At 71.0% G+C, this 57,148-nt stretch carries 44 protein-coding genes, 1 tRNA gene and 1 riboswitch; of the genes, 26 read left to right on the top strand and 19 right to left on the bottom strand.

The features are described 5' to 3' along the window. A partial coding sequence (locus tag H2038_RS11075) for a hypothetical protein (protein WP_292112967.1) occupies positions 1–439 on the top strand: 439 nt, incomplete at its 5' end. Positions 440–442: 3 nt separating this feature from the next. Here the strand turns inward: H2038_RS11075 and H2038_RS11070 are convergent. The 3 genes from H2038_RS11070 to rpoB form a co-directional block, all read right to left on the bottom strand. Beyond that, positions 443–676, bottom strand: coding sequence for a hypothetical protein (locus H2038_RS11070; protein ID WP_292112964.1), 234 nt, complete (start codon positions 674–676; stop codon positions 443–445). 156 nt (positions 677–832) lie between these two features. After that, positions 833–5,029 (bottom strand): DNA-directed RNA polymerase subunit beta', encoded by a 4,197-nt coding sequence (rpoC, locus tag H2038_RS11065; protein ID WP_292112962.1) that lies wholly within the window; start codon positions 5,027–5,029, stop codon positions 833–835. Between the two features lie 149 nt (positions 5,030–5,178). Next, entirely contained in the window at positions 5,179–9,297 is a 4,119-nt protein-coding gene (gene rpoB / locus H2038_RS11060) for a DNA-directed RNA polymerase subunit beta (protein WP_292112960.1), read from the bottom strand. A 348-nt stretch (positions 9,298–9,645) separates the two neighbouring features. Between rpoB and H2038_RS11055 the strand changes: the two genes are divergently transcribed. The 3 genes from H2038_RS11055 to H2038_RS11045 all read left to right on the top strand — a co-directional run bounded on the left by H2038_RS11055 (position 9,646) and on the right by H2038_RS11045 (position 14,193). After that, positions 9,646–10,152, top strand: coding sequence for an FKBP-type peptidyl-prolyl cis-trans isomerase (locus H2038_RS11055; RefSeq protein ID WP_292112957.1), 507 nt, complete (start codon positions 9,646–9,648; stop codon positions 10,150–10,152). Between the two features lie 115 nt (positions 10,153–10,267). Next, a complete protein-coding gene (locus tag H2038_RS11050) occupies positions 10,268–12,220 on the top strand; it encodes a peptidase M61 (protein WP_292112954.1) in 1,953 nt (650 codons plus the stop codon). A 17-nt stretch (positions 12,221–12,237) separates the two neighbouring features. After that, positions 12,238–14,193: a peptidase M61 gene (locus H2038_RS11045; protein ID WP_366926497.1), complete on the top strand. Its 1,956-nt coding sequence runs from the start codon at positions 12,238–12,240 to the stop codon at positions 14,191–14,193. Between the two features lie 10 nt (positions 14,194–14,203). On the opposite strand, the gene H2038_RS11040 is transcribed toward H2038_RS11045, so the two are convergent. The 4 genes from H2038_RS11040 to rplJ all read right to left on the bottom strand — a co-directional run bounded on the left by H2038_RS11040 (position 14,204) and on the right by rplJ (position 15,777). Then, positions 14,204–14,404, bottom strand: coding sequence for a hypothetical protein (locus H2038_RS11040; RefSeq protein ID WP_292112951.1), 201 nt, complete (start codon positions 14,402–14,404; stop codon positions 14,204–14,206). Further along, complete coding sequence (locus H2038_RS11035; protein WP_292112948.1) at positions 14,404–14,697, bottom strand: type II toxin-antitoxin system RelE/ParE family toxin; 294 nt, start codon at positions 14,695–14,697, stop codon at positions 14,404–14,406. The genes H2038_RS11040 and H2038_RS11035 overlap by 1 nt, the downstream gene beginning before the upstream one ends. A gap of 114 nt (positions 14,698–14,811) precedes the next feature. Further along, entirely contained in the window at positions 14,812–15,201 is a 390-nt protein-coding gene (gene rplL, locus H2038_RS11030) for a 50S ribosomal protein L7/L12 (protein ID WP_092313611.1), read from the bottom strand. 60 nt (positions 15,202–15,261) lie between these two features. Beyond that, entirely contained in the window at positions 15,262–15,777 is a 516-nt protein-coding gene (rplJ, locus tag H2038_RS11025) for a 50S ribosomal protein L10 (protein WP_292112943.1), read from the bottom strand. 365 nt (positions 15,778–16,142) lie between these two features. Here rplJ and H2038_RS11020 point away from each other — a divergent pair, with 365 nt between their 5' ends. From H2038_RS11020 to H2038_RS11005, 4 genes are all read left to right on the top strand, one after another. Then, the gene (locus H2038_RS11020; RefSeq protein ID WP_292112940.1) at positions 16,143–17,939 is read left to right on the top strand and encodes a DUF4153 domain-containing protein; all 1,797 of its coding nucleotides are present in this window, start codon (positions 16,143–16,145) and stop codon (positions 17,937–17,939) included. A 119-nt stretch (positions 17,940–18,058) separates the two neighbouring features. Continuing rightward, on the top strand, positions 18,059–19,528 hold the full coding sequence (locus H2038_RS11015) for a sigma-54 dependent transcriptional regulator (RefSeq protein WP_292112938.1): 1,470 nt from the start codon (positions 18,059–18,061) through the stop codon (positions 19,526–19,528). 177 nt (positions 19,529–19,705) lie between these two features. Continuing rightward, positions 19,706–22,423 (top strand): TonB-dependent receptor, encoded by a 2,718-nt coding sequence (locus H2038_RS11010; protein WP_292112935.1) that lies wholly within the window; start codon positions 19,706–19,708, stop codon positions 22,421–22,423. 56 nt (positions 22,424–22,479) lie between these two features. Then, on the top strand, positions 22,480–22,881 hold the full coding sequence (locus H2038_RS11005; protein WP_292112932.1) for a hypothetical protein: 402 nt from the start codon (positions 22,480–22,482) through the stop codon (positions 22,879–22,881). 244 nt (positions 22,882–23,125) lie between these two features. Here H2038_RS11005 and H2038_RS11000 read toward each other — a convergent pair whose 3' ends face one another. From H2038_RS11000 to H2038_RS10985, 4 genes are all read right to left on the bottom strand, one after another. Beyond that, on the bottom strand, positions 23,126–23,437 hold the full coding sequence (locus H2038_RS11000) for a hypothetical protein (RefSeq protein WP_292112930.1): 312 nt from the start codon (positions 23,435–23,437) through the stop codon (positions 23,126–23,128). Positions 23,438–23,552: 115 nt separating this feature from the next. Beyond that, positions 23,553–23,828: a DUF2312 domain-containing protein gene (locus H2038_RS10995; RefSeq protein ID WP_292112928.1), complete on the bottom strand. Its 276-nt coding sequence runs from the start codon at positions 23,826–23,828 to the stop codon at positions 23,553–23,555. A 140-nt stretch (positions 23,829–23,968) separates the two neighbouring features. Then, entirely contained in the window at positions 23,969–24,094 is a 126-nt protein-coding gene (gene ykgO, locus H2038_RS10990) for a type B 50S ribosomal protein L36 (RefSeq protein ID WP_045655953.1), read from the bottom strand. A gap of 120 nt (positions 24,095–24,214) precedes the next feature. Beyond that, entirely contained in the window at positions 24,215–24,607 is a 393-nt protein-coding gene (locus H2038_RS10985; RefSeq protein ID WP_292112924.1) for a hypothetical protein, read from the bottom strand. A gap of 381 nt (positions 24,608–24,988) precedes the next feature. Here H2038_RS10985 and H2038_RS10980 point away from each other — a divergent pair, with 381 nt between their 5' ends. The 7 genes from H2038_RS10980 (at position 24,989) to H2038_RS10950 (ending at position 32,462) form a co-directional block, all read left to right on the top strand. After that, positions 24,989–26,269, top strand: coding sequence for a lytic murein transglycosylase (locus tag H2038_RS10980; RefSeq protein WP_292112922.1), 1,281 nt, complete (start codon positions 24,989–24,991; stop codon positions 26,267–26,269). A gap of 139 nt (positions 26,270–26,408) precedes the next feature. Next, complete coding sequence (locus H2038_RS10975; RefSeq protein WP_292112920.1) at positions 26,409–27,281, top strand: MoxR family ATPase; 873 nt, start codon at positions 26,409–26,411, stop codon at positions 27,279–27,281. Positions 27,282–27,386: 105 nt separating this feature from the next. Beyond that, positions 27,387–28,268 carry a methyltransferase type 11 gene (locus H2038_RS10970; protein ID WP_292112917.1) on the top strand — a complete coding sequence of 294 codons (882 nt, stop codon included), beginning with the start codon at positions 27,387–27,389 and terminating at the stop codon, positions 28,266–28,268. A gap of 107 nt (positions 28,269–28,375) precedes the next feature. Continuing rightward, positions 28,376–28,969 carry an HD family hydrolase gene (locus H2038_RS10965; RefSeq protein WP_292112972.1) on the top strand — a complete coding sequence of 198 codons (594 nt, stop codon included), beginning with the start codon at positions 28,376–28,378 and terminating at the stop codon, positions 28,967–28,969. A gap of 2 nt (positions 28,970–28,971) precedes the next feature. After that, positions 28,972–29,928: an NAD regulator gene (locus H2038_RS10960; protein ID WP_292112915.1), complete on the top strand. Its 957-nt coding sequence runs from the start codon at positions 28,972–28,974 to the stop codon at positions 29,926–29,928. 83 nt (positions 29,929–30,011) lie between these two features. After that, positions 30,012–30,101: transfer RNA gene (locus H2038_RS10955), tRNA-Ser, on the top strand. Between the two features lie 222 nt (positions 30,102–30,323). Further along, positions 30,324–32,462, top strand: coding sequence for a TonB-dependent receptor (locus H2038_RS10950; protein WP_292112913.1), 2,139 nt, complete (start codon positions 30,324–30,326; stop codon positions 32,460–32,462). Positions 32,463–32,486: 24 nt separating this feature from the next. Here H2038_RS10950 and H2038_RS10945 read toward each other — a convergent pair whose 3' ends face one another. Further along, positions 32,487–33,713: an acetate/propionate family kinase gene (locus H2038_RS10945; protein WP_292112910.1), complete on the bottom strand. Its 1,227-nt coding sequence runs from the start codon at positions 33,711–33,713 to the stop codon at positions 32,487–32,489. Next, positions 33,710–34,678: a bifunctional enoyl-CoA hydratase/phosphate acetyltransferase gene (locus H2038_RS10940; protein WP_292112970.1), complete on the bottom strand. Its 969-nt coding sequence runs from the start codon at positions 34,676–34,678 to the stop codon at positions 33,710–33,712. Before H2038_RS10940 ends, H2038_RS10945 begins: the two co-directional genes overlap by 4 nt. A gap of 199 nt (positions 34,679–34,877) precedes the next feature. Between H2038_RS10940 and H2038_RS10935 the strand changes: the two genes are divergently transcribed. Beyond that, complete coding sequence (locus tag H2038_RS10935) at positions 34,878–35,645, top strand: glucose 1-dehydrogenase (protein WP_292112907.1); 768 nt, start codon at positions 34,878–34,880, stop codon at positions 35,643–35,645. Between the two features lie 35 nt (positions 35,646–35,680). Beyond that, positions 35,681–36,163 (top strand): pyridoxamine 5'-phosphate oxidase family protein, encoded by a 483-nt coding sequence (locus H2038_RS10930; protein ID WP_292112905.1) that lies wholly within the window; start codon positions 35,681–35,683, stop codon positions 36,161–36,163. A 190-nt stretch (positions 36,164–36,353) separates the two neighbouring features. Here H2038_RS10930 and H2038_RS10925 read toward each other — a convergent pair whose 3' ends face one another. From H2038_RS10925 to H2038_RS10910, 4 genes are all read right to left on the bottom strand, one after another. Then, positions 36,354–37,574 (bottom strand): efflux RND transporter periplasmic adaptor subunit, encoded by a 1,221-nt coding sequence (locus H2038_RS10925; RefSeq protein WP_292112903.1) that lies wholly within the window; start codon positions 37,572–37,574, stop codon positions 36,354–36,356. A 10-nt stretch (positions 37,575–37,584) separates the two neighbouring features. Continuing rightward, positions 37,585–39,969 carry an FtsX-like permease family protein gene (locus H2038_RS10920; RefSeq protein ID WP_292112901.1) on the bottom strand — a complete coding sequence of 795 codons (2,385 nt, stop codon included), beginning with the start codon at positions 39,967–39,969 and terminating at the stop codon, positions 37,585–37,587. Further along, positions 39,966–40,730: an ABC transporter ATP-binding protein gene (locus H2038_RS10915; protein WP_292112898.1), complete on the bottom strand. Its 765-nt coding sequence runs from the start codon at positions 40,728–40,730 to the stop codon at positions 39,966–39,968. The genes H2038_RS10920 and H2038_RS10915 overlap by 4 nt, the downstream gene beginning before the upstream one ends. A gap of 202 nt (positions 40,731–40,932) precedes the next feature. Continuing rightward, a complete protein-coding gene (locus tag H2038_RS10910; RefSeq protein WP_292112895.1) occupies positions 40,933–43,791 on the bottom strand; it encodes a pitrilysin family protein in 2,859 nt (952 codons plus the stop codon). Positions 43,792–44,000: 209 nt separating this feature from the next. Here H2038_RS10910 and H2038_RS10905 point away from each other — a divergent pair, with 209 nt between their 5' ends. Beyond that, positions 44,001–44,579 (top strand): sigma-70 family RNA polymerase sigma factor, encoded by a 579-nt coding sequence (locus H2038_RS10905; protein ID WP_292112891.1) that lies wholly within the window; start codon positions 44,001–44,003, stop codon positions 44,577–44,579. After that, positions 44,554–45,492: a FecR family protein gene (locus H2038_RS10900; protein WP_292112888.1), complete on the top strand. Its 939-nt coding sequence runs from the start codon at positions 44,554–44,556 to the stop codon at positions 45,490–45,492. Before H2038_RS10905 ends, H2038_RS10900 begins: the two co-directional genes overlap by 26 nt. Before the next feature lie 51 nt (positions 45,493–45,543). Here H2038_RS10900 and H2038_RS10895 read toward each other — a convergent pair whose 3' ends face one another. Continuing rightward, entirely contained in the window at positions 45,544–48,684 is a 3,141-nt protein-coding gene (locus H2038_RS10895) for a TonB-dependent receptor (RefSeq protein WP_292112886.1), read from the bottom strand. A 387-nt stretch (positions 48,685–49,071) separates the two neighbouring features. Next, positions 49,072–49,186, top strand: a riboswitch (SAM riboswitch). A 76-nt stretch (positions 49,187–49,262) separates the two neighbouring features. Here H2038_RS10895 and H2038_RS10890 point away from each other — a divergent pair. The 6 genes from H2038_RS10890 (at position 49,263) to H2038_RS10865 (ending at position 56,054) form a co-directional block, all read left to right on the top strand. Next, complete coding sequence (locus tag H2038_RS10890) at positions 49,263–50,282, top strand: homoserine O-succinyltransferase (RefSeq protein ID WP_292112884.1); 1,020 nt, start codon at positions 49,263–49,265, stop codon at positions 50,280–50,282. Then, positions 50,279–51,457 (top strand): cystathionine gamma-synthase, encoded by a 1,179-nt coding sequence (metB, locus tag H2038_RS10885; RefSeq protein ID WP_292112881.1) that lies wholly within the window; start codon positions 50,279–50,281, stop codon positions 51,455–51,457. The genes H2038_RS10890 and metB overlap by 4 nt, the downstream gene beginning before the upstream one ends. Further along, positions 51,457–53,181, top strand: coding sequence for a homoserine dehydrogenase (locus H2038_RS10880; protein WP_292112878.1), 1,725 nt, complete (start codon positions 51,457–51,459; stop codon positions 53,179–53,181). The genes metB and H2038_RS10880 overlap by 1 nt, the downstream gene beginning before the upstream one ends. A gap of 144 nt (positions 53,182–53,325) precedes the next feature. After that, positions 53,326–54,756: a YncE family protein gene (locus tag H2038_RS10875; RefSeq protein ID WP_292112877.1), complete on the top strand. Its 1,431-nt coding sequence runs from the start codon at positions 53,326–53,328 to the stop codon at positions 54,754–54,756. A gap of 9 nt (positions 54,757–54,765) precedes the next feature. Next, positions 54,766–55,284, top strand: a complete 519-nt coding sequence (locus tag H2038_RS10870; protein ID WP_292112876.1) for a sigma-70 family RNA polymerase sigma factor — start codon at positions 54,766–54,768, stop codon at positions 55,282–55,284. Then, positions 55,281–56,054: an anti-sigma factor gene (locus tag H2038_RS10865; protein WP_292112874.1), complete on the top strand. Its 774-nt coding sequence runs from the start codon at positions 55,281–55,283 to the stop codon at positions 56,052–56,054. Before H2038_RS10870 ends, H2038_RS10865 begins: the two co-directional genes overlap by 4 nt. A gap of 58 nt (positions 56,055–56,112) precedes the next feature. Here the strand turns inward: H2038_RS10865 and H2038_RS10860 are convergent, their stop codons facing one another. After that, a complete protein-coding gene (locus H2038_RS10860) occupies positions 56,113–56,580 on the bottom strand; it encodes a MarR family transcriptional regulator (RefSeq protein ID WP_292112872.1) in 468 nt (155 codons plus the stop codon). Positions 56,581–56,781: 201 nt separating this feature from the next. On the opposite strand from H2038_RS10860, the gene H2038_RS10855 reads away from it, so the two are divergent. After that, a partial coding sequence (locus tag H2038_RS10855) for a DUF305 domain-containing protein (RefSeq protein WP_292112870.1) occupies positions 56,782–57,148 on the top strand: 367 nt, incomplete at its 3' end.

Below are 57,148 nucleotides of genomic sequence, written 5' to 3'. Positions count from 1 at the left end.
GACGCGCCACGGGTCGACGTCGCCGGGCGCGCCGCCGCCGCCCGCCGACGTCGACCCGTGGCGCGTCCGTCCCCGGACGCTGGGAGATCGCATCGGCCAGGGACTGCGCAACGGCCTGCCCGGCTGCGCCTTCCGCGGCGAACTCAGCGCCGCCCAGCAGGCGGTCTGCGACCGGCGCGCCGCCGCCCGTCCGGCGCCCGACATCACCGGCAGCGGGAATCCCGAGCGCGACGCCGGCTTCGCCGCCGAGGGCGCGCGGGCGCTGGCCCGCTACGAGGCGCGGCGCCGGCCGCTGTCCGGCGGGGTGGGCGTCGTGGGGCCGCAGGACGGGCCCGGCTCCAACTTCGGCATGGGGGTCGCCGGCGCCCACCTCGACCCGTCGCTGCGGCCGGACTCGACCAGCAACATCCGCACCCGGCGGGACGGCCCGCGGGACTGAAGCCTACTTCAGGTTCGGCTCGGTGAGATCGTCGACGGGCTCGTACGGCCCGCGCGCCGGCGGGGTCTGCGCGGTCGCCGTCTCGGCGGCGCTCTCATAGCGCTGCGGGGCCGGCGTCTTCGCGAAGAAGTGGGTCCAGCCGTAGATGGCGATGGCGCTGAACACCAGCAGCGCCAGCGCCAGCGGAACCGCCAGCGCCATGCGCTTGGGGGTCTTCAGGCCTTCGGGCGTCGACATGGGCGTCTCCTTGCGTGTCTCGCAAGGACAACCCGCGAACGGCCGGCGGGTTCGCCCCGGGCGGCCCGTCGCCTGCAGCGCGAGCGCCGGCGCCGCCACACAGCAAAAGGGCGGCCCCGTCGCCGGGGCCGCCCTCCTGTCCGATGTGGACCCGGATCAGCCTTCCGACTGCTCCAGCTCCAGCGCCAGGTCGGCCGGCAGCGGCTCGACCGCGTCCTCGCGGGCCTGGGTCAGCTGCGCATCCCGCTCGTTGGCGATCTTCTGCAGCGCGCGGAGGTAGGCGCCGGTGCCCGCCGGGATCAGCCGGCCGACGATGACGTTCTCCTTCAGCCCCTCCAGGGTGTCCCGCTTGCCGTTGACCGAGGCGTCGGTCAGCACGCGGGTGGTCTCCTGGAACGACGCCGCCGAGATGAAGCTGCGGGTCTGCAGCGACGCCTTGGTGATGCCCAGCAGGACCGGCTGGGTGGTCGCCGGACGGCCGCCGCGCTTCTCGACCTTGGCGTTCTCGGCGTCGACCTCGGGCTTGTCGACATGGTCGCCCTTGATCAGCGTCGTCTCGCCGGAGTCGAGGATCTCGACCTTCTGCAGCATCTGGCGAACGATCACCTCGATGTGCTTGTCGTTGATCGGCACGCCCTGCAGTCGATAGACCTCCTGCACCTCGTTGACGAGGTACTCGGCCAGCGCCTCGACGCCCTGGATGCGCAGCAGATCGTGCGGATCCGGGTTGCCGTCGATGATGTAGTCGCCCTTCTGGATCAGGTCTCCGTCGTGGACGGAGATGTGCTTGCCCTTCGGGATCAGGAACTCGACCGCCTCGCCCTGGTTGCCGTCCGCGTCCGGCTCCGGGGTGATCTTGATGCGGCGCTTGTTCTTGTAGTCGCGACCGAATTCGACGCGGCCGTCCATCTCGGCGATGACCGCGCAGTCCTTCGGACGCCGGGCCTCGAACAGCTCGGCCACCCGCGGCAGACCGCCGGTGATGTCGCGCGTCTTGGCGCCTTCGGTCGGCACGCGGGCGATGATCTCGCCCGGCTTGACCTCGTCGCCGTTGTTCACGGACAGCACCGCGCCCACCGGCAGCAGGTACCGGGCGTCGGAGCCCGAGGCCAGCTTGGCGTAGGCGTCGCCGTTGGTGATGCCCATGGCCGGACGCAGGTCCGAGCCGCGCGGGCTGGCGCGCCAGTCGCTGACCACGCGCTGGGCGATGCCGGTGGCCTCGTCGGTCTCTTCCTTGACCGACAGACCCTCGACCAGGTCCTCGAAGCGCACCACGCCGGCGACCTCGGTGAGGATCGGGGTGGTGTAGGGGTCCCACTCGGCCAGACGCTGGCCGCGCGCGATCTCCGCCCCGTCGCGGACCCGGATGCGGGCGCCGTAGGGTACCTTGTGGGTCTCGCGGTCCTTGCCGTCGACGGAAACGGTGACCACGACGTTGCGGCTCATCGCCACCAGGTCGCCGTGCGGCGCTTGGACGGTCGGGCCGGTGACCCGGGCCACGCCGGCGTTGGTCGCCTCGAAGAACGAGGTCTCCGCCACCTGCGCGGTGCCGCCGATGTGGAAGGTCCGCATCGTCAGCTGGGTGCCGGGCTCGCCGATCGACTGGGCGGCGATGACGCCCACGGCTTCGCCGATGTTGACGTTGGTGCCGCGGGCCAGGTCACGGCCGTAGCACATGCCGCAGATGCCCGCCTCGGCCTCGCAGGTCAGGGCCGAGCGGACCTTGACCGACTGGACGCCGGCGGACTCGAGGACCTCGATCTCCTCCTCCTGGAGGTAGGTGTCGGCCGGGAACAGCACGGTGTCCGTGCCGGGCTCCTTGATGTCCTCCGCCGCATAGCGGCCGAGCACGCGCTGGCCCAGGGAGACGAGCACGTCGCCGCCCTCGACCACCGCCCGCAGGGTGATGCCGCGGGTCGAGCCGCAGTCTTCCTCGGTGACGATGGAGTCCTGGGCCACGTCCACCAGACGGCGGGTCAGGTAGCCCGAGTTGGCGGTCTTCAGGGCGGTGTCGGCCAGACCCTTCCGGGCGCCGTGGGTGGAGTTGAAGTACTCCAGCACGGTCAGGCCTTCCTTGAAGTTCGACACGATCGGCGTCTCGATGATCTCGCCCGAGGGCTTGGCCATCAGGCCGCGCATGCCGCCCAGCTGCTTCATCTGCGCCTGCGAGCCGCGGGCGCCCGAGTTGGCCATCATGAACACCGAGTTGATGTCGGGGTTCTGGCCCTTGATCAGCACGCGGGGCTGGGCGATCTCGCCCATCATCGCGTCGGCGATCTTGTCCGTGGCCTTGGCCCAGGCGTCGACCACCTTGTTGTACTTCTCGCCCTTGGTGATCAGGCCGTCGGCGTACTGCTGCTCGTACTCCTCGACCTGCTTGCGGGTCTCCTCGACGTACTCGACCTTCTTCTGCGGGATGACGATGTCGTCCTTGCCGAACGAGATGCCGGCCTTGGCCGCCTCGCGGAAGCCCAGCTGCATCATCTGGTCGGCGAAGATGACCGTCGCCTTCTGACCGCAGTGCCGGTAGACCTGATCGATCAGGTTGCCGATTTCCTTCTTGGTCAGGTTCTTCTCGAGCAGGCGGTAGCCGATGTTCGGGTTCATCGGCAGCAGGGCGCCCAGCTTCATCCGGCCCGGCGTGGTGTCGATCACCTTGGTGACCACCTCGCCGGCGGCGTTCATCTCGGTCCAGCGGGCCTTGATCTTGGTGTGCAGGGTCACGACCCGGGCGTCGAGCGCCGCGTCGATCTCACCCATGTTGGCGAACAGCTTGCCCTCGCCCGGCTCCCCGTCCTTGACCAGCGACAGGTAGTAGAGGCCCAGCACGATGTCCTGCGACGGCACGATGATCGGCTTGCCGTTGGCCGGCGACAGGATGTTGTTGGTGGACATCATCAGCACGCGCGCTTCCAGCTGGGCCTCAAGGCTCAGCGGGACGTGCACGGCCATCTGGTCGCCGTCGAAGTCGGCGTTGAAGGCGGTGCAGACCAGCGGGTGCAGGCGGATCGCCTTGCCCTCGATCAGCTTCGGCTCGAAGGCCTGGATGCCGAGGCGGTGCAGGGTCGGGGCGCGGTTCAGCAGCACCGGGTGCTCGCGGATCACCTCGTCGAGGATGTCCCACACCTGCGGCTGCTCGCGCTCGACCATCCGCTTGGACTGCTTGACGGTGCCCGACAGGCCCTTGGCGTCCAGCCGCGCGTAGATGAACGGCTTGAACAGCTCCAGCGCCATCTTCTTCGGCAGGCCGCACTCGTGCAGCTTCAGCTCCGGACCGACGGTGATGACCGAACGGCCCGAGTAGTCGACGCGCTTGCCGAGCAGGTTCTGGCGGAAGCGGCCCTGCTTGCCCTTCAGCATGTCGGCGAGCGACTTCAGCGGACGCTTGTTGGCGCCGGTGATGACGCGGCCGCGACGGCCGTTGTCGAACAGGGCGTCGACCGACTCCTGCAGCATCCGCTTCTCGTTGCGGATGATGATGTCGGGCGCGCGCAGCTCGATGAGGCGCTTCAGGCGGTTGTTCCGGTTGATGACCCGGCGGTACAGGTCGTTCAGGTCCGAGGTCGCGAAGCGGCCGCCGTCCAGCGGCACCAGCGGGCGCAGTTCCGGCGGGATGACCGGCACGACGGTCAGGATCATCCACTCCGGCTTGTTGCCGCTCTCGAGGAAGGCCTCGATCAGCTTCAGCCGCTTGGAGGCCTTCTTGGCCTTCATTTCCGACGGGTTGTCGGCCAGCTCGGCGCGGTGCTTCTCGGCCTCGGCGTTGAGGTCGATGCCCATCAGCAGGTTGCGCACGGCCTCGGCGCCGATCTCGGCGGTGAAGCCGTCGTCGCCGTACTCTTCCTGGTAACGGTAGAACTCGTCCTCGGTCAGCAGCTGGTTCTGCTTCAGCGGGGTCAGGCCGGGCTCGGTGACGATGTAGTTCTCGAAGTACAGGACGCGCTCGACGTCCTTCAGCGCCATGTCGAGCATCAGGGCGATGCGGCTCGGCAGCGACTTCAGGAACCAGATGTGGGCGACCGGGGAGGCCAGCTCGATGTGGCCCATCCGCTCGCGGCGGACGCGGGCCAGGGTGACCTCGACGCCGCACTTCTCGCAGATGATGCCCTTGTACTTCATCCGCTTGTACTTGCCGCACAGGCACTCGTAGTCCTTGGTCGGACCGAAGATGCGCGCGCAGAACAGGCCGTCACGCTCGGGCTTGAACGTGCGGTAGTTGATCGTCTCCGGCTTCTTGATCTCGCCGAACGACCACGAGCGGATCTTCTCCGGCGAGGCCAGGGCGATCCGGATCTGGTCGAAGGTCGGGGTGACCGGGACCGGGTTGAAGATGTTCAGGACTTCCTGGTTCATCTTGGTTCCTTGCTGCGGGAGGACCCGCGAAAAATCTATGAGAGCGGAGCGGCGGCTGTGAAAAGTGAAGAGTGAGCAAGAGGTGAGCGAAGATCAGTTGCCCTGGGGCTCACCTCTTCGCTCACTTTTCACTCCTCGCTCACCCGTCCTCAGCTGTTCTCCAGCTCCACGTTCAGGCCCAGCGAGCGCATTTCCTTGACGAGCACGTTGAAGCTCTCGGGGATGCCCGCCTCGAAGCTGTCGTCGCCGCGGACGATGGCCTCGTAGACCTTGGTCCGGCCGGCCACGTCGTCCGACTTCACCGTCAGCATTTCCTGCAGGGTGTAGGCGGCGCCGTAGGCTTCGAGGGCCCACACCTCCATCTCGCCGAAGCGCTGGCCGCCGAACTGCGCCTTGCCGCCCAGCGGTTGCTGGGTGACCAGCGAGTACGGGCCGATCGAGCGGGCGTGGATCTTGTCGTCGACCAGGTGGTGCAGCTTCAGCATGTAGATGTAGCCGACCGTGACCGGACGCTTGAACTGCTCGCCGGTCTGCCCGTCGTAGACGATCGACTGGCCCGAACGGTCCAGCCCCGCCTTTTCCAGCAGGTTCTCGATGTCGTTGATGTGGGCGCCGTCGAACACCGGGGTGGCGAAGGGCACGCCCTTCGACAGGTTCCGGGCCAGCTCGACCAGATCCTCCTCGTCCTCCGGCAGCGGGGTCTCCGGGCCGTAGATCGAGCGCAGGTGGTCGATCAGCGCCTGCTTCTGGCCGCCCTGTTGCCAGGCTTCCAGCAGGCCCTGGATCTGCTTGCCCAGACCCGCGGCGGCCCACCCGAGGTGGGTCTCGAAGATCTGGCCGATGTTCATGCGCGAGGGCACGCCCAGCGGGTTCAGCACCAGGTCGACGGTCGTGCCGTCCTCGAGGTGCGGCATGTCCTCGATCGGCAGGATCTTGGAGATGACGCCCTTGTTGCCGTGACGGCCGGCCATCTTGTCGCCCGGCTGAAGCTTGCGCTTCACGGCCACGAAGACCTTGACCATCTTCATCACGCCCGGCGGCAGTTCGTCGCCGCGCTGCAGCTTCTCGACCTTGTCCTCGAAGCGGCGGTCGAGCGCCTTGCGGGCGTCCTCGAACGACTTCTTCATGGCCTCGAGCTCGCCCATGGCCTTCTCGTCGTCGAGGGCGATCTGCCACCACAGGCCGCGCGACAGTTCGCCCAGCTTGTCCTCGGTGATCTCGCCGCGGCCCAGGCCCTTCGGGCCCGAGACGGCGTTCTTGCCCAGCAGCAGCGGCTTCAGACGACCGTAGACGTTGCGCTCGAGGATCTTGAGCTCGTCGTCGCGGTCCTTGCCCAGACGCTCGATCTCGGCGCGTTCGATGGCCAGGGCGCGCTCGTCCTTGTCGACGCCGTGGCGGTTGAACACGCGCACGTCGACGATGGTGCCGGCCACGCCCGGCGGCAGGCGCAGCGAGGTGTCGCGCACGTCCGAAGCCTTCTCGCCGAAGATGGCGCGCAGCAGCTTCTCTTCCGGGGTCATCGGGCTCTCGCCCTTCGGCGTGACCTTGCCGACCAGGATGTCGCCCGGCTGGACCTCGGCGCCGATGGCCACGATGCCGGCCTCGTCGAGGTTGCGCAGGGCTTCCTCGCCGACGTTCGGGATGTCGCGGGTGATCTCTTCCGGCCCCAGCTTGGTGTCGCGGGCCATGACCTCGAACTCCTCGATGTGGATCGAGGTGAAGACGTCGTCGCGCACGATCCGTTCGGAGATCAGGATCGAGTCCTCGAAGTTGTAGCCGTTCCACGGCATGAAGGCGACGAGGGCGTTGCGGCCCAGCGCCAGTTCGCCGAGGTCCGTCGACGGGCCGTCGGCGATGACGTCGCCGGCCTTCACCTCATCGCCCACGCGCACGATCGGGCGCTGGTTGATGCAGGTCGACTGGTTCGAGCGCTGGAACTTCGACAGGCGGTAGATGTCGACGCCCGAGCGGCCGGCGTCGAGGTCGCCGGTGGCGCGCACGACGATGCGGGTGCCGTCGATCTGCTCGACGACGCCGTCACGACGGGCGACCACCACGGCGCCGGAGTCGACGGCCACGACCGCCTCCATGCCGGTGCCGACCAGCGGCGCGTCCGACTGCACCAGCGGCACGGCCTGACGCTGCATGTTGGCGCCCATCAGCGCGCGGTTGGCGTCGTCGTTCTCGAGGAACGGGATCAGCGCCGCGGCGACCGAGACGACCTGCTTCGGCGACACGTCCATCATGTCGACGTCGGCCTTGGTCAGCAGCTGGGATTCGCCGTTGATCCGGCCGGGGACCAGGTCCTCGACGATCTCGCCGTCCTTCAGCTCGATGTTGGCCTGGGCGATGACGTGCTTCGCCTCTTCCATGGCCGAGATGTAGACCACCTCGTCCTGGGCCTTGCCGTCCTTCACCCGGCGGTACGGGCTCTCGATGAAGCCGTACTTGTTGACGCGAGCGTGGGTGGCCAGGGAGTTGATCAGGCCGATGTTCGGGCCTTCCGGCGTCTCGATCGGGCAGATGCGGCCGTAGTGGGTCGGGTGCACGTCGCGCACCTCGAAGCCGGCGCGCTCGCGCGTCAGACCGCCCGGGCCGAGCGCCGACAGGCGGCGCTTGTGGGTGATCTCCGACAGCGGGTTGGTCTGGTCCATGAACTGCGACAGCTGCGAGCTGCCGAAGAACTCACGCACCGCCGCCGCGGCCGGCTTGGCGTTGATCAGGTCGTGCGGCATGACCGTGTCGATGTCGACCGAGCTCATGCGCTCCTTGATCGCCCGCTCCATGCGCAGCAGGCCGACGCGGTACTGGTTCTCCAGCAGTTCGCCGACCGAACGCACCCGGCGGTTGCCGAGGTTGTCGATGTCGTCGATCTCGCCCTGGCCGTCCTTCAGGCCGACGAGGATCTGCAGGACCTTGAGCACGTCCTCCTTGCGCAGCACGCGGATCTCGTCCGAGACCTCGGGGCTCTCGAGACGCATGTTCATCTTGACCCGGCCCACGGCCGACAGGTCGTAGCGCTCGGCGTCGAAGAACAGCGACTGGAACATGGCCTCGGCCGCTTCCGGCGTCGGCGGCTCGCCCGGGCGCATGACGCGGTAGATGTCGAACAGCGCGTCCTCGCGGCCGGTGTTCTTGTCCACCCGCAGGGTGTTGCGCATGTAGGCGCCGACCGTGACGTGGTCGATGTCGAGCACGTCGATGGTGGTGAAGCCCTTCTCTTCCAGCAGGTTGATCGTGGCCTGGTCCAGCTCGTCGCCGGCCTCGGCGAAGATCTCGCCGGTCTGGAAGTCCACCGCGTCAGCCGCCAGGTAGCGGGTCAGCAGGGCGTCGGCCGCCAGCGACAGCGACTTCAGGCCGTTGTCGGCCAGCTTCTTGGCCTGGCGGGCGCTGATCTTGGTCCCGGCCGGGGCCACGACCTCGCCGGTGTCGGCGTCGACCAGATCGAACTCCGGCTTCACCCCGCGCCAGCGCTCCGGCTTGTACGGCGTGACCCAGCCCTCGCCGCGCTTCTCGTACGGGACGGTTTCGTAGAAGGTCTTGAGGATCTCCTCGCCGTCCATGCCCAGGGCCATCAGGAAGGTGGTGGCGGGCAGCTTCCGGCGGCGGTCGATGCGGACGTAGACGATGTCCTTGGCGTCGAACTCGAAGTCGAGCCAGGAGCCGCGGTACGGGATCACCCGCGCGGCGAACAGCAGCTTGCCCGAGCTGTGCGTCTTGCCCTTGTCGTGGTCGAAGAAGACGCCCGGCGAACGGTGCATCTGGGAAACGATCACCCGCTCGGTCCCGTTGACGATGAAGGTGCCCTTGTCCGTCATGAGCGGGATGTCGCCCATGTAGACGTCCTGCTCCTTGATGTCCTTGACCGAGCGCGCGCCGGTCTCCTCGTCCATCTCGAACACGATCAGGCGCAGCTTGACCTTCAGCGGCGCGGCGTAGGTCATGTCGCGCTGGATGCACTCCTCGACGTCGTACTTCGGCTCCTCGAATTCGTAGGAGACGTATTCGAGGATGGCGCGTTCGTTGAAGTCCTTGATCGGGAAGACCGACTTGAAGACCGCCTCGATGCCCTCATCGGTGCGCTGGCCCGGACGGCCCTCGCGCTGGAGGAACTGTTCGTACGACGCGCGCTGGACCTCGATCAGGTTCGGCATCTGCACCGCTTCCGGGATGCGGCCGAACGAGTGGCGGATGCGCTTCTTGCCGGTGAACGAGGTGGCGGTGAGGAACTGACCGTTGACGGTGAGTTCCGCTTTGGACTTGGCCATTCTGTCTTCCCAATGCGGCGGGCCGGGCAGCCCGCGCTCAATGCAGCAGCCACGGTCCGCCGGGCGGCGATCCGTGGCCATCGGTTTCGGCGTCCACCCTCGGGCCTCGCGGCTCCAGGACGCCTGAATTCGGGGCCCCCTTGGGAAGGGGCGCGCCTTCGCACCGGTCGGAGGGCGACAAACCGGGCCTCGGCGCTTTCGCGCAGACTCGTGACGGAGTTAGCGGAACGCGCTGATATACTCGCTTTGACGGCGAAATAAAGGTGGGCGCGGAAAAAGTTCGAAGAGGCCTCGACGCGCGCCCGCGGAGCCACTGGCCAACCGCCGCCAAGCTGCTAGCGTCGCCGCATGAAGCACCTCGTCCCGCTCGCCGCCGCCCTCGCCCTCGCCGCCTGCGCATCCACGCCGGAGCCCGCGCCCGCCGTCCAGCCCGGGACCGGCACCGCCGAAGGCTGGGCCGCCGGCAACCGCGAGTACCTGCGCATCAACGGCCAACGGCGGGGCTGGACCACCACGGAGAGCGGCCTCCAGTACCGCCGCGTCGGCCGGGCCAATCCGTCGGGCCGCCAGCCCACCGCCGCCGACACGGTCAGGGTCCACTACCGCGGGACCTTCGTCGACGGCCGCCAGTTCGACAGCTCCTACGACCGGGGCGAGCCCGCCGAGTTCCCGCTCGGCCGCGTCATCAAGGGCTGGACCGAGGGCGTGGCCCTGATGCGCGAGGGCGAGACCTTCGAGTTCGTCATCCCGGCCGAGCTCGGCTACGGCGAGCGCTGGGTGGGCGGCGACGAACTGCCGCCGAACTCGACCCTGCTGTTCACCGTCGAGCTGCTCGAGGTGAAGCCGGCGGGCTGAGCCGGAACCGGGAACATGACAGGGATTTAATGCGACGGCGGCCCTCGCGGGTTGACCGGGCCCGCGGCGCACGGGTGTTCTGCGCCTCCCGCCGTTGCTGCCGCGAGTCCCGTCGATGATGCGTCCGTCCGCCCGCCTGCTGGTCTCCGCCTGCGCCTTCGTCCTCCTCGCGGGAGCGGGACCTGTCGCCGCCCAGGTCGGGACGCCGGCGCTGCCGGCAGCGCTCGCTCCGGTCCCCGCCCCGCGGGCGGCCGCCTTTCCCGGCGTCATCGACATCGCCGTGGACGCGACCGACATCGATCGCCGCATCGTCTCCGTCCGCCAGACCATTCCGGTCGCCGGCCCCGGGCCGCTGGTCCTGCTCTATCCGCAGTGGATTCCCGGCAACCACGGCCCGGTCGGCCCGGTCGACGACATCGCCGACCTGCAGATCACCGCCGGCGGCCGGACCCTGCCGTGGGTGCGCAACACGGTTCACACCAACGCCTTCCAGGTGGACGTCCCCGCCGGCGCCAGTTCTGTGGAGGTGGCCTTCAAGTGGCTCACCCCGATCGAGGGGAACCAGGGCCGGGTGGTGATCACCGACGAGATGCTCAACATCCAGTGGGAGAAGGCGCTGCTCTATCCCGCCGGCTACGACACCAGCGGCATCACCTTCCGGCCGTCGCTGCGCCTGCCCGCCGGATGGAACTACGGCGTGGCGCTGGAGACGGAGTCCTTCGTCGACGGCCTCGCCACCTTCCGGCCGATCAGCCTCGAGCACCTCGCCGACAGCCCGGTCTTCGCCGGCGCCCACTACCGCCAGATCGACCTCGACCCCGGCGGCCGTTCGCCGGTGCGGCTGAACGTCGTCGCCGACGATCCGGAGATGCTGGCCGCCACCGACGCCCATATCGAGCTGCACCGCAATCTCGTCGACCAGGCCGACCGCCTGTTCGGGGCCCGCCATTTCGACCACTACGATTTCCTCGTCGCGGTCACCGACGAGCTCGGCGGCATCGGGCTGGAGCACCACCGCTCGTCCGAGAACAGCGTCGACGTCCGCTACTTCACCCAGCCGCAGGCGACGCTCGGCGACCGGGACCTCCTCGGCCACGAGTACACCCACTCGTGGAACGGCAAGTGGCGACGTCCGGCCGACCAGCTGACCGCGACCTTCAACGAGCCGCTGCAGAACTCCCTGCTCTGGGTGTACGAGGGCCAGACCCAGTACTGGGGCCTCGTCCTCACCGCCCGGGCCGGGCTGATGAGCAAGCAGCAGGCGCTGGACGTCTTCGCCATGACGGCGGCGACCTACGACGACAACCCCGGCCGCGACTGGCGGGCGCTGCAGGACACCACCAACGATCCGATCATCGCCCAGCGCCGCCCGCAGCCCTGGCCCAGCCTGCAGCGCAGCGAGGACTACTATCGCGAGGGCGCGATGATCTGGCTGGACGCCGACACCTGGATCCGCGAACGCTCCGACGGCCGCCGCTCGCTGGACGACTTCGCCCGCGCCTTCTTCGGGGTGCAGGACGGCAGCTTCGACCCCGCGCCCTACACCTTCGCCGACGTCACCTCGACGCTGGACGAGGTGCAGGCGAACGACTGGGCCGCCTTCCTGCGCGCCCGGCTCGACGCCGTCGGACCGGACGCCGAAGGCCCGCTCGGGGGTATCGAGCGCGGCGGCTATCGCCTTGTCTGGCGCGAGACCGAGAACGACTACCAGAAGGCTCTGAATGCGGAGTACGGCCGCAACGACTTCCAGTACTCGCTGGGCGTGATGACCAACGGGTCGAACCGGATCACCTCGGTGCGCTGGGGCTCCCCGGCCTTCGAGGCGGGCCTGACCTCCGGCTGGGACATCGTCGCCGTGAACGGCCGCGCCGCCAGCCCGAAGGCGCTCGCCGACGCGATCACCGCCGCGAAGGACCCCGCCGCCCCCGTCGAGCTGATGGTGCGCCGCGGCGACCGCTTCCGCACCCTCCGCTTCGACTATGCGGGCGGCCTGCGCTACCCGCACCTCGAGCGCATTCCCGGAACCCCCGACCGGCTCGGCGACATCCTCGCCCCCCGTCGCCGCTGATCGCGAGGAGCCCGACCATGATGATCCGCACCGCCGCCCTCGCCCTGCTGCTCGCCTCGGCCGCCCCCGCGGCCCTGGCCCAGACCTCCCAGGCGCAGACGCCCCTGCCCGTGCCGACCAGCTTGCCGCGCCCCCTGCCGCCGATCCCGGCGCCGCAGGACGTCGACTACCCGGGGACCATCGGCATCCGCGTCGACCTGACGGACCTGGCCCGCAAGGTGATCCGCACGCATCAGACGGTTCCCGTCCGTCCGGGCCCGCTGGTGCTGCAGTATCCGAAATTCCTGCCGGGCAACCACGCCGACACCGGCCCGATCCAGCTGGTCTCGGGCCTGACCGTCACCGGGAACGGCCGTCGCATCGAGTGGGTGCGCGACACCGTCGATCCGCACGCCTTCCACCTCGACATCCCCGCCGGGGTGGAGACGATCGAGGTGGACTTCGAATGGCTGACCCAGCCGGACAACTCGACCTGGCGGGTCGTGATGACCGACGAGATCGTCAATCTGCAGTGGGAGAAGGCGCTCCTCTACCCGGCCGGCTACCATCACGACCGCATCACCTTCACCCCCTCCGTGGTCCTGCCGGAAGGTTGGAACTACGGCGTGGCGCTGGACACGGTCTCCCGGGAGGGGAGCGTCGCGACCTTCGCCCCGATCTCGCTGGAGCACCTCGCCGACAGCCCGATGTTCGCCGGTCGGCACTACCGCCGGGTGGAGATCGATCCCCGCGGCGACGACGTCCACCTCAACCTCGTCGGCGACACCGCCGCCGCCATCGAGATCACGCCGGAGTGGACCGCGAAGTACGAGACCCTGGTGCAGCAGGCCGACCGCCTGTTCGGGGCCCGCCACTTCGACCGCTATGAATTCCTGTTCGGCCTGACCTCCCGCCTCGGCGGCATCGGCCTGGAGCACCACCGCTCGTCGGAGAACACCGCCGCGCCGGACTACTTCGCCTCGGCCAGCCCCGCCTTCGGCTCGCGCGGCCTGCTGCCCCACGAATACGTGCACAGCTGGAACGGCAAGTTCCGCCGCCCGTCCGACGAGCTGGTCCCCAATTTCAACGTCCCCACCCAGAACACCCTGATGTGGGTCTATGAGGGCCAGACCGAGTACTGGGGCGACGTGCTCACCGCCCGCTCGGGCCTCGGGACCTACGAGGAAGCCGTGGTCAACCTCGCGGAGATCGCCGGCTTCTACGACCAGCAGCCCGGCCGCGCCTGGCGCGCCCTGCAGGACACCACCAACCACAACCTGCTCGGCTACCGCACGACCAATCCCTGGCCGTCGTGGATGCGCGGCACCGGCGACTACTATCGCGAGGCCGCCCTGATCTGGCTGGACGCCGACACCCTGATCCGCGAGGCCACCGGCGACCGCAAATCGCTCGACGACTTCGCCCGCGCCTTCTACGGCGTCGAGGACGGCGTCTGGGAGGCCCGGCCCTACACCTTCGAGGACGTGGTCGAACACCTCAACGCCGTCCATCCGTACGACTGGGCGACCTTCCTGCGGGCGCGCCTCGACGCGGTCGGCCCCGACGCCGAAGCCCCGCTGGACGGTCTCGAGCGCGCCGGCTGGCGTCTGACGTACGTCGATGAGCTGACCCCGCTCGAGAAGCGGATGATGGGCGGCTGGGCCAATGACTTCCAGTATTCGCTCGGCTTCATCCTCGGCGGCGGCAACCGGATCGCGGGCGTGCGCTGGGGCTCGCCGGCCTTCGAGGCCGGCCTCGGCCACGGCTGGGAGCTTGTCGCCGTCGGCGACCGGGTCGCCTCGGCCGAAGTCCTGCGCGAGGCGGTGACCGCGGCGAAGGGCGGCCAGGAGCCGATCCGGCTGGTGGTGAAGCGCGGCGAGGAGTTCCGCACCGTCGAGCTCCCCTGGCGCGACGGTCTGCGCTACCCGCGCCTCGTCCGCATCGAGGGAACTCGCGACCGGCTCGCCGACATCTTCGCCCCGCGGCGGCGGTAGCGGGGCCGCGTCAGTCGCCGTCAAACTGCGACGGCGGTTCAGCCACGCCGCGCCGGGGCGCCGCCGCCGCCATGCGCGCCCGGGCACGCGCGACAACCTCGAGCGCGTCCGCCAGCGCCTCGGCCCCATCCGTTCGGGCGTCCGCCAGATAGGCCGCCACCGCCTCCTCGGTGTCGAGATAGTCGGCGGGATCGAAGGGTCGCGTCTCCATCACCTGACCTCCTTCGCCAGCTGCTTCGACCGGGCGATGTCGCGCGACTGCGAGTTCTTGTCGCCCCCGCACAATAGCACGATCAGCGATTTCCCGCGGCGAACGAGATAGATCCGGTAGCCGGGCCCGTGGTGGATGCGAAGCTCGCTGACGCCTGCGCCGACCGGGCGCAGATCACCGGGAGCGCCGGCGGCGAGCCGGTGAATCCGGCGGGCGATGATCGCCGCCGCGGCGCGGTCCCGAAGACCACGCAACCACCCATCGAACAGTTCCGTGCGACGAACCTCGATCATCGCTCCCTCGCCCGGACCAGCTACGGCCACGCGTCGCCCTCGCGCAACCGCAAAGAAAACGGGCCGGGGATCGCTCCCCGGCCCGTTCGTCGTTCAGCTTGCGCTGGACCAGTCTTACTTGATCTGGACCTTGGCGCCGGCTTCGGTCAGCTTCTTGGCGATTTCGTCGGCCTGCTGCTTCGAGACGTTCTCGACGACGTTCTGCGGAGCGCCTTCGACGAGGTCCTTGGCTTCCTTCAGGCCGAGGTCCGAGCGAACGCCACGCACTTCCTTGATGACGTTGATCTTCTTGTCGCCGCCGTCGACGAGGACGACGGTGAACTCGGTCTGCTCTTCAGCGGCTTCCGCCGGAGCGCCGCCGGCGGCGCCGCCGGCCGGCATGGCCATGGCCACCGGAGCGGCGGCCGAGACGCCCCACTTTTCTTCCAGCAGCTTCGAGAGTTCGGCGGCTTCCAGGACGGTCAGCGCCGACAGGTCTTCAACGATCTTGGCGAGGTCAGCCATAGGGATAGTTCCTTCGGTAGGATGGGTTCAGGGAGTTGTTTGCAGAGATGGAAGGTCCGCTTACGCGGCGTCCTTGGTGGCGTAGGCGTTGAACACCCGGGCCAGCTGGCCGGCCGGGGCCTGCAGCACGCCGGCGACCTTGGTGGCCGGGGCGTTGATGAGGCCGAGCAGCGAGGCGCGGATCTGGTCCAGCGACGGCAGCTTGGAGAGGGTCTCCACGCCCTTCGCGTCCAGAACCTTTTCACCCATGAAGCCGCCGAGGACGACGAACTTGTCGTTGCCCTTGGCGAAGTCGGCGGTGACCTTGGCGGCCGTCACCGGGTCGGCGGCGTAGGCGATGCCCACCGGGCCCTTGAAGAGGCCGTGGTAGTCGCTGCCGTCCTCGGCTTCGAGCGCCTTCAGCGCCAGGCGGTTCTTGACCACCTTGAACGTGCCGCCTTCCTTGCGGAGGCGGCCACGCAGGTCTTCCATGTCCGCAACGGTCAGACCCAGGTTGTGGGTCACGACCACGGCGCCCGCGTCGGCGAAAACGCCCTTCAGCGTTTCGATCGACTCGGCCTTTTGTGCGCGGTCCATTGCGGTCTCCAGTCAGTCGTTCGACGCCGGGGCTATTCCCGACGCCGGATTGGCGAAAGCGCCGCGCATCGCTGCGGGGCGTTCACGCCGGTCGTATTGTCCGAAGGAAGCTCATATCCCCGTCCGTCCCGGAACCGGGCCGACGTCGGATCGTCTGCATCCCCATCTCCCCACGGCGCCAGAGGGCTCTCTGACAGTTACGGCATGGGTGGCCCCCACGCCCCGAAGTTCTCGGACAGGCCCGCCGCGGCCGAAGCTGCGACGGAGAAGGCGCGCTCTATACACGGACGCCGCGGAAACTCAAGCGGGGGCTGGTCAGAACGGCGAAAGAGGTTTCTCCTGCCAAGGTCGAGGGGAGATGACGCATGACCGCCGTCCGTGACACCGCCGCCGAAGACGGCGCTCCCCCGCCCTGGCTCGGCCCCGTCCGGCTGGGCGTCGGCCTGCTGCAGGGACTCGCCCTGTGGTGGCTGCACCGGGTCTCCGACGGGGTGACCGGCTGGCCGTGGGCGCCCGCCGGGTTCGTGATCCTGCTGCTCCTCTTCGCCTTCACGCCCCTGCTTCTCCTCGCCGGGATCGGCCGGATGCGCTGGAGAACGCTGGCGGCGTGGGCCGCCGCCGCCGCTGCTCTCCTCGGGCTCATGGGCTGGCACGAGACGGCCAGCCAGGCTGCGGAAACCCTCCGCCAGCCGCCCTACATCGCCGGCCCCATGCCCCTGTTCGCCGCCGCCGCCCTGTTCATCGGCCACCACCTCGTCCTCGCCGCCGACATGGAGCGGCGCTGGATCGCCGCCTTCCCCACCTATTTCGACACCGCGTGGAAGGCCGGGGTGCAGGTGGTCCTGTCGATCGGCTTCACCGCCGCCTTCTGGATCCTGCTCTTCCTCGGCGCGGGCCTGTTCCGCGTCATCGGCCTCGACTTCCTTGAGGACCTGACCCGGAAGACCTGGTTCTACATCCCGGTCACGACCCTCGTCTTCGCCACCGCCGTCCACCTCACCGACGTGCGGGACGGCCTGATCCGCGGCGTCCGCACCGTCGGGCTGATGCTGCTGTCGTGGCTGCTGCTGGTCATGACCGTCCTCGCCGCCGGCTTCGTGCTCGCCCTGCCGTTCACCGGGCTTCAGGGCCTGTGGGACACCGGCAGCGGGACCTCCCTCGTCCTCGCCGCCGTCGCCGCCCTGATCGTCCTGATCGGAGCCGCCTACCAGGACGGCCGGCCCGAAAACCGGCCGCCGCTGCCGGTGCGGCTGGCGGTGCAGGTCGGCTCCCTGCTGCTGGCCCCGCTGGTCGTCATCGCCTTCTTCGGTCTCGCCCTCCGCATCGGCCAGCACGGCCTGACGCCGGACCGCATCATCGCCCTGGCCTGCGCCCTCGTCGGCGCCGTCTTCGCCGCCGGCTACGGCTGGGCCTCGCTCCGCACCTTGCTGCGCAAGGGCGAGTGGATGCGCCCGCTGGAGCCGACGACCCTGGCCGGCGCCGTCGTCGCCTTTACGCTCATCGTCGCCCTGTTCAGCCCCCTCCTTGATCCCGCGCGCCTCTCCGTGGCCGACCAGGTGGCCCGGCTGCAGCGGGGGGCGGTGACGCCGGATGCGTTCGACTACGCCTTCCTTCGCTTCGAGAGCGGCAGGGCGGGCCGGAGGGCCCTTGCAGCCCTTGAACGGTCCTCCGACCCGGAGATCGCGCGACGCGCAGCCCGGGCGCTCGCCGCCACGGCCCGGTGGAACGACCGCCCCGTCACCGAGCCCCACCGCACGCCGGTTTACTCCGTCTTTCCGGCCGGCCGCGTTTTGCCCGAAGGCTTCTCCGGACCGGTTCCGGCCACGGACGGCCGCGCCGTCTGCACCTCGACCGCAGCATGCGCGGCCGCGCCGATCGACCTGAACAGCGACGGCCGCACCGACGTGCTCCTCGTCCACCGGTTTCACGCCCGTGTCTGGACCCGGGACGCGGCAGGAGTCTGGACAGAGGCGGGCGGCTACAGTTTCCAGGATTGCGGCGCCGAAACGGGCGATCTGCGCGAGGACCTCAGGGCGGGTCGGCTGCGGGTCGCACCGCCTGCGTGGAGCGACGTGATCCTCAGCGACGGCCGGAGGTCGGGCTTCCAGCCGGCGACGCCCCCCTGCACCCCGCCTGAACAGCCGGTCGCTCCCGCCCCTTAACCCTCCGCTCACCCTGCCCCCCAACCCGATCTTCACCTTGTCCGGCCTAGAACGTCCCGGAATGAGCCAGCTCCGCCGTATGAGAGCCGGCCGGACGTGATGGAACAGGGGCCGCCCGCATGGCGAAGACCGTACTTGTCGTCGACGATGATCCGACCCAGCGCCGGCTGGCGCAGGCGGTGCTGGAGCGCGAAGGCTATGCGGTGGTCCACGCAGCCTCCGGCGGCGAGGCCATCGACCGCCTGACGAAGGGCGGCGGCGCCGATGTCGTCCTGCTCGACATGGTAATGCCGGGCATGAGCGGCCTCGAGGCCCTGGCCGAGATCCGCACCGCCGGGGTGCAGACGCCGGTCATCGTCCTGACCGCCTCCGGCGGGGTCGAGGCCGTGGTGAAGGCCATGCAGGCCGGAGCCCAGGACTTCTTCGTCAAACCGGTCTCGGCCGAGCGCCTGCTGGTCGGGGTGCGCAACGCCCTGCAGCTGACCCAGCTGACCGCCGAGGTCGGCCGCCTCAAGAAGCACGTCGCGGGACGCACCTCCTTCGACGACCTGGTCGGCCAGTCGGCCCCCATGCGCCTGGTCCGCTCGCTCGGCCAGCGCGCCGCGAAGTCCTCCATCCCGGTGCTGGTCACCGGCGAAAGCGGCGTCGGCAAGGAGGTCATCGCCCGCGCCCTGCACGGCGCCTCCGACCGCGCCGGCAAGCCCTTCGTGGCCGTCAACTGCGGCGCCCTGCCTGCCAATCTCGTCGAGTCCATCCTGTTCGGCCACGAGAAGGGCAGCTTCACAGGCGCCCACGACAAGCACCTCGGCAAGTTCGCCGAGGCCAACGGCGGCACCCTGTTCCTCGACGAGATCGGCGAACTGCCGCTCGACATGCAGGTCAAGCTGCTGCGCGCCCTTCAGGAGGGCGAGATCGACCCGGTCGGCGCCAAGCGGCCGGTCAAGGTGGATGTGCGCATCGTCTCGGCCACCAACCGCGACCTCGCCGCCCAGGTGCGCGAGGGCCGGTTCCGCGAGGACCTGTTCTACCGCCTCAACGTCTTCCCGATCGAGGCCCCGGCCCTGCGCGAGCGGCGCGAGGACATCCCGGCGCTGGTCGAGCACTTCATCGCCCGCTTCAACGTCGAGGAAGGCAAGCGCGTGGCCGGCTGCAGCGCCGAGACCCTCGCCCTGCTGCAGGCCTTCGACTGGCCCGGCAACGTCCGCCAGCTCGAGAACGCCGTCTACCGCGCCATCGTGCTGGCCGACGCCCCCTTCCTCCAGCCCCACGACTTCCCGGCCATTTCGGGCAAGGCGATGAGCCTGCCCCCCGTCGAACATGCAGAGGGGGACGATCCGGAGCCGGAAGGGTCCGCCGAAAGCCCGACCGCCGGCCTCCCGCCCCTGCCCGACGCGCCCATCCGCATCCTTGACGACCGCGGCCACCTGCGCACCCTCGAGGAGATCGAACGAGACCTCATCCAGCACGCCATCGAGGTCTACGCCGGCCACATGTCGGAGATCGCCCGACGCCTGGGCATCGGCCGCTCGACCCTCTACCGCAAGGTGCGCGAGCAGGGGCTCGAGGGGGTGCTGCGCGAGGCCGGCTGAGCGGACCCGCCGTCCCGTAGCCGGAATTCTGAACGAAAGTTCATTGGCGCCGCGACCGCCGCCGGTCGATGACGGCGTGTGCCGCCGCGCGATCGGCAACCGAAGGTTTCATCGCTGAAACGCGACGGAAAGGCAGGCGCGGGACGTTAGCGGTTCGTACCTCCCCGGGATTCGCCGATGCTGCTCGTCACCACCGCCCTGTCCGGCCTCATGGCCGGCGTCATCCAGACTGCGCCGCCGCAGACTCCGCAGACGCCGCCGACGCCGGCGGCCGGGCAGGAAGCGCGGCCGGCCACGGCGCCGGACGACGCCTACGATCTGGGCACGGTCTCGGTGACCGGCACACGCCCGCGCGGCAGCGTCGACACGGACATTCCGCCGGACGTGACCCTGACGGCCGACGAGATCATGGCCTACGGCGCGTCGGACATCGCCGAACTGATGACCTATCTGGAGCCGATCACCCGCAGCTCCAGCGGCCGCACCGACCTCCAGCCGGTCTTCCTGGTCAACGGCCGCCGCATCTCCGGCTTCCGCGAGATACGCGGCATCCCGACCGAGGCCATCGAGCGCACGGAGATCCTGCCCGAGGCCGTCGCCGTCCAGTTCGGCTACCGGCCCGAGCAGCGGGTGGTGAACTTCGTGCTCAAGGCCGACTTCCGCTCGACGACCTTCGAGGTCACCGGGCGCGTTCCGACCCAGGGCGGCCGCACCACGGGCGAGGTCGAGGCCGACCTGCTGCGTATAGCCGGCGCCAACCGATGGTCGCTGGATGTCGAGTACGAGCGCTCGACCCCGCTGTATGAGTCCGAACGGGATATCGTTCGCGACGGCGGCTCGACGCCCTACGACCTCGTCGGCAACGTGTCCGGGAACCCGTTCGGCGACCCGATCGACCCCGCCCTGCCCGGAGACGCGACGCCCGTCCCTGACGGCCTGACCAGCCCCATGCTCGCCGACTTCGTCGCCGCCGCCGGCGACCCGCGCACCGGCGACCTCGGCGCCTACCGCACCCTGCTGTCGGCCTCCGAGCGCGCCCAGGTCAGCGGCACGATCAAGCGCGACCTGAACAGCACCACCCAGGGCACCCTGAGCGCCAGCGTGGAGGACACCTCCAGCCGCAGCTTCAACGGCCTTCCCGGGGTCACCCTCGGCCTGCCGGCCGCCAATCCCTTCTCGCCCTTCGCCGACGACGTCCTCGTCCACCGCTTCATCGACGACGCCGCCGCGCTGGGCCGCGAGACCGACCGGCTGCAGGCCGAGGTCGGCTTCGTCCTTGACGGCTTCATCGGCGAGGCGTGGCGCTGGACCGCCACCGGCGAATACACCCGCACCGAGAGCGACACCGTCACCGGCCGCGGCTACGGCGCCGACCCCTTCCAGGCCCGCCTGACCGCCGGCGACCCGACCGCCAGCCCGTTCGGTGCGCTGGACCCGGCCGACTTCGCCCGCATCGCCAACGACACCGCGCGGTCCGTGTCCCAGCGCCTCGACACCGAGCTGGTCCTGACCGGCGACGTGTGGGCGCTCCCGGCGGGCGACGTCAGCTCGACCTTCACAGTGGGCGCCGACAGCCTGTCGCTGGACTCGACCAGCACCCGCGGCGGCGTGACCGCCGACCGCCGCCAGTCGCGCGACCGTCTCAGCGGCCAGAGCAGCTTCAACTTCCCCATCGCCAGTCGCCGCAACGAGGTCCTGCCCCTGCTCGGCGACCTCTCGGTCAGCGTCGACGCGGGTTTCGAGGACCTGTCCGACTTCGGCGGCCTGTCGACCTTCGGGACCACCGTCAACTGGTCGCCGATCGAGAAGCTGTCCTTCCTCGCCAGCTGGACCGACGAGCAGGGCGCCCCGACCATCAGCCAGCTCAACGACCCGCTGATCGCCACCCCCAATGTGCCGGTGTTCGACTTCCGCACCGGCGAGACCGTACTGGTGACCCGGTTCACCGGCGGCAACCCCGACCTCGACGCCGACGACCGGCAGGTGGTCCGCATCGGCGGCACCCTGCGCCCGCTGACGGATACCGACCTGTCGCTCAGCTCGACCTGGACGTGGAGCCGCACCGAGGACGAGATCGCCTCCTTCCCGGCCATCACCCCCGATCTCGAGGCCGCCCTGCCCGGCCGGTTCGAGCGCGACCCCGACGGCAACCTGGTCTCCATCGACGCCCGGCCGCTGAACTTCGAGCGCTACGAGCGACAGGACCTGCGCACCGGCCTGAACTTCTCGCGGGCGTTCGGCACGCCGACGCCGCGCGCCGAAGGCGAGGGCGCGCGCGGGCCTGCGGGTCCCGGCGGCGGCGCGCCGATGGTGATCCGCATGGAAGGCGGCGGCCCGCCCCCGGGCGGCCCCCCCGGCGGCGGCGGCCAGATCCGCATGGGCGGCGGCGGCCGCGGCGGCGCGATGCAGCCGGGCCAGGGCCGTTTCAATCTCTCGATCTATCACACCTGGCGAATCCAGGACGAGATCGTCATCGCCGACGGCCTGCCGGTGCTCGACCTGCTCGACGGCGCCGCCACCTCGGCCCGCGGCGGCAGTCCGCGCCACGAGATCCAGGCCATGGGCGGCGTCTTCCGCAACGGCCTCGGCTCGTTCGTCATGGCCAACTGGCGCCAGGGCACCCGCGTCGATGGCGGGACGGGCCCGGATCTGGAGTTCTCGGACCAGCTGACGGTGAACCTCAACGTCTTCATGGATCTCAACCAGCGCACGTCCTGGGTCGAGCGCTTCCCCTGGCTCGCGGGCTCGCGGATCCAGTTCGGCATCCAGAACCTGTTCGACAGCCGGCCGGAGGTCACCACCGCCGGCGCCGACGTCCCCCTCAACTACCAGCCCGACTATCTCGACCCCGAAGGCCGGACGGTGCGGCTGACGTTCCGCAAGATCCTGTTCTGACGGAACGGCTGTCCGGGGGCCCCGTTGATCCTGCAACGGATCAAACGGAGGCCCCGATGGGCAAGTCGAAGAAGAAGAAGCAGGCGGTCCTGCCGAAACGGATCGCCGGGGTGAAGGTCCCCAAGGGCCTGCGCAAGGGCCGGGCGGGCCGGTTCCTCGCCTCGCCCATGGGGATCGCCCTCGTCTCCGAAGCCGCCGTCGCCGCAGGCGCCTGGGCGGCCGGCAAACAGGCCCGTCCCGGATCGGCGACGCGTCGCTTCGCCGACCACCCTCTGGACAGCCTGTCCCGCCTCGCCGATGACGCCCGCCTGCGCGGCAGCGCCTCGACCGAGGCCCTGCGCGAGGCGTTCGCCGCCGCGTCGGCGGCCTTCGCCGACACCCTGCGGCACAGCGCCGACGTCGTGGACCCCGCGTCCCCAAAAAAAGCCGCGGCCCGCGAGGCGGCGCGGGCCAGCTGATCCCTGTCCCCTGCGACCCGGCGGCCGCCTCGCCGCCGGCTCCGGTCGAGCGATCCCATCCTGTCCGCGACTGGGCCGCACGCCAGGCGGCGCGCGCCCTCCGCGCCCGTGCGCGCCGGGAGGCCCGCGAGCTGTCCGACGCTCCCCGTACGGGCGTGGTCTGGCCGTGGACGCGGCGCCCGGGCGGCGGGGGCGACCAGACCCTGCGGGCCTTCATCCAGATCAACGTCCTGCCGCGGCCGCGCTAGGCCTTCGGGCGCCGTCCCCAGCGCGGGCGCGGCGCCTCGCCCTTCGCCTTGGCGGCGATCTCCTTGAGTTTGCGGCCCTGCATCGCCGACAGCGCCTGTCCGGGCGCGCCCAGTTCGGGGTCGCCGAAGGCGCGGCCGTGGGTCTTCACCCGCTCACTGACCGAGTCGAGGAACTCCCCTTCCCACTCGGACAGGGGCACGCCTGCCTTCTCGGCCGTCCGCCGCGCCCGCTTGAGCGCATTCAGCGCCGCCCGCTGCGCCGCCTTGCGCTGGGCCTCGAAGGGGGAGAGCGGCGGCTTGCGTTTCACGGGCGGGATGAGGGATCAGGGATGAGGGATGAGGCGGCAGTCAGGCCGTGGCTAGGGCATGCTGATCCCTGATCCCTGATCCCTCATCCCTCATCCCCTGGCGGCGAAGCCGCCCTCAGACCTCTCCGAGCGCCGACAGGTAGAGGTCGAGGATCGCCTCCTCCTCCTGCCGCTTGGCCTTGTCCTGCTTGCGGATGCGGATGACCTTGCGCAGCGTCTTGACGTCGTAGCCCTCGCCCTTGGCCTCGGCGAAGACCTCCTTCATATCGGTCATCACCGCCTGCTTGTCCTCCTCGAGCCGCTCCAGCCGCTCGATGATGGTGCGCAGCCGGCCCTGGGCGGTGGCGGTCAGCACCTCGGGCGAGGCGTCGAAGGCGGCGTCGTCGGCCATGGCGGGAACTCCGGTCAGAAAGGTTGGAAACGGCTAATCACGTCGCGCCCCGGCGCGGAAGGCCGGACGCGAAAAAGGCTGCGGACAACATCCGCAGCCCTGTTCATTTCAGACCGCGCCGCGACGGGCGCGAGACCGTGTCAGCCCTGCTTGGCCTTGAAGCGCGGGTCGGTCTTGTTGATCACATAGACCTTGCCCTTGCGGCGCACGACCTTGCAGTCGCGGTGGCGGGTCTTGAGCGACTTGAGCGAGCTGCGGACCTTCATGGTCGTCGGGCCTCGGAAAAGCGAAAACAGAAAAGCCGCGAGGCGGACCTTGCGGCGGGAGCGGTGCCTATAGAGAGGCGTGCGCCCGTCGTCAACCGGCGAAGCCGTGTCCGCCGCGGTCTACCGTCGCGCCGGAAGGCCCGACACCGATGAGTCGGTGATCGGCCCTTCCACGCGGGCGATGCAGGTCAGGGGGAAGGTGTCGGTCCGGACGACCCGCACCCTGGCTTCCTCTCCCACGCAGATCCGCTCGCCGACCCCCCCGGTCGGTTCGAGCGAGAGGCTGGTGACCCCGCGGCCGAAGCAGGCGCCCGGCCCGGACAGGCGGTAGACATAGCCCTGATTCGACCGGACGTAGGTCGAGTCGTCCGGCGTGCTGAACGTATGGATCTGGCTGGCCCGGAAGCACTGGCCGGTCGCAGCGGTCATGTGGCCCGAGGCTTCGCCTCCGGTCCCCACGGGCGCGCACCCCGCGAGGGCGAGTCCGGCGATGACGGGAAGAAGCAGTCGCATGGTCGGTCTCCACAGCTTCCTGGGACAACCACCATACCCTTTTCCGGTGTCCCGGTCTGCGGCCGGCCGTTCCGCGCCCGGACACGAGCCGCCGCGCGGCGAGCGATAGCGCTCCCAAGAAGGTTGGAGGCCTGGCCTCCGAGTCGAACGGAGGGATTGCGGGGTTGCACCCCCGCCGCGTTGCCGCTCCGCCACCAGGCCGCTGAGCGCGCGGATTCCCTAGGCCGGCGCGCATTTCCGTCTCAAGAAAATTGAGGGTTAACGACGCTGGGCGGCGAAATTTACGGCAACGCTTTCTCCATCCGGGCGCTGTATGCCGCTCAACCGGACTCGCGGACTTGTTATGAGGCCTCGTCCGGCCGGGAGATTACCTTGCGAATCATGCGTCTCAGCCTCCGCCTTCTCCTGATCGGAACCGTCGCCGCCTGCGCCCCCATGCTGCCGGAGGCCCCGCCCCTGCCGGGCGCGGCGCCCGTTCCGGCCCCGCCGACGCCGGCGCCGCCGGCCCCCGAACCGGTCCAGCCGCCGGCGGCCGACGCCGCCGATCTCGCCGGTTTCGAGGGCTGGAAGCAGGGCTTTCTCGCCCGCCACGGCGGCGTCCGCCGCGCCGCCTACGAGCGCGAGCTGCAGGGCCTCGTCCCCGACCCGTCGGTGATCCGCCTCGACCGCAACCAGCCCGAGTTCAGCCGGCCCGCCGGCGCCTACGTCCAGAACGCCGTCACCGCCACCCGCATCGCGCAGGCGCGCCAGCGGGTCGACCGGGTGCCGTGGGAGGTGGTCCAGCGCTTCGGCGTTCCCTCGGAGATTCTCGTCGCCATCTGGGCCCAGGAGAGCGCCTTCGGCCAGGTCCAGGGCGACCTTGACGTGATCCGCTCTCTGGCCACCCTCGCCTTCGACGGGCGCCGCCGCGACTGGGCCGAGGCCCAGCTGAAGGACGCCCTGGACATCGTCGTCGACGGGCGCCGCGCCCGCGCCGGGCTGAAGGGCAGCTGGGCCGGGGCCATGGGCCAGACCCAGTTCATGCCCGACAACTACCTGCGCCTCGGGGTCGACCAGACCGGCGACGGCCTCGTCGACATCTGGGGCTCCGACGCCGACGCCCTCGCCTCGGCCGCCAACCTGCTGGCCCAGGCCGGCTGGAAGCGCGGCCAGGCCTGGGGCTATGAGGTGATCCTGCCGGCGAGCTTCGACTACGCCGACGCCGAGGGCCCGCGCCATCCGTGGTCGTACTGGGCCGCCCGCGGCGTCCGCCTGGCCCACGGCGGCGCGCCGACCGCCGCCGAGGCCGCCGAGGAGGCGACGATCCTCCTGCCCCAGGGCGCTCGCGGCCCGGCCTTCCTCGCCCTGCCCAACCACTATGTCATCCGGCGCTACAACAACTCGGTCAGCTACGCGCTCGCCATCGGCCTCACCGCCGACGGGATCCAGGGCAAGCCCGGCCTCGTCGGGACCTGGCCGGATGATCCGCCCCTGTCGCGCGAGCAGCGCATGGGCGCCCAGCGCGCCCTGACCGCCCTCGGCTACGACACCCAGGGCGTCGACGGCGTCATCGGGGCCAACACCCGGGCCGCCCTGCGCCGCTGGCAGCAGGCCAACGGCCGACTCGCCGACGGCTACCTCACCGCCGACCTCGCGGACGAACTGATCCGCCGGGCGGGGTAGGCGGCCGGGTCCGCCTCCCCCCATGCGGGGGCGCGAGACGCGGCGATGCCGGACGGTGAAAGCCGCTGCGCCCTCTGTCTGATCGTTGTTAACCCGCCGCGGCTTCGCTACGCCTGTCCCCTCACCATCCGGAGCCGCCATGACCCGCGCCAGCGACCGGTTCGAGGGCACCTCGAACTACATCGCCACCGACGATCTGAAGATCGCCGTCAACGCCGCCGTGACTCTCGAGCGGCCGCTGCTGATCAAGGGCGAGCCCGGCACGGGCAAGACGGTGCTGGCTTACGAGATGGCGCGGGCGCTCGGCGCGCCCCTGATCACCTGGCACGTCAAGTCGACCACCAAGGCGCACCAGGGCCTGTACGAATACGACGCCGTCTCCCGGCTGCGCGACAGCCAGCTGGGCGAGGCCCGGGTCCACGACGTCCGCAACTATCTGAAGAAGGGCAAGCTGTGGGAGGCCTTCACCGCCCCCGTCCGGCCGGTGCTGCTCATCGACGAGATCGACAAGGCCGACATCGAGTTCCCCAATGACCTGCTGCAGGAGCTCGACCGGATGGAGTTCTACGTTCACGAGACGGACGAGACCATCCGCGCCGAACGCCGGCCGGTGGTGGTCATCACCTCCAACAACGAGAAGGAGCTGCCGGACGCCTTCCTGCGCCGCTGCTTCTTCCACTACATCCGCTTCCCCGACGCGGAGACGATGAAGGCCATCGTCGAGGTCCACTTCCCCGGGCTGAAGCCGCGTCTGGTCTCGGAGGCGCTGAAGACCTTCTACGAGATCCGCGACACCCCCGGGCTGAAGAAGAAGCCCTCCACCTCGGAGCTGCTCGACTGGCTCAAGCTGCTGATGGTCGACGACGTCGATCCGGAGGTGCTGCGCGAGAAGACGCCCGGCAAGCTGATCCCGCCGCTCCACGGCGCCCTGCTCAAGAACGAGCAGGACGTGCACCTGTTCGAGCGCCTCGCCTTCCTCGCCCGCCGCGAAGGCGGCCGGCCCGGCGCGTAATCTTCCGCCCCGCCGTGAACGCGGCGCGGCCACGCCGGTTACCGCGATTTCACTGGCTTTGCCGGTCGTTCGGCTCACCATAGGACGCGTACAAGGACATCTCCCATGTCGTTCCGCCCGCTTCTGTTTCCCGCCGTCTGCTGCGCCGCCGCCCTGACCGCCGCCTGCGACGGCGACAGCTCGGTGCGCATCTCCTCGACCCGCACGACCGAGGATGGCGCCGGCAAGGGGGTGCTCAAGGTCGTCGAGGCCCTGCAGTGCCCGCAGGTCCAGGGCTCCCTGACCCGCAAGGGCACCGCCACCGCCGGCGGCACGGTGTGCAGCTACGTCGGCCCGCGCGGGACCGAGGTCAGCCTGCATCTGGTGGCGCTGGACGGAGACACGCCCGCCGAGGCGCTGAAGGCCTTCGAAAACCGCCTGTCGGGGCACCTGCCGCAGGCCGTGGCCGGGCTCCAGGCCGCGGCCGACGAGGCGAAGCAGGACGCCGCCCGCGCCGGGGCGGACGCCGCGGCCGACGGCTCCGCCACGGCGGAAGCGACGGCCGGAAAGGGCGACCAGGCCTCGGTCCGCGCGCCCGGCGTCGCAGTTGACGCGAAAGGCGACGACGCCACGGTCCGGCTGCCGGGCCTGCACATCGAGACCCGCGGCGAACAGGCCAGCGTGCGCATCGGCGGCTTCCACATCGACGCGGACGACGGCGCCGGCGCGGTCGACATCGAGGGCGGCGCCGACGGTGACAACGTCAGCATCCGCGCCCGCAACGACAGCGCCGAGATCCGCGCCAACGCCGCCGGCGAGGCCACGCGGGCCAGCTGGATCCTGACCGACAACCGCCCCTCGGCCGAGGGCTGGCGGCTGGTCGGTTACGAGGCCCGCGGGCCGGTCGGCGGTCCGCTCGTGGTCGCCACCGTCCGCTCGCGCGATCGCAACCGCGGCCGCGCCTTCGAGGACGCCAAGGACCTGGTGACCCTCAACGTCGGGGAATGAGGGCCTTGATCGTCGCGGCCGGATGGGTCACCTGACCGCCCCAGCGACAGGAACCCGCCTTGGCCGTCACGCCCCGAACCGCAAAAGCCCCGCGCGCCTGGCAGCGCATGCTGTCCGGCCGCCGGCTCGACCTGCTCGATCCCTCGCCGTTCGACATCGAGATCGAGGACATCGCCCACGGCCTCGCCCGCGTCGCCCGCTGGAACGGGCAGACCACCGGCGAGCACGCCTTCTCGGTGGCCCAGCACAGCTGCGTGGTCGAGGAGATCGCCGCCCACATCCGCCCCGGGCTGGAACCGAAGTGGCGGCTCGCCGCCCTGCTGCATGATGCGTCCGAATATGTGATCGGCGACATGATCTCGCCCTTCAAGTCGGCCCTGGGCGTCAACTACAAGGCCTTCGAGGCCCGGCTGGAGGCGGCCATCCACCTCCGCTTCGGCCTGCCCCCGAAGAATCCGGTCGAGATCAAGACCCTGATCAAGAAGGCGGACCGCGCCTGCGCCTTCTTCGAGGCCACCCAGCTGGCGGGCTTCACGAAGAAGGAGTCGCTCGGCCTGTTCGGCGCCCCGCCGGCCGGCTACGACCTGGTCATCGAGCCGCTCCCGGCGCCGGTGGCGCAGCAGCGCTACCTCGAGCGCTACCGCGTCCTGGCCGAGGCCGTCGGCCTGATCCCCGCCCCCGACGCCTGGCACACGGAGTGACCATGGACGCCGCGCCGCCAGAGTCGATCGGAGCGGCCGGCGTGCGCATCGGCCTGTCGGCGGTGGTCATCGCCCTGCGCGACGGCGTCGCCTGCGTCCTCACCACGCCGGGGATCGACGGCGCCGCCGCCCTCCCCTTCGGCCCCTTCGATCCGGTGCGCGACCGCACCTTCGAACTGGCCCTGCGCGCCTTCGTCACCGCCCAGACCGGCTTCCGGCTCGGCTTCGTCGAGCAGCTCTACACCTTCGGCGATCTCGGCCGCGACAGTCCCCGCGCCACCCCGGGGCCCGAGCGCCGGCGGGAGGTCTCGATCGGCTATCTCGCCCTCACCGCCGACAGCGCCGACGCTCCCCTCGCCGGGGCCCGCTGGACCCCCGTCCTCGACGTCTTCCCGTGGGAAGACCGCCGTGACGGTCCCGCCGCCTGTCTGCCGGCCATACTCGAGGCGCTCGCCGCCTGGGCGGGCGGCGACCCGCGCCGGCAGGCCCGCGTCGACGCCCTGTTCGCCGCCGGCCCCGACGCCCGCTGGAACGAGAGCCGGGTGCTGGAGCGTTACGAGCTGCTGTACGAGGCCGGGCTGGTGGCCGAGGCGGCCCGCGACCGCGACCTGCCGCCGCCGCCGGTCGTGTGCGGCCGGCCGATGGTCTCCGACCACCGCCGCATCCTCGCCACCGGCCTCGGCCGCCTGCGCGCCAAGCTGCGCTACCGGCCGGTGCTGTTCGACCTGATGCCGGAGACCTTCACCCTGTCCGGGCTGCAGGCCGCCGCCGAGGCCGTATCGGGCCTGTGCCTGCACAAGCAGAACTTCCGCCGCGGCGTCGAGCGCACCGGCCTGGTGCGGCCGACGGGCCGGCTCTCCGTCGCCACCGGGGGCCGCCCGGCCGAGCTGTTCCGCCTCGCCGACGGCGACCTGTCGGCCGCCGACGCCCTCGGCCTTCCCCTGCCCGCGCAGCGCTGACGAAAATCCGCGCCCCCCGCTTGCGGCGCGGCCCCGCTCCGACTAGTTAGGCGCTCCGTTCGACCAGAGACGTTCGGCCCCGCGGAGAGGTGGCAGAGTGGTTGAATGTACCGCACTCGAAATGCGGCGTACGTGGAAGCGTACCGGGGGTTCGAATCCCCCCCTCTCCGCCATCTCTTTTCCCGAAATATATCCATAGCTTGACGCCCCGCCGAACTCCGGCGTCTGCGGCGCGCGGACCTGTGTCGCCCACGGCGGACGCCCGTGGGGACCGACCCGCTGTGGCGAAAAGGCCCCGATGCCGTCGGGGCGCCGCCCCCCTCATGCGTTCGCGGTTGCGGAGAGTTATAGTATAACGTAAGCCGCATCCCGAACATCAGTCAGGGCATCGTTTCATGCACAGCCGCGCCGCTCTTCTTTCCGCCGCCAGCCTCGTCAGCCTCGTCGGCGCCAACAGCGCGCTCGCGCAGTCCGCGCCGTCCCACGATCCCGACGCGGCGCACCTCGAGGACATCGTGGTCACGGCGGATCCCCTCGGCCGCTCGCCGTCGGACGTGATCGCCAACGTCGCGCTCATCCACGGCGACGACCTGGTCCATCGCCGCCAGGGCACGCTCGGCGAGACGCTCAACGGCGTGCCCGGCGTCAACTCCGATCCGTTCGGCGGCGGCGCCAGCCGGCCCGTGATCCGCGGCCAGACGGCGCCTCGCGTCCGCGTCCTGACGGACGGCGCGGCGATCATCGACGCCTCGGAGGTGTCTCCGGACCACGCCATCACCGGCGATCCCCTGCTGCTCGAAGGCATCGAGATCCTGCGCGGCCCCAGCGCCCTGATCTATGGCGGCGGCGCCATCGGCGGGGCGGTCAACCTGCTGGACAAGAAGGTGCCGAGCCGCGCGCCGGAGGACGGTTTCGACGGCGTGATCGAAGGCCGCCTCGGAACGGCGGACGAGGAACGAAGCCTCGTCGTCGGCGCGACGATCGCCGCCGGCCCCCTCGCCTTCCGTTTCGAGGGCGTCGACCGCCGGACGTCCGACTATGACGTTCCGCGCTTCCTGCCGCACGACCATGAACATGAGGACGAAGGGGAGGAGGACGAGGATCACGAGGAACATGAGGAGGCCGAGGCCTTTGATGTTCTCGCCGGTTCCTTCAGCGAGTCCCGGACCCTCACCGGCGGCGTCTCCTGGATCGGGTCGCGGGGCTATCTCGGCGCCGCCTACACCGAGCAGACCAGCGACTACGGCCTGCCGGGCCACGCCCACCAGTACGAGGACTGCCATCCGCACGGCTCCAGCCTGCACTGCGGCTCGCACGACGAGGACGAGGACGACCACGACCACGACCACGGCGACGAGGAGGGCGACATCCCCGTGGTCGATCTGGTCAGCCGCCGCGTCGATGTCCGCGGCGAGCTGAACGATCCGTTCTCCGGCGTCGAGCGCCTCCGCTTCCGCGGCGGTTACACCGACTACCAGCACGACGAGATCGAGGACGGCGAGGTCGGGACGACCTTCACGAACGAGGGCTACGACCTGCGGATCGAGGCGCAGCATGCGCCGATCGCCGGGTTCCGCGGGGTGATCGGCGGCCAGGCCAGCCGCAGCGATTTCGAGGCCAGCGGCGATGAGAGCTTCATCCCGCCGACGCGCACCGAGTCCGCGGCCCTGTTCATGGTCGAGTCGATCGACCTCGGCGACTGGAGCCTTGAAGGCGCCCTGCGGCAGGAGTGGCAGACGGCCAGCGCCTTCGACGGCGCCGTCCCGGCCATCTATCCCGACCAGGAGCACAGCCCCTTCTCGATCTCGGCCGGCGCGTCCTGGCGCTTCGCGCCCGACTTCCAGCTGTCACTGACCGCCTCCCGGTCGCAGCGCGCGCCGACGGTGCAGGAGCTCTACGCCCGCGGGGTCCACCTGGCGACGAACACCTATGAGATCGGCACGCTGGGTCTCGACGAGGAGACGGTCCTCTCACTCGAACTCGGCCTCGAGAAGACCGCCGGCGACACGACCTTCAACGTGAGCGCCTACCGCTACGACTACGACGGCTACATCTACGCCGACACCCTCGACCAGTTCGAGGACTTCCGGCTGATCCGCTACACCCAGGCGGACGCCGTCTTCACCGGGCTGGAGGGCGAAGTGACCCGTCGCTTCGCGCCGGGCCTCTCCGGCACGATCTTCGGCGACCTCGTCCGGGCGGAGCTGGACGGGGGCGAGGATCTTCCCCGCATTCCGGCCGCGCGCCTCGGGGGGCGTCTGGACGCCTTCCGCGGGCCGTGGTCCGGCGCGGTCGAGTACATCCGCGTCTTCGAGCAGGACCGGATCGCCGACTTCGAGGAGGCGACGCCCGGATACGACATGGTCAACGCCACCGTGGCCTACGATTTCCAGATCGCCGGCGCCGGGGCGCAGGTCTACGTCCGCGGCAGCAATCTTCTGGATGAAGTCGCCCTGAACCACGCCTCCTATCTCAGCGCCCTGGCCCCGCTGCGCGGCCGGAACTTCACCCTCGGCGTTCGCACGCGGTTCTAGGGCCGGGGCGGCCGCGCCGGCTTCTCACCGAATGCGGGAAGACGGCGCGCCGCCGGACAGGTGGCGGTCCGTTTCGGACGAGGCCGCCAGCAGGGCGGCCGCGCCCTGCGCGATGACCAGCTGCTCGTCCGTCGGGATGACCAGCACCTGCACGCCGCTGTCGGGCCCGCTGATCCGTCGCTCGCCCGCGGCGTTCGCCGCCACGTCCAGCCGGGCGCCGAGCCAGCCGCAGAGGTCGACGATGCGGGCGCGGATCGGGGTGGCATTCTCGCCCACCCCGGCGGTGAACACGAGCGTGTCCAGCCCGCCCAGGGCGGCGGCGAGAGAGCCGATCTCGCGCGCGATGCGATAGACATAGACCTCCAGCGCCTGACGCGCGTCCGGCGCCTCGCTGGCCAGCAGGGTCTTCATGTCCCCGCTCAGGCCTGACAGGCCGAGCAGGCCGGAGCGGTTATACAGCAGGTCGGTGAGGGCCGCGGCGTCCATGCCCCGGTCCTGCATAAGATACAGGATGACCCCCGGATCGAGGGCGCCGCTGCGCGTGCTCATCGGCGGGCCGTCGAGGGCCGAGAAGCCCATGGTGGTGGCGACGCTGCGGCCGTGGTCGAGGGCGCAGAGCGAGGCGCCGCTGCCGAGGTGGAGGACGACCGCCCGGCCGCCGGCCCGGGCCCCGTCCTGCGCCCGCAGCGCGCCGGCGATGTAGTCGTAGGACAGGCCGTGGAAGCCATAGGCCAGGACGCCCTCGGCGATCAGGTCGCGCGGCAGGGCGTAGAGACGCGCCGTCTCCGGCTGGCCGGCGTGGAAGGCGGTGTCGAAGACGCCGACCTGCAGCGCATCCGGAAAGCGGCCGGCCGCCCGCGCCACGCCGCGCAGGTTGAAGGGCTGGTGCAGCGGCGCCAGCGGCGCCAGCGTCTCGAGGCGCCTGAGGACGTCGGCCGTGAGGGCGGCGGGGGCGCGGAAGTCCAGCCCGCCGTGGACGATGCGGTGGCCGACGGCGGCGAGACCCTCGCTCCAGCCCGCGGCCTCCAGCCAGTCCAGCGTGCGGTCGAGGACGGCGTCCAGGCTGCTTGCGCCCGCCCAGGACTCGTCGGCGAGCGTCTCGTCGTCGACCTGCACCCGCAGGCGCGGGGCGGCGCCCAGCCCCGACACCTGCCCGGACAGCCGCAGCGGCAGCTCGGCCGTCGCCTCGTAGACCGCGAACTTGAGGCTGGACGAGCCGGCGTTCAGGGTCAGCAGGCGCGGCCCGCTCATCGCGCGTATTTCGCCGGCTTGTGCTGACTGACCAGGATCGCCAGGGCGCAGGAGGCGAGGCGCGACGCCGCGGGGTCGGACCGGCTGGTCAGCATGATCGGGACCCGCGCCCCCATGACGACGCCCGCCGACTGGGCGTTCGACAGGTAGAAGAGCTGCTTGGCCAGCATGTTGCCGGACTCGATGTCGGGCACGATCAGGATGTCCGCCCGGCCGGCGACCGGGGAGCGGATGCCCTTGGCCTCGGCCGCCGCTTCCGAGATCGCATTGTCGAAGGCCAGCGGGCCGTCCAGCACGCCGCCGATGATCTGGCCGCGGTCGGCCATCTTGCACAGGGCCGCGGCGTCGAGGGTGGAGACCATCTTCGGGTTCACGGTCTCGATCGCGGAGAGGATCGCGACCCGGGGCTCGGCGATGTCCATGGCGTGGGCGCAGTCGATGGCGTTCTGGACGATGTCGCGCTTGGCGGCCAGGTCGGGGGCGATGTTCAGGGCCGCGTCGCTGACCAGCAGCGGACGGGGATAGGTCGGGACGTCGAGCACGAAGACGTGGCTCATGCGCCGGTCGGTGCGGAGCCCCGAGGCCTGCGCCACGACCGCCTCCAGCAGTTCGTCGGTGTGCAGGGCGCCCTTCATGATCGCCGCCGCCTCGCCCCGCGCGGCCAGTTCGCACGCGCGCGTCGCCGCCTCATGGCTGTGTTCGACATCGATCAGGACCAGGCCGTCGAGGTCCAGGCCGGCGGCCGCGGCGGCGGCGCGGACGCGGGCCTGCGGCCCGATCAGCAGGGGCTCGATCAGCCCGCGGCGGGCGGCCTCGACCGCGCCGGTCAGGGACAGGGCGTCCACCGGATGGACCACCGCCGTGCGCAGGGGCGGCTGGGCCTCGGCCATCCGCATGAGGCGCTGGAGTTGGGCCCCTGCGGGAGCGGGCCCGGGCCCGGGGGAGACGGGATCTGCGAGGACCAAGGACGGCTCCAGCTGGCGACGCCCCGGCTCCGGGGCCTGACGACGGACGGTGCGGAGCACGCCCCGGAACCTGCGTTCGCGGGTCCGAACCTATCAGGCCGGAACGCCGCCGAATTGACCGACATCAACGACCGGGCCGCGCGGTGGATCCAGGATGCCCCGGCGTACCAGACCCGTCCATCAGACTGGAGGCCGAGCCATGAACCGCCTGTCCGACAAGGTCGCCGTCGTCACCGGGGCCGCTGTCGGCCTCGGCCGGGCCACCGCCATCCGCATGGCGGAGGAAGGCGCTTCCGTCGCCCTGCTCGATGTCCGCGAGGCCGAGGGGCTGGGGCTGATCGAGATGCTGCGCGAGCGGGGCCTGCCGGTCGCGTGGTGGCGCTGCGACGTCTCCAGCGAGGCCGAGGTCCAACGCACCATGGCCGAGGTCGTCGAACATTTCGGGCGCATCGACATCCTGGTCAACAACGCCGGGGTGGCGGGGGTCAGCAAGCCCACCCACGAGATCTCCGAGGCCGAGTGGGACCGGGTCCAGGCGATCAACGTCAAGGGCGTCTTCTTCTGCACCAAGCACGCCATTCCTCACCTGAAGCAGGCGGGCGGTGGCTCGATCATCAACCTGTCGTCGATCTACGGCCTCGTCGGCGGGCCCGATGTGCCGCCCTATCACGCCTCCAAGGGGGCGGTGCGGCTGATGACCAAGACCGACGCCCTGCTCTACGCCCCCGACCGCATCCGCGTGAACTCGATCCATCCGGGCTTCATCTGGACGCCGATGGTCGAGGCCCATCTGTCGGGCCAGGGCGACCTCGAACAGGGCCGCACGGCGACCGCGGCCCTGCACCCCCTCGGCCACCTCGGCGAGCCGGACGACATCGCCTGGGGCGCCGTCTACCTCGCCTCGGACGAGGCCAAATTCGTCACCGGTTCGGAGCTGGTCATCGACGGCGGCTACACCGCCCGCTGACCGGCGGCCGAATCCTCATCCAGCAGGAGCAGCCCATGGACCACGCGCTCAGACAGGAGATCATCGAGGTTCTGGAACAGGGGCGGGACCTGACGCTCGCCACCCTGCGGGCGGACGGCGCGCCCCAGGCGACCACCGTCAGCTACGTCAGCGACGGTCTGTCGATCTATTTCGGTTGCGGCGCCCGGTCCCAGAAGGCGAGCAACCTCGCCCGGGATGATCGGGTCTCTCTCGCCATCGACCTGCCCTACGCCGACTGGAACGAGATCCGCGGCCTCTCGCTGTTCGGGCGGGCCCGGCCGCTGACGGCGCCGGCGGACATCGAAGCGGTCGGACGGCTGTTCCGGGCGAGGTTTCCGCAGATGGCCGCCTTCGCCGAAGCGCCCTTCGACATGACGCTCTTCTGCATCACGCCCCAGGTCGTGTCCGTGCTCGATTACCGGAAGGGCTTCGGCCACACGGAACTGGTCACGGCGGCCGAACTGGAGACGGCCCCGGCGCAGGCCGCGGCGGGATAGACGCAGCCGCCCGCCGGACGGCCCGGCGGGCCCTTCTGAGGCGCTCTTGATCGGGATCGAGATCTTCCGCTTCGAGGCGTCGGCGTCCAGCGGCGCCGTGACGGTCAGCACCCCGTCCCTGAGGTCCGCCTTGATCCTGTCGGCCTTGACCGCATTGATCTGGCGCAAGCCGCCGCGGCCGCGCCGGGCCTCAGCGCCCGGCCGTGGAGCCGGACCGCATCCGGACCGCGGCGCCGTCGGTGACGGACTGCCCCGGATGCAGCACCACCCGTTCGCCCGGCTTCAGCCCGGCGCGGACCTCCGCCAGGTCGCCGTTGTTCTGGCCGATCTCGACCCGTTGCAGGCGGGCGCGGCCACCTTCGACCCGAAAGACGGCCCAGTGACCCTGATGCCGGAACAGGGCCGCCACCGGCGCCCGGACCACCGCCGCCGCGCGCCAGACCGTAACCGCCGCCTCGACGCGGTAGCCGTGGCCGACGTTCGCCCAGGCCGCGGGCGGATCGACCGGATCAATGATCACATTGACCCGCTGCTCCTCGACGCCGAGAGCCGAGACCTTGAGGAATCCATAGGGCTCGACCTTGCGCACCCGGCCCCGGACCGGCGGCCCGTCGCCCCAGGCGTCGATCATGGCGCTCGCCCCCGGGGAGATCCGCGCGGCGTCGCTCGAAAGCAGTTCGGCCACGACCTCGAGATCACCGGGATCCCCGATCTCGATGATCGGGGATCCCTGGGCGAGCACGCTCTCGCTCTCCTGCAGCACCCGAAGGACCCGCCCGGAAACCGGCGCGCGGATGGTCACGGCGCGGCCGCTCGCGCTGGCGGCGCCCGGCTCGATCAACCGCGCCCGGGCCGCCTCGAGCGCGGCTTGCCGCACGCCGACCCCGGCGCGGCTGTTGTCGACGGCGGCGGCGGCGGTGCGGACGTCGAGGCGGGCCCGGTCCAGGGCGCTCTGCGAGGCGACGTCCGCGGCGAACAGGGTCTCGGTCCGGTCGGCCTCCAGCCGGGCGTGCGCCAGCCGGGCCTCGGCCCCGTCCAGCTCGGCGCGCGCCAGCGTCAGGGCCGCCTCCGCCGAGCGGACTCCGGCCTCGATCTCCCGACGGGAACGTTCGTCCACAAAGGCCGCCGGCGCCGGCTGGATGACGGCGATCACGTCCCCGGCCCTGACGCCTTCGCCCGCCCGGTCGCCGATCCGCAGCAACCGCCCCGCGACCGGGGCGGAGACCACATAGAGGTCGCGGGCGCGCGTGCGCGCCTCGTCCTGCACCGCGACGGTCAGCGGGCCGCGGTCGACCCCGCCGATGTCCACCAGGACCGGTCGCGGCCGGAAGGCGAGAACCAGCAGCACCGCCAGCCCGAGGGCGGCGGCGACCCAGAACAGGGTCCTGAACCTCAAACTGGACCGGCTCATTGTCAGCGCCCTATTCCCCCGTCTTCAAGGCTTCGGCCAGGTCGAGGCGGTCGATCTGGCGGCGCACCATCAGGCTGGCGACGGCCGTCACGACCAGCACCACGGCGGCGGACACGCCGAAGGTCGCCGGCGAGACGGCGAACGGCAGCCGGAAGAGCTCCGAGCTCATCGCGCGGCTCAGATACCAGGCGAGGGCGGCCCCCGCCGCCGCGCCCAGCGGCAGGGCCAGCAACGTCAGAAAGGCCACCTCGCCGAGCAGGATGTAGGACACGTCCGCGCGCGAGAAGCCGAGCACCCGCAGCGAGGCCAGCTCCCGCTGGCGCTCGGCGAAGGAGATGCGCACGGTGTTGTAGACCACGCCGGAGGCGATCAGGCCGGCGAAGAGGGAGAAGATCAGGATCGACCGGCCCAGGTTCTCGTCGATCATCGCCGCGAGGCGTTTGACGGCGTCGGACTGGAGACCCACGCCGGCGACCGAGGGGATCTCCTTGAGGCGGCCATACAGCCGTCCTGTCCGGTCGGCGTCGACGGTGAGCCAGGCCCCCGACACCAGCGCCCCTTCCTCCAGCGCCCGGTTCAGGTCCTCGATCCGCATCCGCGCCCCCGAGCCGACATAGCTGGCGGTGACGGCCGAGACGGGAATCGCCAGCCGCGGCCGCCGGCCTTCCGTCACCTGCGCCTCGACGACGTCGCCGGCCTCGATCCGGAGTTTGGCGGCGAGGTCGCTGGACATGACCAGGCCGCCGGGGTGCGGCTGAACCGCCCGGCTGTGGATGTCGACCATACGCGAGAGGCTGCCGTCCAGCGGCGCCCCGGTGATCACCGCCCGCTCCTCGCGCGCGCCGTGGCGCAGCCGGACCGGAACGACCCGGAACGGCTCGGCGGCCAGCACCCCCTCCTCGCGGGCGAGACTGAACAGGGCCGCCCGCGAGCGGGGTTCGACGAGGTTCACCGACACGTCATAGGGGTTGGAGATGTCGAAGCTGGAATCGATCATCACCCTGATCCCGTCCCGCATTGAAAGGGTGCCGGTCAGCAGGGCGCCGGAGGCGGCGATGCCGGCCACCGTCAGGCCGGCGCGCCACGGCCACCGGACGATCTGGCGCAGGATCATGCGCGATTGCTGGTCGATGAACCGCATTCGCGTGATCCAGGCTCCCGCCGCCCGGGAATAGTCGGGCGGGGGCGCGGGGGTCATCGCTTCCGCCGGGTTCAGGGCCGCGGCGCGCCGCACCGCCAGGGCGGCGCCGCCCAGCACCGTCAGCATGGCCACCCCGATCACGGTCGCGTAGTCGGCCGGGTTGGCCTGGAACACCAGGAAGGGGAAGCGGTAGTATCGCATGTACAACTCCGCCATGCCGCGACCGAGCCAGATCCCCGCTGCGCCGCCGATCAGCACGCCCGTCGCCGCGATGACGGCGACCAGTTTGAGGTAATGGGCGATGATGTCGCGGTCGCGGTAGCCGAAGGCCTTGAGCAGCCCGACGCCGGCGCGCTGGACGGCGATCAGCCTTGAGACCACGACATTGACCAGGAAGGCCGCCACCAGAAGGAAGACCGGCGGCAGCACCCGCCCCATGGTGGCCAGCTGGTCGATCTCGCTGGACACGAAGGCGTCCGAGATCTGGTCGGCGCGTCCATAGGCTCCCGGCGCGCCCCAAGGCTCCAGGAGACGGTCCAGCCGGTCGATCACCGCCGGTTCGGAGGCGTCGCGGGAGAGCCGCACCACCGCCTCGTTGAAGGCCTCGTCCTGGTTGACGGCCTGGGCCAGGGCGCCGCGCCGCATCCAGAAGACTCCGTACAGCCTCTCGTCGGGAACGAACTGGCCCGGACCGATGGCGTAGACGTGCTCCGGCGACAGGGCGACCCCGACCACGGTCAGGCGCCGGCGGCCGCCGTAGAGGGTGACGGGAACCGTGTCGCCGATCTCCAGGCCGTGGGCGTCGGCGAAGGCCTGGAGCGCCACCGCCTCGTCCCTCTGTCCGACCGTCGGGAGGCGGCCGCGGAGCAGGTGGAGCCGGTTGACCGCCGCCTCGCCCGAGTCCGGCAGCGAGATGACCTCGCCGGTGGCGGGCGCGCTCATCCCCTCCATGGCGAACAGCGCCGGCGCCCGGATGCGGGTCGCCGCGGCCTGGACGCCCTCGATCGACCGTATGTCGTCGATCAGCCGCTGCGGCGCGCGCACCACGGGGGCCCACAGGTCCGCGAACAGATAGCGTTCGTAATAGGCCCGCCGGGTCTCCTGCAGCGAACTCAGCATGCCGGCGGCGAGCAGGTGGACCGCGACGCCCCCGGCCACGACGAAGGCGATGGCCAGCGCCTGGGTCTTCATGCGCCACAGCTCGCGCACCAGCTTGCGGTCCAGCGCGCCCATCCAGACCGGCAGCCGGTTCACCAGGAAATCTCCCCCGGGGACCGCTTGTCGGCGTTCTCGCGCACCTCGCGCACGCGTCCGTCGGCGAACACCACCACCCGGTCGGCGATGGCGGCGATGGCGGCGTTGTGGGTGATCAGCAGGGTCGTCGCGCCCAGACTGTCGTTGACGGTCTTCAGCGCCTCCAGCACCCGCACGCCGGTGGCGGAATCCAGCGCGCCCGTCGGTTCGTCGCAGAGCAGGACCGAGGGTTGCTTGGCCACGGCGCGCGCGATCGCCACGCGCTGCTGCTCGCCGCCGGACATCTGGGCGGGAAAATGATCCAGACGGTTCTCCAGGCCGACCATGGCGAGGGCGTCTTCCGGCCCCAGAGGGGCCTCGGCGATCTCGGTGACGAGGGCGACGTTCTCGCGCGCCGTCAGGCTCGGCATCAGGTTGTAGAACTGGAAGACGAAGCCGACGTGCCGGCGGCGATATTCCGTCAGCTGGCGCTGGTTCGCCCGGCTGATGTCCTCGCCGCGGAAGAGCACCTCGCCGGTGGTGGGCGTGTCCAGCCCGCCGAGGATGTTCAGGAAGGTCGACTTGCCGCTGCCGGAGGCGCCCAGCACCACAACCATTTCGCCGTCCGGCAGGTCGAGATCGACGCCGCGCAGGGCGTGCACCGCCGCCGGACCCGGATTGTAGACCTTGGTCACGGCCCGGGCGCGGAAACAGAGGCGGGGCTCCGCCGGGCCCACCCCGGGTGCGGCCGGAGCGCTCTGGATCGCGTCGCTGCGGGTCATCGGTCGGCTGAAGCGGTTGATGATCATTTCTCACGGCGAAGCGGCGGTGAACCGGGTCGCCGACGGCAGGCTTGGCACGCGGGTGACGCCGGAGCCGTGATCTGGATCAATCGGGGGTCTTGCTCCGCGCGGCCGGCTGCGGGGACGCGGGCGGGACGTGGCCGGCGGCCCGGGCGGCAGGAACGCCCGGGCCGCCGCCCCGTCAGGCCGAGGGGCCTTCGGCCTTGGGGGTGACGGTCGCCCGCCACGCCGTTTCCGGGCGCAGGTAGCGGCGGGCCAGTTCGCGGATCCGCCCGGGCGTGACGGATTCGAGATCGGGGATGGTGTCGAGGGTCTCCTGGACGGCTTCCGGCTTGATCGCCACATCCGCCAGCTGGCTCAGCCACCAGTAGTTTGCGTTCATGCTGCGCCGGGTGGACTCGATCATCGGCGCCCGGGCCCGCGTCAGTTCGTCATCGGAGATCAGGTTCTCGCGCAGGTCCGCGGCGATGGCGTCGACGGTCTCGAAGAAGGCGGGCAGGTTCCCGGGGGTGGTGGCCGCCTGCACCGACAGGTAGCCGTAGTCGGGGTAGGTGTCCGAGAAGGTCGAGCCCACCCCCGGCGAATAGGCCAGGGCCTGGCGCTCGCGGATCTCCGCCAGGGCGCGCAGCTTGACCACTTCGGAAAGCACCGCGATCTGCCGCGCCTCCGTCCGGTCGCCGATGACGTCGGTGGTCGGCCAGGCCACCACCCCGAGTCCCTGCTCCGGCAGGCCCTCATGGTGCAGGCGCACCGGCTCGGCGGTCGGATCCGGGAAGCGCCGCTCGCCGGCTCCCGGCGCCGGGGCGCCCGCCGGCCCCCGCGGCGGCAGGGCGCCGAAGGTGGCGGCGGTGGCGGCGATCGCCTGGTCGACGGTCACGTCCCCGACCATGGTGATGCGCACCGGGCCCTCCGACAGCAGCCGCCGGAGCTCGTCGCGATACGGCTCGATCGTCCAGGCCTCGACCAGCTCGGGCGGCGGCGGGGCCTTGCGCCGGTCCCCGCCGGCGAGCAGGGGACCGCCCTCCATGCCGAACACGCCGGCCGGCGTGGCGCGGCTCAGGGCCAGGGCGGCGGGGTAGTTGGCCTTCATCCGGTCGAACGGACCGCTGCGGAAGGCCGGATCGGTGAAGTAGGCGGCCATCAGCTGCATCTGCAGCTGGAGGTCCTCGGGACGGGTGCCGCCGTTCATGACGAAACGGTCCTCGGCCGTGCTGAGCCCGGCGCCGACCGATCGGCCGGTCAGGGCGTAGCTGATCTCGTCGCTGGTCATCTGTCCGAGACCGCCGGCCCGCAGGGTGCCGATCATCGACTGGCGCGGGTCTTCCCGATCCGGCGAGAAGGCCCGCTCGCCGAGGCCGGTCGCGACCATCACCTGGATGGCCTCCTCCTCGAAGTCGGTCGACTTGACCGTCAGCTCGACCCCGTTGGCGAAGCGGACCACGGTCGCGCCCAGCTCGGGAATCTCGCGGCGCTCCGCGACCGCGCCGGCCGGCCCGAAGTCGGTGTAGGGCCAGTCCATCTTCACCAGCGGCGTCGGCGCCGCGACCGGGGTGCGCATGGACGCCTCGAGGACCGCCGCGATGCGCGCCTCGCCGCCCTCGACCGGCTCCGGCGCGGTCATCAGCGTCAGCGGGCCGTCGCCCTCGAAGGCGGCGCGGATCGCCGCGTTGACCGCCTCCGCGGTGAGGCCGGCGACGGCGGCCTCGAACAGCTCCAGGTCGGTCCCGGGAGCGGTGAAGACGGTGTCGCCGTTGACCGCGCCCAGCAGGCCGTTGGCGAGATCCGTCGTCTGGCGGGTCGCGGCCGACTCGACCCGGTTCTCCAGCGCCGTGCGCCAGGTGTCGATCTCCCGCTGCAGCTCCGCCGGCGAGACCCCGTACTCGACCAGGCGACGGCGCTCCTGGTCCACGGTCTGCAGCGCCCGCTCCCAGTCCCCCGGCAGGAAGGTGGCCGACACGGTGGTGATGTGGATGCTGTCCAGCAGGTTGTCGGCGGTCACCGAGCCGGTGACGATCGGCGGGTCGTCGGCGCGCGACAGCTCTCCGAGACGCCGGTTGAGGACCGCAAAGCCCAGCGCCCGGATCAGGTTCTCGCGGCGCTCGGCGACGGTGTCGGGGTCGAGGTCCGGTTCGGACGACCACGCCAGGCTGACACTGTGCGGCAGGCCGGTCCCGACGATCAGCCGGGTCGCCGGAGTCCGCGGCAGGACCTCGCCCAGGTCGGGCTCCGGCCCGGCCGGACCGACCCCGCGCCAGTCGGCGAAGGCGTCGCGGATCTTGCGCTCCATGGCGTCGACGTCGAAGTCCCCCACGGCGATCAGGGTGGCGCGCTCCGGGCGGTAGTAGCTCCGGTAGAACTCGACGAACCGCTCGCGCGGCGCGGTGCGGATGATCTCCAGGTCGCCGATCGGCATGCGGCGGGTGATCTTCTGGCCGGGGGCCAGGAACTCGAGCTGCTCGCGACTGGCGCGGAACTGCGGCGTGTTGCGAAGCCGCTCCTCGCCCTGGATCACGCCGCGTTCGGCGTCGATGTCCTCCGGGTCCATCAGGGCCTCGGACACCTGCTGGCGAAGGATGTGCAGGGCGGTGTCGACGGTCTCGTCGCTCGAGCGCGGCAGCTGCAGCACATAGGCGGTCTGGTCGAAGCTGGTGAAGGCGTTGGTGTCGGCGCCGAAGGCCAGCCCGAGCCGCTCAAGGATCGCGACCAGCTCGGTCTCGGGGATGCCGGTCGTGCCGTTGAAGGCCATGTGCTCCATGAAGTGCGCCAGCCCCAGCTGGTCGTCGTTCTCCATCAGCGAGCCGGCGTCGATGCGCAGCCGCAGCGCCGCCTGGCCGGGCGGCCGGGTGGCGTGCATCACCGCGTAGCGCATCCCGTTGTCCAGCACCCCGAAGCGCACCGCCGGATCGGCCGGCACGTCGCTCGTCGCCTGGGGCCAAGGGTCCGACGGCGCCACCGGAGCCTGGGCGGCCGCGGGCGCGGCGGCGTGGATGGCCAGGACCGAGACGGCCGCGAGCAGCAATTGTCGACTCTTGATGCGCATTCTGATGATCTTCCCAGTGAGCGGGATTGCTCGTCCGCGTCCGCGCGCCGCAGCACATGCAGCGCCGCGGGAGCTCCCGGATCGCGAGGTTTTTCGGAAGACATCGGGGTGCGCAACTTACTCAAAAATAATGTTTGGAAGCCCAAGGAAATCCGGCCGCCGTTCGTCCTTGTGTTGAATACAGCATGAGGTTTCGCCGGGGCGGACATATGCGCGAAGACGCTCGACAACGGCTCGTCACCTGGGTGGCGACCTCGGTGATGCCGCACGAAGGCAGGGTTCGGGGCTGGTTGAGACAACGGCTGCAATCGCCGGAGGACATCGACGACCTGATCCAGGAGGCCTACGCCCGCCTTGCGGCGCTGGACCGCTTCGACCACATCGCGCGGCCGGACACCTTCTTCTTCCAGATCGTCCGCAACCTGCTGGTCGACCAGATTCGCCGCAGCCGGGTGGTCCGCATCGAGGCGGCGACGGAACTGGACGTCCCGTCCGTCTATGACGAGACGCCGACGCCGGAACGGATCGCCGGGGCCCGGCGCGAACTCGCCCGGGTGGGTGAGCTCATCGAGGGACTGCCGGAACGATGTCGCAAGGTCTTCACCCTCCGCAAGGTTGAGGGCCTGTCGCAGAAGGAGGTGGCCGAACGCCTCGGGGTCAGCGAGAGCGTGGTCGAGAATGAAGGCGCCAAGGGGATCCGGCTGATCCTCAGGGCGATGCGGGAGGAGACGGTCGATCCCGAATACCGAAGCAGGGTGCGAGATGAACGTGCGACAAAGCGCCAGTGAGATCGAGTCCGACGCCGCCCGCTGGGTGATGCGGATCGACCGGGAAGGCCGCTCCCCCGACGTGGAAGCGGACCTGAAGGCCTGGCTGGCGGGCGACAGCCGCCGCGCCGGCGCCCTGCTCCAGGCGGAGGCGGTCTGGAGCATGACCGACCGGGCGCGGCTGCTCGAGCCGGCGCCCCGCCGCGCGCCCTTCGGGCGGGTCCTCGCGGCGGCGGCGGCGACGGCGGCCGCGGTCGTTCTGGTCGGGGTGCTGCTGCTCGAACGGCCCGACAGCTACGTCACAGAGGTCGGCGAGGTTCGCCGGGTGCCGCTCTCCGACGGCTCCAGCGCCTCGATCAACACCGCCAGCCGCCTTGAGGTGGAGATGGGCGAACGCGTCCGCCGCGTCCGCCTGGACCGCGGCGAAGCCTGGTTCCAGGTGGCGAAGGACGCGGCCCGCCCGTTCCGCGTCGAGATCGGCCGGGTGCGCGTGGAGGCGGTGGGCACCGCCTTCTCCGTGCGCCGGCTGGAAGGCGGGGCCGAGGTCCGCGTGACCGAGGGCGTCGTCCGCACCTGGGTGGAGGGCGCCGCGCGGGCGCCGGTCGCGCTCGCGGCCGGGGCCGTCTCCATCGTCGACGAGCGGGCGGGACCGGCGACGCCCCGGGTGGAGCCGGCGGCCATCGACCGTGAACTGGCCTGGCGCGCCGGCCGCATCGACCTGGCCGGGGAGACGCTCGCCGAGGCCGCCGCCGAGTTCAACCGCTACAACGCGCGCCCGGTCGTGATCGCGGACCCCGCCCTGGCGGACGAGCGCCTCTACGGGGTGTTCCGGCTGGACGATCCGGAGAGCTTCGCCGCCAGCGTCGGCCTCAGCCTCTCGGCGCCGGTCGCCGCGGACGAGGCGGCGATCCGCATCGGCGATCCGCCCGGCTGAAGCCGGCGGTTCCGGCCGGACGGCGCGACCCTCGCGCCGTCCGGCTCCGGTTCAGAAGCGCTTGGTGAGCGCCAGATAGAAGTTGCGCAGCCTCGGGTCGCCGAAGCGGCTGTAGAAGGTGGAGTTGATCGACACGTCCACCGGCGGCTCGGCGTTCAGCAGGTTGTTCACGCCGGCCCGCAGGTCCACGTCCGGCCGCACCTCCCAGCTGGCGAAGAGATCGTGGTAGATCTGGCTGGGGATGCGCGCGGCCCCCTGGTTGGGATTCACCGTCCGATCCTGGCGCAGATAGTAGTCGTTGAAGAACCGGGTGCGCCAGCCGACCGACCAGGTGTCGTTGGTCCAGGCGACCGTGGAGTTGCCCTTCCAGGTCAGTCCGCCGGTCGAGCCGAAGCCGCCGGCGAAGATGCCGGTGACGACCCCCGCCCAGTCGGTGAGCGAGGTGTCCTCCGACAGCTGGACCGACAGCTCCGCCAGGTGGGTCGCCTCCGCCTTCAGATCGAGGCGACCGCCCCAGAGGTCGTGGCTGTACTCGACCGAGACGTCCCAGGCCTCGACATTGCTCCCGGCGAGGTTGGCGATCGACATGTCGGCGGCGATGATGGGCCCGACCTCGAAGCCGCCGCTCGCCGGGCCGCGAACGAACCGCTCCGGATGGGCCCGCAGGAAGGCCTCGAACAGGGCCTGTCCCTCGGAGTCCGCGCCCGAAGGGTTCAGCAGGGTGCGGGGATCGAAGTAGTTGTCCCGCTTCTCGATCCGGGTCCAGTCGACCGAGATGCGCAGATCCGGGATCCAGCGCGGCGTGAAGATGGCGCCGGCCGAGAAGGTCTCCGATCGTTCGGGCAGCACGTCCGGGTTGCCGCCCAGGAAATTGCCCGGCCCCTGCAGCAGGTTGAAGCCCGGGAAGAGCGGCGTGCCGACCGGCTCGCCGCCCCGCTCCGGGTCGCGCACATTGACGATGTGCAGCGGGGTCGGCTCCTTGATCAGCTGGTGCAGATAAGGCGGCAGGTAGCCGGTGCCGTAGGAGGCCCGGAACGCCAGATCCTCGAAGGGGGCCCATTTGGCGCTGTAGGTCGGATCCGTGCGCGAGCTCGTCGACTCCTGGTAGACCGGGGCGACGCCGCCGGGCGGACAGGCGGCCGTCCTTTCCGCCTCGGTCAGGGGCCGCGGCACGCTGAGACAGGTGATGCCGCTGCGGGCGCCCCGGCTTTCATACTCGTCGTAGCGGGCCGAGACGCCGAAGCCGAGTTCGTGGACGAAGGGGATCCGGTTGTCCGGGCCGATCAGCGGCGCCCAGATCTCGGCATAGGCGCTGTTGGTGTCCTGCCACCGCTCCGGGGTGAACAGGACCGTCGAGGAGGTGGCGGTGTTCTGGATCAGCTGGGACTCCCCCACCCACTGCTCGGTCCGCTCGAGCAGGACGTTGAGCGAGGGCCGGCCGCCCGGCAGGGAAATCGGCAGGGGACCGGCGAAGCGCATGGCGTAGGCCTCGGTGGTCGACTCGGCGGGGTTGCGCAGCGTGCCGAAGTCCAGGAAGCCGTAGGACAGCGGAAGGACGGCGGGGTCGCGGATAACGTCGACCGCGCCGCTGCTGAACCCGGTGAGGGTCGGGAGGTCGATCGGCGGGGCCGCGATGCGGTCGGTGAACCGGTTCCAGTTGTAGGTGTAGTCGAGGTTGCCCTGCCAGTGGAACGGCAGCTGCAGCACCGCGCCGGCCAGGTAGCGTCGGGTCTCGCTCTTCGACTCCCCGCGCCCGTCGGCGCCGACGTGGGGCACGGCCACCACGATCGCCTGCTGGAAGGGGTTGTTCGGGGCGTTCGCGGCCAGGGTGATGGAGCTGGGCGCCCGCACGAAGTTGCTGGTGCTGCGGGTCTCCTGGGCCTGCACCTCCCCGTACAGGCGCAGCCAGGAGGTCATCTCCCGCCGCAGGGCGAGCGATCCGCTGAGCGACTCCTGGCCTTGGGTCAGGGTCTGGCCCTCGCCCTGGGCGTTCGGCGCGAGGTCGAGGTTGTACCGCCCGGCGTTGGCGATCAGCGGGGCCGCCCCGTCAGCCGCCAGGCCGCGGTAGCCGTAGGGGGCGAAGGTGTGGTTGGAGCCGAGAGAACCGCCGCCGAACGCCGGATCCAGGGTCAGGATCGCGCCCGACTGGCTGCGGATGTTGGGCGTGGCGCCGAGCACGAGGTTCTGGTCGAAGTACGGTCCGCCGGCCTCGACCATGTGTCGGTAGCCGCGTCCGGCGAAGTCGCGGTCCGCGGCGAGCAGGGGCGCAGCGTCCCGGTAGCTGGCCGAGACCGAGATGTTGGTGCGCCCGTCCTCCAGGTTGAGGCCGCCGGAAAAGTCGAAGCGGTAGTCGGGCGCGTCCCCGTCGGCGACGTCGGCGTAGGTCGCGGTGGTCTCCGCCCCCCGGTAGTCGCGCTTCATGATGATGTTGATGACCCCGCCCGTCGCGCCGCCGCCGTAGACCGAGGAGGCCGAGGACGGCAGCACCTCGATGCGCTCGATCTGGGCCATGGGGATGCCGACGATCGTCGGTTGCTCGAGGAAGCCGGCGCCCGTGTTGACGCTGGCGAGCCGGCGGCCGTCGACGAGGATCAGCGTCTCGTTGACGCCCAGGCCGCGCAGGCGGATCTGGTTGCGCCCGCGGGTCTGGTCGGTCTGGTCGCTGCTCACCGGCGAGACGTTGGCGCCGAGGTTGTCGCGGAAGAACTGCTCGAGACTGGAGGCCCCGGACCGGCGCAGATCCTCCTGGGTGAAGATCTGGTACGGCTGGGCGTCATCCTCGGTGTGGCGGATGCTGGTGTTCAGGGTCCAGCCGGGGCTCTCCACCAGGATCTCGGGCAGGACCGAGGCGACGCCCTGGACCCCTGCGTCGTCGAAAGGGACGATCACATAGGCGTTGTCGCCCGAGCTGCGCGCGGTCAGGCCCGTCCCCTGCAGAAGCGCTGTCAGTCCGGCCCTGACCGTGTAGGCCCCGACGACGGCGTTGGTCTGGCGGCCTTCGGCGTCCGCGGCCGAGATCAGCAGTTGCACATCGGCCTGTCGGGCGAAGGCGGCCACCCCGCTGCGCGCGGGCTGGGCCGGAACATTGAAGGTCCGCGCCTGCGCCCACGCGGCGTCGGCCGCGAGAACTGCGACAGAGGCGGCCGAGGCGAACAGGGCGCCACGCACACAAAGCGAACCGGTGGTCGACATTACAGCATCCCCCCCAAGGGCCCGGGACCTTGATTGATCCCCTCGGCGTTAGGACGGACGGCGAGCGGGTTTCCTTTAACCTTGTGCAAATTTCCGTCCGGCCTCGCCGCGAAAGCCGGTAGAACCCGCCGTTCAGCGCCCCCTGCCCTCCGTGCAATCTCGGCGTCTCCGTCCGGCGAGTCGAGCCGCCGGCCGGATGGAGATCCGTCCGCAGGAGGCGGGGCGATCGGATCGTCGCGCCCCGCAGGGCGGAGCGAGGGACGGGACGCCCCCTCCCCGCCGGAGAACCTCACGATCGGCCGAAAATTGCGCAGACGGTCTTTCCCGCCTCGATCTTTGCAAGATTTTTTCCGTTGACCGGCGCCCGGGCCCACTCCAGCCTGAACTCACTCATCAAGACCGGCTGAGGGATAGGCCCTTTGACGCCGGGGCAACCATCGGGTTCCGCCCGAAACGGTGCCAACTCCTGCGGGGATCGCCAGCGGTCCGCGAGAGATGAGTGGAGGCGTCGATGAGGCGACGCCGCCACCGGTCTGTCACCGCGTCCGGAGTCTTGCTGAGCAGGACCCGGGACGCAGATGGATTTCGTCGCCTCCGCCATACGCCAGCCGCAACGCCCGTCCGGGGCGGCCGCGGCGCTGGCGCGGGATTTGAGGATCGCTCTCCCGCCAGACTTGCGGCTCGGCTCGGGCGACCGCCTGCGCCAGGACGCGATCCACGCGCGGCTGCACGGGCCGCAGGGCGCGCCGGTCGTCATCGTGGCGGGCGGGATTTCGGCGGACCGCTTCGTGCACCGCACGCCGACGAACGGGCTGGGCTGGTGGTCGGGGATGGTCGGCCGCCGTGCCCCCGTCGACCTCAACCGTTGCCAGGTGCTGACGCTCGACTACCCGCCTGAAGCGGGACCGGGGCGCGCGCCGGTCACCATCAGCACCCACGACCAGGCGCGCCTGTTCGCCCTCGTGCTCGATCGTCTGGAGCTCGACCGCGTCGCCGCCTTCGTCGGCTGCTCCTACGGGGGCATGGTCGCCCTGGCGTTCGCCGAGCTCTTCCCGCTCCGGCTGGACCAGCTGGTGGTGATCTCGGCCGCTCATCGGGCCCATCCGCAGGCCACCGCCTGGCGTGGCGTCCAGCGTCGGATCCTGCAGCTCGCCGCGGCGGCCGGCCGCGAAGCCGAGGGCGTGGCGCTGGCCCGGGAGCTGGCGATGATCACCTACCGCACCGCCGAGGAGTTCGGCGACCGCTTCGCCGGCCCGCCGCCGCCGGGCGCCGGCCAGGCCTACCCCGTGTGCGACTACCTGATCGCGCGCGGCCGCAGCTATCGCCATCGCACCTCCCCCGGCCGCTGGCTCAGCCTGTCGGACTCGATGGATCGCCACAGCGTCGCGCCGGAAGCCATCCGGGTCCCGGCCACCGTGGTGGGCTTCAGCAGCGACCGCCTGGTTCCCGTCGAGGACATGTGCGAACTCGCCGCGCGGCTGCCCCTCGCCTTCCGCTTCGTCGAGGCGCCGTCCCGCTACGGCCACGACGCCTTCCTGAAGGAAGACGCCCTGCTCGGCGAAATCCTTCGCACAGCCCTCAAGGACATCGCCTCATGAGCCTTTCCCCGCAGCAGCCCTGTACCCTGGCGGCCCGCTCGGGCGTCGATCGCGACGTCGCCCACGGAGCGGTCATGCCGCCGCTGTACCTGTCCTCGAACTACGCCTTCGAGGGCTTCGACCGGAAGCGCCCCTACGATTACACGCGGTCGGGCAATCCGACCCGCGACCTGCTCGGGGAGACGCTCGCCGGCCTGGAGCACGGATCCGGCTGTGTCGTCACGGCCACCGGCATGGCCGCGATCGACCTTGTGCTGTCCCGCCTCGGGCCGGACGACCTGCTGGTGGCGCCGCACGACGGCTACGGCGGCACGTGCCGGCTGCTGAACGCCCGGGCCGGCAAGGGACAGTTCCGGGTCCGCTTCATCGATCAGGGCGATCCCGCAGCGCTGGACGAGGCCCTGGCGCTCAAGCCGCGGCTGGTGCTGGTCGAGACGCCTTCCAACCCGCTGCTGCGGATCGTCGATATCGCGGCCATCTGCGCGCGCGCCCGCGCCGCGGGCGCGCAGGTCGCGGTCGACAACACCTTCCTCTCGCCGGCGCTCCAGCAGCCGATCCGGCTCGGCGCCGACTTCGTCCTCCATTCGACCACCAAATACATCAACGGCCACTCCGACGTGGTCGGCGGGGCGGTGGTCTCGGCCGCGGCGGCGGATCATGAGGCGCTCGCCTGGTGGGCCAACTGCACCGGCGTCACCGGCTCTCCCTTCGACGCCTATCTGACGCTTCGCGGGGTCCGCACCCTGTTCGCGCGCATGGGGCAGCAGCAGGCCAGCGCCCTGCGGATCGCCCGCTTCCTGGAGGTGCACCCCGCCGTCGGCGCCGTGCACTACCCGGGACTGGCCTGCCACCCGCAGCACGCGCTTGCGCAACGCCAGCAGGCCGGCCCCGGGGCCATGCTCAGCTTTGAACTGGAAGGCGGCCCGGACGCCGTGCGCCGGCTCACCGAAGCGACCCGCCTGTTCACCCTGGCGGAGTCCCTGGGCGGCGTCGAAAGCCTGATCGCCCACCCCGCCACCATGACCCATGCGGCCATGACGGCGGAGCAGAGAGCGACCGCCGGGATCGGCGACGCCCTGCTTCGCCTGTCGATCGGGCTGGAGGACGTCAACGACCTGATCCGGGACCTCGACCGCGCCCTCGACGCCGCGCCGGCGGCGGTGAGGGCCGCCTGATGTCGCTCCCGCACCTCGAGGCGGAGATCCCCCCGCCCGCCGCGCCCGGCGCCGTCGCCGACCCCCTCGCCCGCCGTCTGCGGGTGCTCAAGTTCGGCAGCTCGGTCCTTGCGACGCCCGGGGACATGGCCACGCTCGTGTCGGAAGTCTACGCCCACGTCCGGCGCGGCCGGAAGGTGGTCGCCGTGGTCTCGGCGCTGGCGGGGGAAACCGACCGGCTCCTGCGCGAGGCCCGGGCGCTGGGCCTGCCCCACGAAACCGGCTGGCTGCCGGCCCATGTGGTTCAGGGCGAGGCGCGCTCCAGCCTGCTGGCGGCGCTCGCCTGCGACCGGGTCGGACTCGACGCCGCGGTTCTGACGGTCCGCGAACTCGGATTGCGCGGCGAGGGTCCAGCCTGCGATCTGCACCCGGTCGCGCTGGACGGATCGGCGCTGCGCGACGCCCTGGCGCGCCATGAGGTGGTGATCGTCCCGGGCTTCGGCGCCCTCGACGGGCGGGGTCGGGTCGGGCTGCTGGGCCGCGGCGGCTCCGACATGACCGCCGTCTTTCTGGCGGCGGAGCTGGGTCTGGACCGGGTGACGCTCGTCAAGGACGTGGACGGTCTCTACGACCGGGATCCCGCCGAGGATCCGCAACACGCCCGACGATACGACCGGGCCTGCTGGTCGACCGCGCGCGCCGTCGGCCGCGAGGTGATCCAGCCCCAGGCCATCGGGCTTGCGGAGGCGCGGGGTCTCGAGATCGAGATCGTGGCCGCCGGCGGCCGCCCGGGGACGATCATCGGCCGGTCCGCGACCGCGCCGCGCCCCCCCGCGCCGCGGCGACGCACGCGGCTGGCGGTCGCCGGCTGCGGCGTGGTCGGAGGCGGCCTTCTCGCTCGGCTCCTGTCCGACGACCGCTTCGAGGTGAGCGGCGTGCTCGTGCGGGATCCTGCGAAGTCCCGCGATGAGGCGACCCCGGCCGGGCTGCTGACGGACGACCCGCGCCGACTCCTGGCGGAGCGTCCCGACATCCTGCTCGAAGCGGTCTCGGACGGCGCCGCCGGCGAGGCGCTGATCCGGGCGGCGCTGGAGGCGGGCGTGCACGTCGTCACGGCCAACAAGCAGGCCCTCGCCCGCGACCCGGCGGGGCTACAGGCCCTGGCGGCGGCGCGGGGGGCGCGCCTCGCCTTTTCGGCGACGGTCGGCGGCGGCGCCCCGATGATCGAGACCATCCGCGCGGCGCGGGAGGCGGGGGAGATCTCCGGCTTCGAGGCGGTGCTGAACGGCACGGTCAACTTCATCCTCAGCGAACTCGACCGGGGGGCGGACTTCGACGCCGCGCTCGCGGCGGCCCGGCGCGCCGGGTTCGCCGAGGCCGACGCGAGCGCCGACCTGGAAGCGCTGGATGCGGCGGCCAAGCTGCGCCTGCTGGCCTTCGAGGCCTTCGGGGAGGCTCCGGCGCTGCTGTCCATCCCGCGCCCCGCCCTGGACGCTGCGGGGGCGCGAAGGGGAGTCCGGCAGATCGCGATCTGCCGGCGCACGGCGGCGGGCGTCCGCGGCGAAATCATCTACCGGGACGTGAGCGATGACCCGGAATTGCTTGATCTCACAGGCGAACGGAACCTGCTGCGCGTCCTGACCCCGGACGGAGTTTGCTGGTCGTGCCGCGGACGCGGCGCCGGCCGTTGGGCGACGGTCGAGGCGATGCTGGCGGACGTGCGCGACTGCCTCATGGCCCCGTGAAGCTCCCGACGCCGCGCGCGAATCTTTCCGCCCCCCGGGAATAATCGGCCCGCTGGCGACGTCCATCGTCAGGACCGCGCTGCGCGAGTCGGGGTCCGCGCCAGGCGGGCCAGTTCTTCCCGTCCTCACGGAGGCCGATCCCCCATGCTGCGTCAGACCTCGCTCGCGACCTGCCTTTCCGCCGTCCTCTTCGCCGCCGGCGCCCATGCCCAGGCGGTCCCGCCCGGTCCGGTCGCCGCCGGCGACCGCGTCTATGCCGCCGAGCAGTTCTCGAACACCGTTTCGGTGACCGATCCGTCCACCAACCGGCTGCTGGGCTTGATAAAGCTGGGCGATCCGTCTCCCGCCAGCCTCAGCCCTCTGTACAGGGGTCAGCTGCTGGTCCACGGCCTGGGCGTCTCGCCCGACGGCGGGACCCTGGCCGTGGTGTCCATCGGCTCCAACTCCGTCAGCTTCATCGACACCGCCACCAATGCGGTGGAGCATGTCACCTACATCGGCCGTTCGCCGCACGAGGCCTTCTTCACGCCGGACGGCCGGGAGCTCTGGGTGACGGTGCGCGGCGAGGACTACGTCTCCGTGATCGATCCGGTCAGCCATGAAGAGGTCCGTCGCATCAGGACGCCCGCCGGGCCGGGCATGACCGTCTTCTCGCCGGACGGCCGCTACGGCTACATCTGCTCGTCCTTCAGTCCCGAGACCGTGGTGGTCGACACGGCCACGCACGGAATCGTCGGCCAGGTGGCCCAGCCCAGCGCCTTCTGCCCCAACATCGCCGCCTCGCCCGACGGCTCGCAGGTGTGGTTCACGCTCAAGGACATCGGCAGGACCGTGGCCTTCAACGCCCGCCCGCCGTTCAATGTGCTGGCGACCCTGGACACCGGGCCCATCACCAACCACGTCAACTTCGCCCGGACGGCGCGCGGCCAGCTGGCCTATGTCACCGTGGGCGGAGAGAACGCCGTCAAGGTTTTCCGCACCGACGACTTCAGCCCGGTCGCGACCATACCGGTCGGAGCCCTGCCGCACGGCCTGTGGGCGTCGCCGGACGGATCGCGCCTCTATGTCGGTCTCGAGAACGCCGGCGAACTGGCGGTGATCGACACCGCCTCCAACGCCGTCATCGCCAATGTCGGCGTGGGCCAGGCGCCCCAAGCCGTCGTCTATGCGCCCGGGGCCGTCCCCCCGGGCGCCGGCGACCGGAACCTGCAGCCCCGGTCGGACGCGGGCCCGGTCCTGATCCGCATGCGGGCCAGCGACGGAACGGAAGTCGGCGCCACCATCAGCCTGTACGACCAGGGCCTGATCCAGGTCCTCCAGGGGGCGGTGTCCGGACTGGCGCCGCGCTCGCCCCATGTGCTGGCCCTGGCGCAGGCGCCGGACGGGTCCGGCCCCCTCGATCCGATCGCCGCCTTCACGACCAATGCCGCCGGCGGCGCCGTCGTCAACGCGCTGGGGCCTATCCGCCAGCAGATACGGGCCGAGGGAGGCGCGCCCCGCCGCTATCTGGTGATCGCCACCGGCACGGCGGCCCTGCCCGGCGCCCCGGTGCAGATTCAGCTCCCGACGCCCTAGGATGCTCGCATGACGGACATGGGACAGTTGATAGAGCCGGTGATCCCGGGGCTGCGGCGATACGCCAACGCCCTGGTCCGCGACCCGGCCGAGGCCGACGACCTCGTGCAGGACTGCCTGGAGCGGGCGGTCGCCCGCTGGGGCCAGCGCCGCGCCGACGGCGACACGCGCAGCTGGCTCTACGCCATCCTGCACAATCTGGCGGTCAACCGGTGGCGCACGCTGCGCCGCCGGGGCGTGATGGCCCCGCTTGAAGCCGTGGACCCGGGGTCGTTGTCCGTCGCTCCGGCGCAGGAGCACGGGCTGGCCCGCGCCGACGTTCTGCGCGCCCTGGACCGGTTGCCGGACGAATACCGCGGCGTGATCCTGCTGGTGACGGTCGAGGCGCTGTCCTATGCCGAAGCGGCCCGGGTGCTGGGCGTGCCGCTCGGCACGGTGATGTCGCGTCTCTCGCGCGGACGCGCCCGGCTGGCCAGCGCCATGGCCGATGACGCGCCCGTCAGATCGCATCTCAGGAGGGTGAAATGAGCGCCGACCGCCCGATTGGCGAAGACGAGCTTCATGCGTACCTCGACGGCGTGCTCGACGAGGGCCGGCAGGCCGCGGTGCGGCGCTATCTGGACGCCCGGCCGGAAGAGCGCGCCCGGCTCGCGGCCTACCGCCGGCAGGGCGAGGCCTTGCGTGAGGCCCTGGCGCCGGTCGCCGACCAGCCCCTGCCCGCCGAACTGAATCTCAACGCCATCCTCGAACGACGTCGCAGGACCCTGGCCGCAAGACGACGGGTCGCGGCCGCCGCCGCCATCCTCTGCATCGGCGGTCTGTCGGGGTGGTTCGGACGGGCGGCGGTCGCGCCGCCCGCGCGCGGGATCGACGCCCTGGGCCGGGAGGCCGTCGACAACCATGCGGTCTACGCCTCCGACACGCTTCGCCCCGTCGAACTGGCGTCGGACCAGCGCGCGACGCTGATCCGCTGGGTGTCCGAACGTCTCGACGCGCCGGTCCAGGCGCCCGATCTGCAGGGCGCCGGCTACCGTTTCCTCGGCGGGCGACTGGTGACGACTCCCAACGGCCCCGCCGCCCTGTTCGTCTACGAAGGAGCCTCGGCCGACCGGCTGACGGTGATGGTGCGGCCGATGCAGATCGACAGGAACCGGTCCATGTCCGAGCGGTCCTACGGGGCGCTGGAAGGCGTGACCTGGTCGAAGGACGGCCTCGGCTTCAGCGTCGTCGCGCCCCGCGCCTCGACCGATCTGCGGCCCGTCGCCGAGCAGGTGCGGCGGCAGGCGTCCTTCTCCTGAACCCGTCCGGCCGATGGCCGGCCCGTCGAGGGACGCCGGCGCTGCCCGCCGACAGAACCTAGCCGCGAGCCGGCTTCCGCGAGGACAGGCTTGCATAGACGGCGTCACGCAGGGACTTGAGGCGCGTGTTGAGGTCGCCGAGCTCGGGGGCGGTCTGTCCCGAGGCCTCCAGCAGGGCCTCGCCCAGACAGCCTGCACGTTCGCGCAGGGCCCGGCCCTCGCCGGTCAGGGTGATCACCACCTGACGCTCGTTTGCGGGGTTGCGCGCCCGCCGGACGAGACCGGCCGCCTCGAGCCGCTTCAACAACGGCGTCATGGTGCTGGGCTCCAGCGCCAGTTCGTCCGCAATGTCGCCGACCGTCCGCCCGTCCTCCCGCCACAGGACGTTCATCACAAGGTACTGCGGATAGGTCACGCCCAGGTCGTCCAGCAGGGGCTTGTAGGCCCGCTGGATCGCCATGCCCGTCGAATAGACGGTGAAGCAAAGCTGGTCCTCCATCGGGACGGGACCTCTGGATCTGGACATTCGGGCCTGCTCGCTGCTGCACAAGGCGAAACGTATATCGCAATAACTATTCGCTCCGCAAGGGCAAGCCCCGGCGCTGCGCCTCCCGTCGCGCCGGAGAGCGAACCTGGAACGCTCCACCCCTCGGAGCCGGCCGCGGGAATAATCGGGCCTCTCGCGACGTCTATCGTCAGGACCGCCCCTTTCGAGCCGAGGCCCGCCATGCCGATCCCAGTCTTGCGCAAGCCCGTGGCGGTCGTCGCCATCCTGGCCGTGATGGGCCTCGCCGCGCCGCCGGCCGCCAGCACGCCTTCCGATCAGTTCATGGCCGAGAACGATGCAGCGATGGCCCGGATGCACGCCGCCATGGAGATCACGCCCACGGGCGATGTCGATCGGGACTTCGTCGCCATGATGATCCCCCACCACCAGGGCGGCATCGACATGGCGGTGGCGGTGCTGCGCCACAGCCGGAACGACCGGGTCCGGCGGCTGGCGCAGGAGATCATCGTCGAGCAGCAGCAGGAGATCGTCGCCCTGAGGCTGGCGGTCGGCGCGCCGTCGCCCCCCGCCCTTCCTGCCGCGCCCC

Origin of the sequence: Brevundimonas sp., from assembly GCF_013912005.1 — a bacterium.
Classification (GTDB): domain Bacteria; phylum Pseudomonadota; class Alphaproteobacteria; order Caulobacterales; family Caulobacteraceae; genus Brevundimonas.
This window is presented reverse-complemented; position numbering and strand designations above follow the sequence as displayed.

What these genes read in the sequence shown, in the direction of transcription:
- H2038_RS11055 (WP_292112957.1), top strand. Translation starts at nt 9,646, where the DNA reads ATGAAGCACCTCGTCCCGCTCGCCGCCGCCCTCGCCCTCGCCGCCTGC.
- H2038_RS11015 (WP_292112938.1), top strand. Translation starts at nt 18,059, where the DNA reads ATGGCGAAGACCGTACTTGTCGTCGACGATGATCCGACCCAGCGCCGG.
- H2038_RS10865 (WP_292112874.1), top strand. Translation starts at nt 55,281, where the DNA reads ATGAGCGCCGACCGCCCGATTGGCGAAGACGAGCTTCATGCGTACCTC.
- H2038_RS11005 (WP_292112932.1), top strand. Translation starts at nt 22,480, where the DNA reads ATGGGCAAGTCGAAGAAGAAGAAGCAGGCGGTCCTGCCGAAACGGATC.
- H2038_RS10900 (WP_292112888.1), top strand. Translation starts at nt 44,554, where the DNA reads ATGAACGTGCGACAAAGCGCCAGTGAGATCGAGTCCGACGCCGCCCGC.
- ykgO (WP_045655953.1), bottom strand. Translation starts at nt 24,094, where the DNA reads ATGAAGGTCCGCAGCTCGCTCAAGTCGCTCAAGACCCGCCACCGCGAC.
- H2038_RS10905 (WP_292112891.1), top strand. Translation starts at nt 44,001, where the DNA reads ATGCGCGAAGACGCTCGACAACGGCTCGTCACCTGGGTGGCGACCTCG.
- H2038_RS10875 (WP_292112877.1), top strand. Translation starts at nt 53,326, where the DNA reads ATGCTGCGTCAGACCTCGCTCGCGACCTGCCTTTCCGCCGTCCTCTTC.
- H2038_RS10945 (WP_292112910.1), bottom strand. Translation starts at nt 33,713, where the DNA reads ATGAGCGGGCCGCGCCTGCTGACCCTGAACGCCGGCTCGTCCAGCCTC.
- H2038_RS10880 (WP_292112878.1), top strand. Translation starts at nt 51,457, where the DNA reads ATGTCGCTCCCGCACCTCGAGGCGGAGATCCCCCCGCCCGCCGCGCCC.
- H2038_RS10930 (WP_292112905.1), top strand. Translation starts at nt 35,681, where the DNA reads ATGGACCACGCGCTCAGACAGGAGATCATCGAGGTTCTGGAACAGGGG.
- H2038_RS10960 (WP_292112915.1), top strand. Translation starts at nt 28,972, where the DNA reads ATGGACGCCGCGCCGCCAGAGTCGATCGGAGCGGCCGGCGTGCGCATC.
- H2038_RS10915 (WP_292112898.1), bottom strand. Translation starts at nt 40,730, where the DNA reads ATGACCCGCAGCGACGCGATCCAGAGCGCTCCGGCCGCACCCGGGGTG.
- H2038_RS10890 (WP_292112884.1), top strand. Translation starts at nt 49,263, where the DNA reads ATGGATTTCGTCGCCTCCGCCATACGCCAGCCGCAACGCCCGTCCGGG.
- H2038_RS10985 (WP_292112924.1), bottom strand. Translation starts at nt 24,607, where the DNA reads ATGCGACTGCTTCTTCCCGTCATCGCCGGACTCGCCCTCGCGGGGTGC.
- rpoB (WP_292112960.1), bottom strand. Translation starts at nt 9,297, where the DNA reads ATGGCCAAGTCCAAAGCGGAACTCACCGTCAACGGTCAGTTCCTCACC.
- rplL (WP_092313611.1), bottom strand. Translation starts at nt 15,201, where the DNA reads ATGGCTGACCTCGCCAAGATCGTTGAAGACCTGTCGGCGCTGACCGTC.
- rpoC (WP_292112962.1), bottom strand. Translation starts at nt 5,029, where the DNA reads ATGAACCAGGAAGTCCTGAACATCTTCAACCCGGTCCCGGTCACCCCG.
- H2038_RS11070 (WP_292112964.1), bottom strand. Translation starts at nt 676, where the DNA reads ATGTCGACGCCCGAAGGCCTGAAGACCCCCAAGCGCATGGCGCTGGCG.
- H2038_RS11045 (WP_366926497.1), top strand. Translation starts at nt 12,238, where the DNA reads ATGATGATCCGCACCGCCGCCCTCGCCCTGCTGCTCGCCTCGGCCGCC.
- H2038_RS10870 (WP_292112876.1), top strand. Translation starts at nt 54,766, where the DNA reads ATGACGGACATGGGACAGTTGATAGAGCCGGTGATCCCGGGGCTGCGG.
- H2038_RS11050 (WP_292112954.1), top strand. Translation starts at nt 10,268, where the DNA reads ATGATGCGTCCGTCCGCCCGCCTGCTGGTCTCCGCCTGCGCCTTCGTC.
- H2038_RS11020 (WP_292112940.1), top strand. Translation starts at nt 16,143, where the DNA reads ATGACCGCCGTCCGTGACACCGCCGCCGAAGACGGCGCTCCCCCGCCC.
- H2038_RS10970 (WP_292112917.1), top strand. Translation starts at nt 27,387, where the DNA reads ATGTCGTTCCGCCCGCTTCTGTTTCCCGCCGTCTGCTGCGCCGCCGCC.
- rplJ (WP_292112943.1), bottom strand. Translation starts at nt 15,777, where the DNA reads ATGGACCGCGCACAAAAGGCCGAGTCGATCGAAACGCTGAAGGGCGTT.
- H2038_RS10950 (WP_292112913.1), top strand. Translation starts at nt 30,324, where the DNA reads ATGCACAGCCGCGCCGCTCTTCTTTCCGCCGCCAGCCTCGTCAGCCTC.
- H2038_RS10925 (WP_292112903.1), bottom strand. Translation starts at nt 37,574, where the DNA reads ATGAGCCGGTCCAGTTTGAGGTTCAGGACCCTGTTCTGGGTCGCCGCC.
- H2038_RS10910 (WP_292112895.1), bottom strand. Translation starts at nt 43,791, where the DNA reads ATGCGCATCAAGAGTCGACAATTGCTGCTCGCGGCCGTCTCGGTCCTG.
- H2038_RS10975 (WP_292112920.1), top strand. Translation starts at nt 26,409, where the DNA reads ATGACCCGCGCCAGCGACCGGTTCGAGGGCACCTCGAACTACATCGCC.
- H2038_RS10995 (WP_292112928.1), bottom strand. Translation starts at nt 23,828, where the DNA reads ATGGCCGACGACGCCGCCTTCGACGCCTCGCCCGAGGTGCTGACCGCC.
- H2038_RS10980 (WP_292112922.1), top strand. Translation starts at nt 24,989, where the DNA reads ATGCGTCTCAGCCTCCGCCTTCTCCTGATCGGAACCGTCGCCGCCTGC.
- H2038_RS11035 (WP_292112948.1), bottom strand. Translation starts at nt 14,697, where the DNA reads ATGATCGAGGTTCGTCGCACGGAACTGTTCGATGGGTGGTTGCGTGGT.
- H2038_RS10965 (WP_292112972.1), top strand. Translation starts at nt 28,376, where the DNA reads ATGCTGTCCGGCCGCCGGCTCGACCTGCTCGATCCCTCGCCGTTCGAC.
- H2038_RS10935 (WP_292112907.1), top strand. Translation starts at nt 34,878, where the DNA reads ATGAACCGCCTGTCCGACAAGGTCGCCGTCGTCACCGGGGCCGCTGTC.
- H2038_RS11040 (WP_292112951.1), bottom strand. Translation starts at nt 14,404, where the DNA reads ATGGAGACGCGACCCTTCGATCCCGCCGACTATCTCGACACCGAGGAG.
- H2038_RS10860 (WP_292112872.1), bottom strand. Translation starts at nt 56,580, where the DNA reads ATGTCCAGATCCAGAGGTCCCGTCCCGATGGAGGACCAGCTTTGCTTC.
- H2038_RS11010 (WP_292112935.1), top strand. Translation starts at nt 19,706, where the DNA reads ATGCTGCTCGTCACCACCGCCCTGTCCGGCCTCATGGCCGGCGTCATC.
- metB (WP_292112881.1), top strand. Translation starts at nt 50,279, where the DNA reads ATGAGCCTTTCCCCGCAGCAGCCCTGTACCCTGGCGGCCCGCTCGGGC.
- H2038_RS10895 (WP_292112886.1), bottom strand. Translation starts at nt 48,684, where the DNA reads ATGTCGACCACCGGTTCGCTTTGTGTGCGTGGCGCCCTGTTCGCCTCG.